This is a genomic window from Streptomyces sp. SCSIO 75703 (assembly GCF_036607905.1).
Taxonomy (GTDB): Bacteria; Actinomycetota; Actinomycetes; order Streptomycetales; family Streptomycetaceae; genus Streptomyces.
This window is the reverse complement of record NZ_CP144555.1, coordinates 1,546,570-1,604,240: the sequence shown is the minus strand read 5'-3', so window position 1 is coordinate 1,604,240 and position 57,671 is coordinate 1,546,570. Positions and strand designations below refer to the sequence as shown.

At 71.8% G+C, this 57,671-nt stretch carries 50 protein-coding genes, 1 tRNA gene and 1 pseudogene (2 of these 52 only partly in view); 20 read left to right on the top strand and 32 right to left on the bottom strand.

What is annotated here, in order from left to right:
• Positions 1-8: transfer RNA gene (locus tag VM636_RS06780), tRNA-Arg, on the bottom strand (it extends 77 nt beyond the left edge of the window).
• 266 nt (positions 9-274) lie between these two features.
• Between VM636_RS06780 and VM636_RS06775 the strand changes: the two genes are divergently transcribed.
• The 3 genes from VM636_RS06775 (at position 275) to VM636_RS06765 (ending at position 2,485) form a co-directional block, all read left to right on the top strand.
• Entirely contained in the window at positions 275-892 is a 618-nt protein-coding gene (locus tag VM636_RS06775) for a tyrosine-type recombinase/integrase (protein WP_338483862.1), read from the top strand.
• 231 nt (positions 893-1,123) lie between these two features.
• Positions 1,124-1,330, top strand: a complete 207-nt coding sequence (locus VM636_RS06770) for a helix-turn-helix domain-containing protein (protein WP_030998504.1) — start codon at positions 1,124-1,126, stop codon at positions 1,328-1,330.
• A gap of 195 nt (positions 1,331-1,525) precedes the next feature.
• The gene (locus tag VM636_RS06765; RefSeq protein ID WP_338483857.1) at positions 1,526-2,485 is read left to right on the top strand and encodes a tyrosine-type recombinase/integrase; all 960 of its coding nucleotides are present in this window, start codon (positions 1,526-1,528) and stop codon (positions 2,483-2,485) included.
• Here VM636_RS06765 and VM636_RS06760 read toward each other — a convergent pair.
• Positions 2,469-3,695: a hypothetical protein gene (locus tag VM636_RS06760; RefSeq protein ID WP_338483855.1), complete on the bottom strand. Its 1,227-nt coding sequence runs from the start codon at positions 3,693-3,695 to the stop codon at positions 2,469-2,471. The genes VM636_RS06765 and VM636_RS06760 overlap by 17 nt on opposite strands.
• A 408-nt stretch (positions 3,696-4,103) precedes the next feature.
• On the opposite strand from VM636_RS06760, the gene VM636_RS06755 reads away from it, so the two are divergent.
• On the top strand, positions 4,104-5,321 hold the full coding sequence (locus VM636_RS06755; protein ID WP_338483853.1) for an IS110 family transposase: 1,218 nt from the start codon (positions 4,104-4,106) through the stop codon (positions 5,319-5,321).
• A gap of 273 nt (positions 5,322-5,594) precedes the next feature.
• Here VM636_RS06755 and VM636_RS06750 read toward each other — a convergent pair whose 3' ends face one another.
• Positions 5,595-6,068 carry a hypothetical protein gene (locus VM636_RS06750; protein ID WP_338483852.1) on the bottom strand — a complete coding sequence of 158 codons (474 nt, stop codon included), beginning with the start codon at positions 6,066-6,068 and terminating at the stop codon, positions 5,595-5,597.
• 472 nt (positions 6,069-6,540) lie between these two features.
• Between VM636_RS06750 and VM636_RS06745 the strand changes: the two genes are divergently transcribed.
• Entirely contained in the window at positions 6,541-7,104 is a 564-nt protein-coding gene (locus VM636_RS06745) for a GNAT family N-acetyltransferase (RefSeq protein WP_338483849.1), read from the top strand.
• Here VM636_RS06745 and VM636_RS06740 read toward each other — a convergent pair.
• The 4 genes from VM636_RS06740 to VM636_RS06725 are packed head-to-tail and all read right to left on the bottom strand — an operon-like array spanning position 7,080 to position 11,071.
• A complete protein-coding gene (locus tag VM636_RS06740; protein ID WP_338483847.1) occupies positions 7,080-7,850 on the bottom strand; it encodes a nucleoside 2-deoxyribosyltransferase domain-containing protein in 771 nt (256 codons plus the stop codon). The genes VM636_RS06745 and VM636_RS06740 overlap by 25 nt on opposite strands.
• Complete coding sequence (locus tag VM636_RS06735) at positions 7,840-8,631, bottom strand: alpha/beta hydrolase (RefSeq protein ID WP_338483845.1); 792 nt, start codon at positions 8,629-8,631, stop codon at positions 7,840-7,842. The genes VM636_RS06740 and VM636_RS06735 overlap by 11 nt, the downstream gene beginning before the upstream one ends.
• The gene (locus tag VM636_RS06730) at positions 8,628-9,569 is read right to left on the bottom strand and encodes a macrolide 2'-phosphotransferase (protein ID WP_338483843.1); all 942 of its coding nucleotides are present in this window, start codon (positions 9,567-9,569) and stop codon (positions 8,628-8,630) included. Before VM636_RS06730 ends, VM636_RS06735 begins: the two co-directional genes overlap by 4 nt.
• A complete protein-coding gene (locus VM636_RS06725; protein ID WP_338483841.1) occupies positions 9,566-11,071 on the bottom strand; it encodes an AMP-binding protein in 1,506 nt (501 codons plus the stop codon). Before VM636_RS06725 ends, VM636_RS06730 begins: the two co-directional genes overlap by 4 nt.
• Positions 11,072-11,129: 58 nt before the next feature.
• Between VM636_RS06725 and VM636_RS06720 the strand changes: the two genes are divergently transcribed.
• The gene (locus VM636_RS06720; protein WP_338483839.1) at positions 11,130-12,740 is read left to right on the top strand and encodes a CocE/NonD family hydrolase; all 1,611 of its coding nucleotides are present in this window, start codon (positions 11,130-11,132) and stop codon (positions 12,738-12,740) included.
• Here VM636_RS06720 and VM636_RS06715 read toward each other — a convergent pair.
• The 9 genes from VM636_RS06715 to VM636_RS06675 all read right to left on the bottom strand — a co-directional run bounded on the left by VM636_RS06715 (position 12,705) and on the right by VM636_RS06675 (position 24,224).
• Positions 12,705-13,784, bottom strand: coding sequence for a glycosyltransferase (locus tag VM636_RS06715; protein ID WP_338483837.1), 1,080 nt, complete (start codon positions 13,782-13,784; stop codon positions 12,705-12,707). The two genes, VM636_RS06720 and VM636_RS06715, sit on opposite strands and share 36 nt — an antisense overlap.
• 30 nt (positions 13,785-13,814) lie before the next feature.
• Positions 13,815-15,047 (bottom strand): ATP-grasp domain-containing protein, encoded by a 1,233-nt coding sequence (locus tag VM636_RS06710; protein WP_338483835.1) that lies wholly within the window; start codon positions 15,045-15,047, stop codon positions 13,815-13,817.
• A complete protein-coding gene (locus VM636_RS06705) occupies positions 15,040-15,753 on the bottom strand; it encodes a PIG-L deacetylase family protein (protein WP_338483833.1) in 714 nt (237 codons plus the stop codon). Before VM636_RS06705 ends, VM636_RS06710 begins: the two co-directional genes overlap by 8 nt.
• The gene (locus VM636_RS06700) at positions 15,750-17,771 is read right to left on the bottom strand and encodes an NAD-dependent epimerase/dehydratase family protein (RefSeq protein ID WP_338483831.1); all 2,022 of its coding nucleotides are present in this window, start codon (positions 17,769-17,771) and stop codon (positions 15,750-15,752) included. The genes VM636_RS06705 and VM636_RS06700 overlap by 4 nt, the downstream gene beginning before the upstream one ends.
• A 77-nt stretch (positions 17,772-17,848) precedes the next feature.
• The gene (locus VM636_RS06695) at positions 17,849-18,592 is read right to left on the bottom strand and encodes a hypothetical protein (protein ID WP_338483829.1); all 744 of its coding nucleotides are present in this window, start codon (positions 18,590-18,592) and stop codon (positions 17,849-17,851) included.
• 8 nt (positions 18,593-18,600) lie between these two features.
• The gene (vioC, locus tag VM636_RS06690; protein WP_338486310.1) at positions 18,601-19,632 is read right to left on the bottom strand and encodes an arginine beta-hydroxylase, Fe(II)/alpha-ketoglutarate-dependent; all 1,032 of its coding nucleotides are present in this window, start codon (positions 19,630-19,632) and stop codon (positions 18,601-18,603) included.
• Between the two features lie 140 nt (positions 19,633-19,772).
• A complete protein-coding gene (locus tag VM636_RS06685; protein ID WP_338483827.1) occupies positions 19,773-21,656 on the bottom strand; it encodes a non-ribosomal peptide synthetase in 1,884 nt (627 codons plus the stop codon).
• Positions 21,653-22,813: a capreomycidine synthase gene (vioD, locus tag VM636_RS06680; RefSeq protein ID WP_338483825.1), complete on the bottom strand. Its 1,161-nt coding sequence runs from the start codon at positions 22,811-22,813 to the stop codon at positions 21,653-21,655. Before vioD ends, VM636_RS06685 begins: the two co-directional genes overlap by 4 nt.
• Before the next feature lie 19 nt (positions 22,814-22,832).
• Positions 22,833-24,224, bottom strand: coding sequence for a lysine 2,3-aminomutase (locus tag VM636_RS06675; RefSeq protein ID WP_338483823.1), 1,392 nt, complete (start codon positions 24,222-24,224; stop codon positions 22,833-22,835).
• Positions 24,225-25,441: 1,217 nt separating this feature from the next.
• Here VM636_RS06675 and VM636_RS06670 point away from each other — a divergent pair.
• From VM636_RS06670 to VM636_RS06645, 6 genes are all read left to right on the top strand, one after another.
• Complete coding sequence (locus VM636_RS06670) at positions 25,442-25,660, top strand: hypothetical protein (protein ID WP_338483821.1); 219 nt, start codon at positions 25,442-25,444, stop codon at positions 25,658-25,660.
• A gap of 69 nt (positions 25,661-25,729) precedes the next feature.
• Positions 25,730-27,463, top strand: coding sequence for a carbamoyltransferase C-terminal domain-containing protein (locus tag VM636_RS06665; RefSeq protein WP_338483818.1), 1,734 nt, complete (start codon positions 25,730-25,732; stop codon positions 27,461-27,463).
• On the top strand, positions 27,460-29,292 hold the full coding sequence (locus VM636_RS06660) for a condensation domain-containing protein (protein WP_338483816.1): 1,833 nt from the start codon (positions 27,460-27,462) through the stop codon (positions 29,290-29,292). The genes VM636_RS06665 and VM636_RS06660 overlap by 4 nt, the downstream gene beginning before the upstream one ends.
• Positions 29,293-29,327: 35 nt before the next feature.
• Positions 29,328-30,860 carry an AMP-binding protein gene (locus VM636_RS06655; protein ID WP_338483814.1) on the top strand — a complete coding sequence of 511 codons (1,533 nt, stop codon included), beginning with the start codon at positions 29,328-29,330 and terminating at the stop codon, positions 30,858-30,860.
• Complete coding sequence (locus tag VM636_RS06650) at positions 30,857-32,554, top strand: ABC transporter ATP-binding protein (protein ID WP_338483812.1); 1,698 nt, start codon at positions 30,857-30,859, stop codon at positions 32,552-32,554. The genes VM636_RS06655 and VM636_RS06650 overlap by 4 nt, the downstream gene beginning before the upstream one ends.
• Positions 32,551-34,404, top strand: a complete 1,854-nt coding sequence (locus tag VM636_RS06645; RefSeq protein WP_338483810.1) for an ABC transporter ATP-binding protein — start codon at positions 32,551-32,553, stop codon at positions 34,402-34,404. The genes VM636_RS06650 and VM636_RS06645 overlap by 4 nt, the downstream gene beginning before the upstream one ends.
• Positions 34,405-35,458: 1,054 nt before the next feature.
• On the opposite strand, the gene VM636_RS06640 is transcribed toward VM636_RS06645, so the two are convergent.
• Complete coding sequence (locus tag VM636_RS06640; protein ID WP_053914419.1) at positions 35,459-36,355, bottom strand: hypothetical protein; 897 nt, start codon at positions 36,353-36,355, stop codon at positions 35,459-35,461.
• A gap of 52 nt (positions 36,356-36,407) precedes the next feature.
• Between VM636_RS06640 and VM636_RS06635 the strand changes: the two genes are divergently transcribed.
• Together VM636_RS06635 and VM636_RS06630 are read left to right on the top strand one after the other, a co-directional pair.
• Positions 36,408-37,112 (top strand): UPF0158 family protein, encoded by a 705-nt coding sequence (locus VM636_RS06635; RefSeq protein WP_053914420.1) that lies wholly within the window; start codon positions 36,408-36,410, stop codon positions 37,110-37,112.
• Positions 37,113-37,806: 694 nt separating this feature from the next.
• Positions 37,807-38,897, top strand: a pseudogene (locus VM636_RS06630) (IS630 family transposase).
• Between the two features lie 249 nt (positions 38,898-39,146).
• On the opposite strand, the gene VM636_RS06625 reads toward VM636_RS06630, so the two are convergent.
• Positions 39,147-39,530, bottom strand: a complete 384-nt coding sequence (locus VM636_RS06625; protein ID WP_053914422.1) for a DoxX family protein — start codon at positions 39,528-39,530, stop codon at positions 39,147-39,149.
• 171 nt (positions 39,531-39,701) lie between these two features.
• Here VM636_RS06625 and VM636_RS06620 point away from each other — a divergent pair, with 171 nt between their 5' ends.
• The 3 genes from VM636_RS06620 to VM636_RS06610 all read left to right on the top strand — a co-directional run bounded on the left by VM636_RS06620 (position 39,702) and on the right by VM636_RS06610 (position 41,709).
• Entirely contained in the window at positions 39,702-40,175 is a 474-nt protein-coding gene (locus tag VM636_RS06620; RefSeq protein ID WP_053914441.1) for a carboxymuconolactone decarboxylase family protein, read from the top strand.
• 119 nt (positions 40,176-40,294) lie between these two features.
• A complete protein-coding gene (locus tag VM636_RS06615; protein WP_030422525.1) occupies positions 40,295-41,218 on the top strand; it encodes an RNA polymerase sigma-70 factor in 924 nt (307 codons plus the stop codon).
• 173 nt (positions 41,219-41,391) lie between these two features.
• Positions 41,392-41,709: a helix-turn-helix domain-containing protein gene (locus tag VM636_RS06610; protein ID WP_078962780.1), complete on the top strand. Its 318-nt coding sequence runs from the start codon at positions 41,392-41,394 to the stop codon at positions 41,707-41,709.
• On the opposite strand, the gene VM636_RS06605 is transcribed toward VM636_RS06610, so the two are convergent.
• The 6 genes from VM636_RS06605 to VM636_RS06580 all read right to left on the bottom strand — a co-directional run bounded on the left by VM636_RS06605 (position 41,627) and on the right by VM636_RS06580 (position 47,012).
• Entirely contained in the window at positions 41,627-42,199 is a 573-nt protein-coding gene (locus VM636_RS06605) for a hypothetical protein (protein ID WP_053914423.1), read from the bottom strand. The two genes, VM636_RS06610 and VM636_RS06605, sit on opposite strands and share 83 nt — an antisense overlap.
• A complete protein-coding gene (locus tag VM636_RS06600; protein WP_053914424.1) occupies positions 42,196-43,587 on the bottom strand; it encodes a hypothetical protein in 1,392 nt (463 codons plus the stop codon). Before VM636_RS06600 ends, VM636_RS06605 begins: the two co-directional genes overlap by 4 nt.
• The gene (locus VM636_RS06595) at positions 43,584-44,390 is read right to left on the bottom strand and encodes an ABC transporter ATP-binding protein (protein ID WP_053914425.1); all 807 of its coding nucleotides are present in this window, start codon (positions 44,388-44,390) and stop codon (positions 43,584-43,586) included. Before VM636_RS06595 ends, VM636_RS06600 begins: the two co-directional genes overlap by 4 nt.
• A gap of 35 nt (positions 44,391-44,425) precedes the next feature.
• Entirely contained in the window at positions 44,426-45,247 is an 822-nt protein-coding gene (locus VM636_RS06590) for a hypothetical protein (protein ID WP_030422521.1), read from the bottom strand.
• Entirely contained in the window at positions 45,244-45,747 is a 504-nt protein-coding gene (locus VM636_RS06585) for an RNA polymerase sigma factor (protein ID WP_051821529.1), read from the bottom strand. The genes VM636_RS06590 and VM636_RS06585 overlap by 4 nt, the downstream gene beginning before the upstream one ends.
• A gap of 404 nt (positions 45,748-46,151) precedes the next feature.
• Positions 46,152-47,012 (bottom strand): NAD(P)H-binding protein, encoded by an 861-nt coding sequence (locus VM636_RS06580; RefSeq protein WP_030422519.1) that lies wholly within the window; start codon positions 47,010-47,012, stop codon positions 46,152-46,154.
• 103 nt (positions 47,013-47,115) lie between these two features.
• Between VM636_RS06580 and VM636_RS06575 the strand changes: the two genes are divergently transcribed.
• Positions 47,116-48,069 (top strand): AraC family transcriptional regulator, encoded by a 954-nt coding sequence (locus tag VM636_RS06575; RefSeq protein WP_053914426.1) that lies wholly within the window; start codon positions 47,116-47,118, stop codon positions 48,067-48,069.
• 170 nt (positions 48,070-48,239) lie between these two features.
• Here VM636_RS06575 and VM636_RS06570 read toward each other — a convergent pair whose 3' ends face one another.
• Complete coding sequence (locus VM636_RS06570) at positions 48,240-49,112, bottom strand: NAD(P)H-binding protein (RefSeq protein WP_053914427.1); 873 nt, start codon at positions 49,110-49,112, stop codon at positions 48,240-48,242.
• Positions 49,113-49,309: 197 nt separating this feature from the next.
• Between VM636_RS06570 and VM636_RS06565 the strand changes: the two genes are divergently transcribed.
• The gene (locus VM636_RS06565; RefSeq protein WP_030422516.1) at positions 49,310-49,504 is read left to right on the top strand and encodes a hypothetical protein; all 195 of its coding nucleotides are present in this window, start codon (positions 49,310-49,312) and stop codon (positions 49,502-49,504) included.
• 168 nt (positions 49,505-49,672) lie between these two features.
• Here the strand turns inward: VM636_RS06565 and VM636_RS06560 are convergent, their stop codons facing one another.
• The 5 genes from VM636_RS06560 to VM636_RS06540 are packed head-to-tail and all read right to left on the bottom strand — an operon-like array spanning position 49,673 to position 54,794.
• Entirely contained in the window at positions 49,673-51,028 is a 1,356-nt protein-coding gene (locus VM636_RS06560; RefSeq protein ID WP_053914428.1) for an MFS transporter, read from the bottom strand.
• Positions 51,029-51,069: 41 nt separating this feature from the next.
• A complete protein-coding gene (locus VM636_RS06555; RefSeq protein WP_053914429.1) occupies positions 51,070-52,077 on the bottom strand; it encodes an FAD-binding oxidoreductase in 1,008 nt (335 codons plus the stop codon).
• 1 nt (position 52,078) lies between these two features.
• Complete coding sequence (locus tag VM636_RS06550; RefSeq protein WP_030422513.1) at positions 52,079-53,044, bottom strand: 4-hydroxythreonine-4-phosphate dehydrogenase PdxA; 966 nt, start codon at positions 53,042-53,044, stop codon at positions 52,079-52,081.
• On the bottom strand, positions 53,041-53,508 hold the full coding sequence (locus VM636_RS06545) for a nuclear transport factor 2 family protein (protein ID WP_030422512.1): 468 nt from the start codon (positions 53,506-53,508) through the stop codon (positions 53,041-53,043). Before VM636_RS06545 ends, VM636_RS06550 begins: the two co-directional genes overlap by 4 nt.
• Entirely contained in the window at positions 53,505-54,794 is a 1,290-nt protein-coding gene (locus VM636_RS06540) for an aromatic ring-hydroxylating dioxygenase subunit alpha (RefSeq protein WP_234312772.1), read from the bottom strand. The genes VM636_RS06545 and VM636_RS06540 overlap by 4 nt, the downstream gene beginning before the upstream one ends.
• 122 nt (positions 54,795-54,916) lie before the next feature.
• Between VM636_RS06540 and VM636_RS06535 the strand changes: the two genes are divergently transcribed.
• Positions 54,917-55,666 carry an IclR family transcriptional regulator C-terminal domain-containing protein gene (locus VM636_RS06535; RefSeq protein WP_199809442.1) on the top strand — a complete coding sequence of 250 codons (750 nt, stop codon included), beginning with the start codon at positions 54,917-54,919 and terminating at the stop codon, positions 55,664-55,666.
• Between the two features lie 544 nt (positions 55,667-56,210).
• Here VM636_RS06535 and wrbA read toward each other — a convergent pair.
• Complete coding sequence (gene wrbA, locus VM636_RS06530; RefSeq protein ID WP_338483801.1) at positions 56,211-56,831, bottom strand: NAD(P)H:quinone oxidoreductase; 621 nt, start codon at positions 56,829-56,831, stop codon at positions 56,211-56,213.
• A gap of 447 nt (positions 56,832-57,278) precedes the next feature.
• Positions 57,279-57,671 carry the final stretch of an alpha/beta fold hydrolase gene (locus tag VM636_RS06525; protein ID WP_030422508.1) on the bottom strand. 468 nt of this gene lie beyond the right edge of the window, so 393 of the gene's 861 nt are visible here — the last part of the coding sequence; the start codon falls outside the window, past its right edge; the stop codon is at positions 57,279-57,281.

Sequence of the window (57,671 nt, the reverse complement as noted above, 5' to 3'; positions counted from 1 at the left end):
CGAGGGGCGGGTATGGGTGGGTTCGGGAAGATTCGCCGACAGCAGACACATTGAGTCCCATACGGACTGGATTAACTCGGCGAAGGAAGCGAACCTAGAGCGGTCTTGAGGAAGCAGAACCTGCTCTCTGCGCATCAGTCGGGACCGCGAGAGGTGCGTCGCGGGCGCAACATAGCCGACGATCGCCGGTTGGCCAAACCGGCGCTTCTGCAGACCATTGAGTGACCAGGGGATGCCGACGCATCCCGATGTCTCGTGTGAGGAGTCATGTAGCTTGTCGAAGCTGGCAATAGGTGAATCGTCCTTGCTCTCTGCGGACCATGTTCGCGCCCTTCTGGAGTGGCTCCAGGAGGAATCTTCGGGAGCCGTTTTCCCTTTCCTCGCCGCTATGGCGGGCACCGCCCTTTCGCCGGGTGAAGCAGTCTCGGTACGGGTGCAGGACGTGACGCTCCCGGACGGGGAGTTCGGGGAGGTGTTGGTCCGTGCCGGCGAGAGCCGGAGGGTTCCTGTCTCCCCGGACGTCGTGGGTGTGCTGAGGCGCTGGATCGACGAGGCGGGTTTGGAAGCTGAAGACCTGCTGTTCCCGGCCGAGCGGGGTGGGGCGTTGGCGTCCTCCGAATACAAGAGGGCGTGGAGGCGCGCTCGCCAAGCGGTGTTGAGCCCGGACGAGGTGCAGGCGGGCTTGGGGGAGCAGGTCTCCAGCCTGCGTGACTCCTGTCTGGACCGCTGGCTCGAGGCGGGCGTTCCTGCGTGGGGTGTCGCCGAGTGGGCTGGCGTGAGTGCGAGCTGGATTGCGCTGCGGTACCCGCACCGCTTCCGGCTGGAAGACATCGAGATCGACTGGGAGCACCTGGAAGAGAGCCTGCGCCTTCCGGGCATTCCCGAGCGGTAGTTTCCCCTCTCGCGCTCCGACTCACGATCCGAGCGCGAAGACCACGCGCCGAGCACATTTCGAACGTCGGCGGTCCACGCCGCACGCGGCCGTGTCACATGGCTCGACCCCCAGCGATCTGGTTCCCACTGCCCCACAGGGCCGGTTGACCTGCGCCGTGGACTGCCGGCAGCCCGGCTGAATCAATTCACCTGCTTAGCCTTTCCCCCCTCTGTTTCCGAGGACTCGCGCATGCCTGCCCGTTTGCTGTCCATTCCCGCTGTCGCCGCCGCCCTGGACGTCGACCGGCGCACCGTCTACCGCTTCATCGCCGCCGGCGACCTCCCGGTCGTCGACCTGCGCACCGGGACGGAACGATCTCGCGTCCGTGTCCCTGCTGCCGGGCTTGAGGAGTTCATCGCCAGGAGATTGGTTGGCTCCCCGCGCCTCCGTCGGTGAATTCCCGCCCCCAGCCCAGACCTCACCGCTTCCGAACAAAGGAGCAGTACCGCGTACCTGCGCAAACTGAAGTCCGGCAAATGGCAGGCGACCGTACGCAACCGGGCCGGAGACCGGTTCAGCGAGTCCTTCCCCCTCAAGGCCCAGGCGCGGGCCTGGGGCATCGAGCTGGAGACCCAGTTCGCCCGCGGAGGCATGCGCGACCCGCGGGCCGGCGAGATCGCGTTCCGGGAGTGGCACGACCGGTGGTGGAACGCCCGCATCGTCGAACCCCACACGCTGCGGGGCGACGCGTCCAGCATCAAGAACCACGTCATGCCGTACTGGGCTGACTGGGAGATGCGGACAATCACCCGCATGGACGTCCAGAGCTGGATACGCTCCCTGGTCGAGAAGGGCGCAGGCCCTGCCGCGATCAAGCGGGCCTACAACCTGACGTCGTCCATCATGCGCGCTGCTGTCGACGACGATGTGATCGCGGTGAGCCCGTGCCGCAGCATCGATCTGCCGCCCATCGCGGTCAAACCGCCGCAGTGGTTCACGCCCGACCAGGCGCAGAGCATCCTCGACGGACTCGCCCCCGCCTGGCGGACGATGTGCCTGCTCGGCTTCTACACCGGACTGCGCTGGGGAGAGCTCTCCGGCCTGCACCGCCACCGCATCGACACACGCCGCTCCCGCCTGTTCGTCGTGGAGGTCAACACCAAGAGCGGCATCAAGGAGTACCCCAAGAGTTCCAAGAGCCGCCGGGAGGTCCCGCTCCCGCCCCACGTCCTCGCAGCTCTCGAACGCCACATCCACCGGCTCGACCGCGACGCAGTGGTCTTCACGACCATCACCAAGGGCCGCTCCGGGCGCCTCCTCGCCGACAGCAACTGGCGCCGGCAAACCTGGTGGCCTGCTGTCGAGACTGCCTACCATTTCGGCGACGACGGCGAGTTGCAGCTCGTCCCGCACTACCCGCCGCACTCCATGCGCCACACCTGCGCCTCGTGGCTCGTCCAGAGGGGAGTCTCGCTCTACGAAGTTCAGCACCTTCTCGGCCACGAGAGCTTCCAGACCACCCAGCGCTACGCCCACCTCCAGCCGGACGCCCACAAGGCTGTGCTGGGAGCCTGGGAACGCATGGAAACCCCGCTCACCATCGTCGCATGAACCTTCCTTTGCCCTGTCCTCCACGGACAAGGCAAAGGCGTTTCCCGGTTGAGCCGGCCGGGTCACGTTCGCGGGTCGGTTGACCAGTCGCCGGGAAGCGTCCAGCGGCCGTCTGCGGCCGTGTACCAGCGGCGCCGCTGTTCGGCCTCACGCAGCTCCTTCTCCCGCTCCCGGCGGTCGGCTTCCGCCGCAAGGCGTTCGAGATCCTGCAGTAGGTGTCCCAGCCGTGCCTCCAATGTCCACCGGGCGCTGTCGCTGTACGAGTACGAGTGCTGGTACCAGCTCCCGGAGGCGCGCCGAGAGCGAGGTGACCGTTGAACTCTTCGTCGTACTTGGGCAGGCGCGTCCAGGGATTGCGCTCCTGTTGACGGCGCTCCTGCGGGGTCGGCTCGTGCGGGACCTTGGTCGTCCGCTCCGTGAGAGCGAGGGGAAAGGCCCGGCACTGGATCACGATCGCGACCGTGTGTACAGCTTCACCGCGTTGCAGATCGTTCTGGGCCTCGACCGTGTAACCGCGTCCTTCTGCTTCAGTGAACAGTGCGTGCATGATCCGAAGGGCTCGGTCGGCGAGGGGACGCGACAGGTACAGCGGGATGACTGCTGGCTTGCCCCTGGTGTCGGTCACCCTCTGTGATCGGCCGAGAGCCTTGCGCGTCGCACGAACGAGACGATGAGGTCGATCGAGGGTCTCCGGCAGGTCGACGGCCGCCACGGGAAGAGGCTGAGCGGCCTTCTCAGCCTCCTCGTCAATCAGCGTGAAGACGCAGTCGCCGCGCTGTCGGCCGTTCCACCGCAGCTTGTGCCCTGTGGGTACGTGCCCATGGTGAAGTGCGTCGTAGTACGCCGCCCGCCATCGCCCCCGGGTCTGCGCGGCAGGATCGGGAACCGTGATCTTCCCGGAGGCCGACTGCAGGCGGGAGATCAGCTCGGTTCCAGTGGCCGGAGCCAGCGCTGCCTGGGCAGCATCGCCCTTCAGCCTCTCCTTCTCGGCCTGTACCTGTCGCGGATGCTTGCCGTGCTTGAGGTAGTAACGGCCGTCCGCAGTGACTACGGCGACGTATCCGCTCCCGCGCCAGGTCCGCTTGATCAGGTCCCGTTGTTCCAAGGCCCAGGATGTCTGGGTCCGGGCAGGTGGGATGGGCATCGCACTGGAGGCTGCTGCGATCTCACGGAGCAAGTCGACTTGGGGCTCCGTCAACGTGTACTTCACCGCGGCGGCTCCTCGACGGTCCGTGGACGGGAGGGCCAACCTAGGGCCGCTATAGACGTCTCGTGTGCAGAGGTGCTTCGTACGGGTGAATCGGGCTGTCAACAACCACGGCCGCTACAACGGCGATGTAGGAGGTCGGGGGATCCCCCGTTATGTTCTTCGCGGTCCTGCAAGAGGGCCGCTGGCCTCCGGGCCCGGCATGACTGTGTCCCCCTGTCGAAGGCATGACCTGGGGGGTGGTGTCACCGGGCCCGGGAGGTGTCCGTCGGAGACGCTGATCAGAGGTCCGGCCACCGTCCGGTCCGGCGCAACGCCGGGCAGTCGCGGGCGGCAAGTCTGCATAACGTGGATGCGCGAGCACGACACCCGAGCCGAGGCCGGCACCGTCAACACCCCTGGAAGGGCACGATGTTCGAGATCGAAGACGTGGGCGTGTTCCTGGGCCTGGACGTTGGCAAGTCCGCTCACCACGGCCACGGGCTCACCCCGGCCGGGAAGAAAGTTTTCGACAAACAGCTGCCCAACAGCGAGCCGAAGCTGCGGGCCGTCTTCGACAAACTGGCCGCGAAGTTCGGCACCGTCCTGGTGATCGTCGACCAGCCCGCCTCGATCGGCGCCCTGCCGCTGACCGTCGCCCGCGACGCGGGCTGCCAAGTGGCCTACCTGCCCGGACTGGCCATGCGCCGGATCGCCGACCTCTACCCCGGCGAGGCCAAGACCGACGCGAAGGACGCCGCGGTGATCGCGGACGCCGCCCGCACCATGCCGCACACCCTGCGCACCCTGGAACTGACCGACGAGATCACCGCCGAACTCACGGTCCTCGTCGGCTTCGACCAGGACCTCGCCGCCGAGGCCACCCGCGCCTCCAACCGGATACGCGGCCTGCTCACCCAGTTCCACCCCAGCCTCGAACGCGTCCTGGGCCCTCGCCTGGACCACCAGGCCGTGACCTGGCTGCTGGAGCGCTACGGCTCCCCGGCCGCCCTGCGCAAAGCCGGCCGCCGCAGACTCGTCGACCTCATCCGGCCCAAAGCACCGCGCATGGCCCAGCGACTCATCGACGACGTCTTCGACGCTCTCGACGAACAGAGTGTCGTCGTCCCCGGCACCGGCACCCTCGACCTCGTCATCCCTTCCCTGGCTGCCTCGCTCGCCGCCGTCCACACCCAGCGCCGGGCCATGGAAGCCCAGATCAACGCCCTGCTGGAGGCTCACCCTCTTTCCCCGGTCCTGACGTCGATGCCCGGCGTCGGCGTCAGGACCGCCGCCGTCCTGCTGGTCACCGTCGGCGACGGCACCGGCTTCCCCACCGCCGCCCACCTCGCCTCCTACGCCGGACTCGCCCCCACCACGAAGCAGTCGGGGACCTCCATCCACGGTGAACACGCGCCACGAGGCGGAAACCGGCAGCTCAAACGGGCGATGTTCCTGTCCGCCTTCGCCTGCATGAACGCCGATCCGGCCTCCCGCGCCTACTACGACCGCCAGCGAGCACGCGGCAAGACCCACACCCAGGCCCTTCTCCGCCTCGCCCGCCAACGCATCAGCGTCCTGTTCGCCATGCTCCGCGACGGCACCTTCTACGAATCCCGGACACCGACGGACATCGAGCTCGCCGCATAGCTCCCGCAACCCAGAACCATCCCAAACCAGACAGAGATGCCTTGACGAAAGACATAGAGGCACCCCCCCGCTTCGCCAGTACACGGTCGTGACGCTCATTTGACGCTCCAAGCCCCGTACGTCTCCTTGGGCGAGCCGAGAAACTCTGCCTGACCTGGTGTTTCGTGCGCAGCCGTCCAGGTCAACATCCTTCCGATGACGTCGCATGTAGAATGCGCGGCGATTCTGGAGCCGGTGGTAAAGGGGCTCTGACCATCGGTTTTCTCGGGTTCTTCAGGAGTTGGCGAGTGTGCTCGACCTGTTTGCCGTGGTACATGACGTGAAGCGCGTCGTATGCTCACGACCGCCGCTGAGCTGCCGTTCCATAGCGTCGTGCGGGATGACGGATGGATCTCCTCCGTTTCGGCCCGAACGGCGGCGGGTCGTCTCGACGCTGTGATGACGCTCCTTCTGACGGGCTGTCGCTTCACTGCCGGACCCATTGAGTGATCTTCTGCCGCCTTGGTCCATGGTGCATGGCGCGCCCGTATCGACGTCGCCGTGCCCGCGGGCCGCAAGGGCATGTACCCGCTCGGCCTCGGCGCCGACGCGCCCGTCGACGTCCAGGTCACCCGTGCCCTGGCGCAGCGACTCCACCACGGCCGTGGTGAAGACCGACGACTGCACCAAGGAGCGTCCCTGCTCACCGTCCTCGTAGCTGAACTGCGGGGAGGTGGAAGAGGTATGGAGCCGGAGTTGCGGCGCCACAGCCAGTCCCGCAGCAGCCCCACCAATGACCGCACCAGTGTCGGCGAGGTACGCATTCTGATCAGGATCGCGGCGGCCTCCCATGCCTCGGCCGAGCGGGCGCCCGCCGGCGCCGGGCGGGCAGGCAGCGGCGTGACGCGATGCGGTGCGAGCTCGGCCAACTCCGCCATCAGTGCCGTGGTCTCGGTTTCGGTCACGTGTATCCCGGCGGACTCGTCGTGCCACAACCGCACGGTCCCCTCGGCGAACTCGCCGTCACCGTCCATGTTCAGGCTCGCTCATATACACGCTCGAAGCGCAGGAAGGGTGAGAGGGTGGCATGAACGGGTCCATGCCGGGGCCGTTTCGTGGATACCCGCCAAGACCGTGCGCCGAGGCTGCTCACAGGGCCGAGTGCCCTGTGTGTCCGTAGTCCGCGGACCCCGCGGCCGAAAGGCGACGTCTCCGCTTCGGGGAGTCTTAGCGTGGTGCCGTGACCACTGTTGACGACGCCGTCTACCGGTACCGCACCGCTGCCCGCGAGGACGCCGGGGCCATCGAGGCCCTCGACGGGTCCTTCACCACCGACACTGTCTTCGAGGTGACCGTCACCGGCGACGGCTTCGCGCTGCGCGAGGTCGCGGTGGAACCGCCCCTGACTAAGGTGTTCCCCGAGGACAAGGACGAGGGGGACGGTGACGACGAGGGCGACGCGGACTCCCGCACCTTCGTCGCCCACGGGCCCGCCGGTGACCTCGCCGGGTTCGTCGCCGTCTCGTACTCCGGGTGGAACCGGCGGCTGACCATCGAGGACATCGAGGTGACCCCGGATCACCGGGGTCGGGGCGTCGGCCGCGCGCTGATGGGGCTCGCGACCGAGTTCGCCCGGGAGCGGGGCGCCGGGCACCTCTGGCTGGAGGTCACCAACGTCAACGCGCCCGCCATCCACGCGTACCGGCGGATGGGCTTCGCCTTCTGCGGGCTCGACACTGCCCTCTACGACGGCACGCCCTCGGAGGGCGAACAGGCGCTCTACATGAGCATGCCCTGCCCCTGAGCGGACAGCAGGCAGCACACGGACGGGGCGGCGCCGTCGCCGGGCGCGACCGTGACGGTCAGCAGCCAGGCCGGATCCGCGTCGGGGGAGGCGGCCCGCTCGTACCACTCCACGCGGGCGTCGAGCAGCCGGCAGCCCGCCGCGCGGCGGGGGGCGTACCAGCTCTGGAAGGACTCGGACCGCCACACCACCAGGGGCACGGCCCGCTCGCCGCCGGTGCGGCGCGCGCCGCCGCCCACCGCGCGCAGGGCCGCGCCCACCGCCTCCGGAAGGGTGCGTGCCACCGGCACCGCGAATGTCTCGGCGAAGTGCAGCAGGTACGCCATGCGCTCGGCCTCCGGCGGCGCGCCGAGCACCGCCCGGCCCGAGTCGTGCCACGCCCCCCACTTGATGTTGGAGACCAGTCCCGGGAGCCGGTCCATCGACCGGGGGATCCAGAACAGGACCACGTCACAGCGGCGCATCGCCGTCTCCTCCCAGGCGATCTGCTCCGCGTACGGCGGGTAGGACCCGCTTCCCTCGGGCTCGGGCAGGAAGACCGCCAGCCGTCCCGGGCCCGCCCAGGCGGCGCGCAGGGCGGCGACCGCGGACGACCGCCAGGACGGCTCCTCGGGATCGGTGGGCGTGGGCCCGCACAGGTACACGGCCGCGTCCCAGGACCCGGGCGGTTCCTGGCTGACGTGCACCACCTCGACCGGGGCGGGGGCTGCGGCGAGGGACTCGGCGGCGAGGGACTCAGAGGACACGGGACGCTCCGGGGTCGGTGACGGGAAGGGAGGCGAGGAAGTCCAGCAGGACGGTGTTGAAGGCGTCCGACCGCTCCAGGAAGCCGAGGTGGCCGGTGTCCGCCAGTTCCGTGTAGCGGGCGCCGGGGATCGCCGCGGCTACCTCACGGCTCAGGTGGACGGGGGCCAGCACGTCGTCGGCGAAGCCGACCACCAGCACGGACGCGGTGATCCGCGCGTACGCGGCCAGCCGGTCGGCAAGGGGCGGGCACGGACGGCCGGCGGCGGACGACCCGCTGAGCGCGGCGATCTCGAACAGGTCCAGCCATTCCGTGACCGCGTCCTCGTCCGCCAGGGTCCGCGGGGAGAGGTTCTGCGCCATCCCTACGACCGCCTCGTACTCCGGCGACGGCCGCCCGCCCGCCCCGGTCTGCGCGGCCTCGGCGCGGGCCAAGGCGTCACCGACCGGATCGGGCCGTCCCCGTGTCGCGGCCAGCACCGCTGCGCAGGCCAGGTGCGGGTCCGTGACCAGCAGCTCCTGCACCGCGAGCGCCCCCACGGAGTGGCCGACCAGGGAGCAGGGCGGCAGGCCCAGCGTGGTGAGGAGCTGCCGGGTCAGCGCGGCCACGTCGCCGGCGCAGGAGCCGGGCGCGCCGTGGTCGAAGGTGATCACCTGGTGGCCCGCCGCGGTGAGCGCGGGCACCTGGTGCCGCTCCCAGATCCGGCCGGCGCCGCCCGCCCCGGCGACCAGGACCACCGGCCGACCGGAACCGTGGACCGTGTACGCCGTCGCGCCGCTCACCGGGGCATCCTCCGCAGCGCGGTCCGCGTCCACGCGGGGCGGCCGGTGTCCAGGCCGCGCAGCGCCACATGGACCCAGAGGAAGGAGGCCCGAGCCAGGACGTGCGAGCGCAGACCGGCGGGCACCTCGCCGCCCGCGGCCCGGTAGGCGTCCAAGAGCCGGTCCAGGACGTCCGGGCCACCGGCGTAAAGCATGTCGACGAAGTCCGCTGCCTGATCGCCGATGCCCGCGTTCGCCCAGTCCAGCAGGGCCGACAGGACCGGCGGCCCGGACCGGCCGCCCTCCACCAGGGTGTGGCCGGGGTGTACGTCCCCATGGACGAGCACCAGGCGGTCGGGCCACAGACGGTCGTCGTCCAGCCACTCCCGCCAGCGCCGCACCCCGGCAGCGGGCAGCTCCAGCTCGGCCCGGGCGCGCGCCAGCTTCTCCGCCGCCGCGGAACGCACCTCGTCAGGGCCGGCCGGGTGCCGTCCCGGCAGCTCCCAGGTGCCGTCCAGGGGCGTGGAGTGCACGGCGACCAGGCAGCGGGCGAGCGGCTCCAGGTAGCGGTCCGGGTGGGCCAGCGGGTCCATCGACCAGCCGTAGACGAGGCTTACCGGGTCCTCGCTGCCCGCCGGCTCGCCGGGCAGGCGCGGGTAGGCCACCAGGTCCGGGGTGTGCAGCCGCCAGTCGGGCACCCGCACCGGGACCCGGTCGCGCACGGCGCCGAGCACGGCCCCCTCGACGGCCAGGCGTCCGGAGGCGTCCGGCCGCCGCGGCTGCCGCAGGATCCAGTGGGTGCCGTCGGTGGCACTGAGGTGGAGGACGCGGAAGTCCCAGCCGCTGTCGTCGCCCCGCGCGGAATCCGGTACGAGGGTCACGCCGAGCCCGCGCGAGGCGTACGCGGCGAGCACGGCGACGTCGCCGCCCGGGGGCGTGGCGGTGGCGGTGGTGCTCATCGGACGGCCCTGACGGTTCCCAGGTGGCGGTCGCGGGTCGCGTTCCGGTCGACCTTGCCCGTGTGGGTCCGCTCCAGCGCGTCCACCGGCATGATCAGGCTCGGCACCAGGTGCGGCGGCGCCGTCCGGGCCAGCCGGTCGCGGACCGCCGAGACGACCGCGCCCGGCTCGGCGCCCGGCGACGGCACGAAGAACGCGGCCAGCGAGGAGTGCCCGCCCCGCTCCACCCGGGCCGCTGCCACCGCCGCCACCCCCTCGCACCGCCCGATCAGCGCCTCGACGTCGAGCAGGTCCACCCGGAAGCCCCGGATCTTGACCTGGTGGTCGGAGCGGCCCCGGAACAGCAGGACACCGCCGGCCGTCCCGCCTATCAGGTCGCCCGTGCGGTACCAGCGCACGCCGTCGCGCTCGGTGAACCGGACGGCCGTCTCCGCCGGACTGTCGTGGTAGCCGAGGGCCAGGCCCGGCCCGGACACGAACAACTCGCCCGTCGCGTCGATCCGCTGGCCCACGTGCGGCAGCGGGAGGCCGATGGGCAGGTCCCCGCCGGCCTCCGGCAGCGCGGGGGCGCCCGGCCCGGCGAGCTGCACCGCGTGCGTGACCAGCGCGGTCTCCGTCGAGCCGTAGGTGTTGAGCAGCCGGACGAGCTCGGTGCCGGCCAGGCGGTGCCAGCGCGCCAGCATGTCGGCGCGCACCGCCTCCCCGCCGATCACCACCGTGCGCAGGGACGCGGGCAGCGCGGCGCCCCGGTGCAGCAGATCGACTGTCAGACCGTCCCAGAAACCGGTGGGCAGCACCGCGACCGAGAGTTGCTGCTCTTGCGCCACCCGCGCGAAGTCCTCCCGCGCCGCGTCGTCGACGACCAGGGTGGCGCCCCCCGTCAGGGCCGGCAGGATCTCCTCCAGGCTCGTGTCGCCGCCCGCGCCGTGGAAGTGCAGCACGAACTCCCCCTCGCCGACGCCGTACAGGCCGCGCAGCGGCGGCACCACGGCCGCGACGGCCCGGTGAGGGACCACCACGCCCTTCGGCTCACCGGTGGAGCCGGAGGTGAACAGCACGTACGCCGGATCCTCCGGCCGCGGAGCCGGGGGCGGCGCCGGGGACACGGTGGGCGCGGACGCCCAGCGGGGCCTGATCACCTTCTCGACGGCGGGCTGCCAGCCGGTCCCGGCGGTTGCCACCGCCTCCCGGCAGCCCACCCGCCGCACCATGTCCGCCAGCCGCTCCTCGGGGAGGTGCGCCTCCAGCGGTACGTACGCCCGGCCCGCCGCCAGGACGCCGAGCATCGCCGCCACGTCACGGGCCGAGTGGTGCACGACCACGCCGACGGGTGGCTGCGGCGCGTCCGTGCGCGGCTCCACGGCGGCGGCCACCGCCAGGACGAGGGCGGCGAAGGCGCCGTAGGTGAGGACGAGGCCGTTGTCGATGACGGCCGGCCGGTCCGGATCGTCGCGCGCCGTTTCGAAGAACGGGGCGAGCAGAGGAATTGCGGAGGACTCCATTGTGAATTCCCGTGAGGTGATGGAATATGGGCCGGTGCGTATTGTCGTGGAAACCGATGTGAAAATACCGATGCGGGACGGCGTCTTATTGAGTGCCGACCTCTACCGCCCTCGGACCGCCGAAGCGGTCCCGGTGCTCGTCCGGCGGACGCCTTACGGGAAGGCGGGCAGCTCCGGCGGGGCCTCCGTCGACGGCCTGCGGCTGGTCCGCTCCGGATACGCCCTGCTGGTGCAGGACGTCCGCGGCCGGTTCGCCTCCGGCGGCACCTTCGAGCCGTACTGGAACGAGGCCGCGGACGGCGCGGACACCGTCGCCTGGGCCGTCGGACAGCCGTGGTGCGACGGCTCCGCCGGCTTGTTCGGTCGCTCGTACGAGGGCATGGCCGCGCTGCTCGCTGCGGGTGAACGGCTGCCCGGCCTGGGCGCCATCGCCCCGCACGTGGCCGGGTCCGGGTTCGACGAGGGCTGGACCCGCCAAGGCGGCGCCCTCCAGCTCGGCTTCCTCCTGTACTGGGTGCTGTACGACCTGCTGCTCAGCGGCGCCCGCCTGACCGGGCCGGAGCTGGCCGAGGTGGCCGACGCGGTCGACCGGATCGACGCGCTGTACGCGGACCCCAGCGCCGCGGCGGACCTCCTGGACCGGCTCGCGCCCTATTACCGGGAATGGCTGGAACACCCTTCCGGACACCCGTACTGGAAACGCGCCGCACCGCGCGAGACCTATACGTCGATAAACGTCCCGGTGCTGAATCTGACCGGCTGGTACGACATTTTCCTCAACGGCGCCCTGGAGAATTATCGGGGAATTCGGCCACAGGGCGTGGAGACTTCTCTGGTGGTCGGCCCTTGGTCCCACTGCGTCACCGGCGGCATCTTCCCGCAGCGCCGGTACGGGCTCGCCGCCGACGAGCGGGAGCTCGACGTCACCGGCCTGCACCTGGCCCACTTCGACCGCCACCTGCGCGGACGGGGGGCCGGCGCGGCGGTCCCCGAGCCGGTCCGGCTGTTCCTCACCGGCGCCGACGAGTGGCGCTCCTTCCCCGACTGGCCCGTGCCCGGCACCGAGCAGTACGTGCTCCACCTGGACGGCCGGCGGCTCACGCCCGGAGCAGCGCCGCGGGCCGCCGGCCGTGACACGGTGCGCCACGACCCGGCCGATCCGGTGCCCACCACCGGCGGCGCCACCGCCCTGCCCGGCCAGTTCACCGGGGGCGACTGCGGCCCGCTCGACCAGCGCGAGGTGGAGCGGCGCGCCGACGTCCTGTGCTTCACCGACGCCCCGCTCACCGCTCCGCTGACTGTGGTCGGCGACATCGTCCTGACGGTGTACGTCAGCCCGGACCCGGCGGGCGCCGACGTGACCGGCAAGCTGGTCGACGTCGGGCCCGACGGGCGGGCAGAGCTGCTGTGCGACGGCGTCCAGCGGCTGGAACCCGCCGCGCCGGGGCCGGGCGGCGCCCCGCCCGGCCCCGGCCGGCCGGTCGAGGTCACCGTCCGGCTCGGTGCGATCGGCCACGTGTTCCGCGCCGGACACCGGGTCCGCCTGGAGGTCGCGGCCAGCAACGCGCCGCGCTTCGACGTCCATCCTCGGGTGATCGCGCACCACGTCGTCCACCACGGCGGTGACCATCCCTCACGCCTGCTGCTGCCGCGCCTGACCGGCGGCTGACCCGGCCGGCGGGCCGGCGGCGTCCTCGTGGAAGACCGACAGGTCGGTCACCTTCTCGATCCGCCGGCCCGCCTCCCAGTGCGCCCGGCGCAGCCGCCGCAACTGCGCCCCGGTCAGACGGGTGCTGTGCTGAGGGATCGACCGCACCATACGGGCCCGCTTCGCCGAGGCCGGGTAGCGGTCCCGGACCCGGTAGGGGTCGTTGAGCAGATGGTGCGCGGTGCCCGCGTGGAAGGCGATCTTCAGCAACGCGTAGTAGGCGGCGGCACCGGGGCCCTTGTCGCGGGCGCAGTGCACCAGGGTCCTGGTCGCCTCGTACAGCCGCCACAGCACCGGCACGGCCGGAGTGGTGAACACGCCCGTCTCCTGGGCGATGCCCTCGCCGACGCCGTAGCGGAAGTAGCTGCGCATGTTCGCGAAGCCGTGCTGGGCGTCGTGGAAGATCCGGGCCTCGGGCAGGTACACCACCGGGATGCCGGCCAGTTGCAGCCGGAAGTCGAACTCCCGGTCCTCGCACCAGTGGATGAGCTCGTCGAAGTGGTAGCCGCCGATGTGATCGACGATCGCCCGGTTGTAGACCAGCGGCGGGGACAGCGCGCTGACGTAGTCGCCCTCGTCGAACTCCCGTACGCGCGCGGTGAGTCTGCTGAGCAGCCCGTCCGACTCCCCGTACACCACCTGTCCCTTGACCACCGGGGAGGTCAGCACCGCGCGGACCATGGCCCGCACCACCCCCGGGGCGAAGGTGCAGTCGGAGTCCATGAGCAGCAGGTACTGCCGGTCGGTGGCGGCGGCGCCCGCGTTGTAGGCCGCGCCCAGGTTGCCGACGTCCTCGATCTCCGTGACCGTCAGCGGCCGCGGGTGCTCGGCGATCAGTTTCAGTACCGCGTCGCTGGGGCCGTTGAGCGCCAGCACGATCTCCACGTCCTCGTCGACCGACGCGATGCAGTCGGCGATCCGCAGGTCGTCGCGCAGGGCGATGACCACGGCGGTGCCGGCGATACCCTTCTCGACCGCGCTCTCGTCCACCGGGTCAGTGGCCATCCCGTCCTCCTCGTCTCGTCGGTGTCGTGTTCACTGCGCCGGGGCCTTCAACCGCAGGGGCAGGGCGCGCAGCGTGCGCTCGGCGACGGCCTCCGCCTCGGCGAGCTCACCGGCGTACGCGATCACCCCCGCCAGCACGTCGGCCCCGCCGCGGTAGGGCGGCAGCACGGTGCCGGGCGCCACTTCCATGCCCCAGAACACGTCGTGCACCCCGGCCCGCCGGGCGACGTCGCGCGGGTCGCCGGCCCACTCCACCACCCCGCCGTCCGCCGGCAGGAACCGCTGGACCACGGCCCGGTCGCGCGTCGGACGCAGCTCCGAGAGTTCCAGCGGCCGGCCCAGCGCCAGCCGCACCACGTTGGGCAGTGGGTCGACGCCGGTGGCCAGCCGCATCACCTCGGTGGCGATACGGGCTCCGGTGAGCCGGCAGGTGATCTCCAGCGGCACCACCCGGCCGTCGCGGGTGCGCAGGATGTCGGTGTTGATCACCGCCGGGTCGAGGCGCAGGGCCCGCGCCCCGTGCCGCACCGTGTCGGTGACCTCCTCGATCTGCTCCGGGGTGAGCCGGCTGGGGAGCGTGTCGCCGCCCTCGAAGAAGTACGGGGCGAACTCCTCCTTGCGCCCGTACTCCCGGTCGGCGAAACCGAACCGGTGCAGCTCCCCGTCGACCATGAAGGCGGCCAGGGTGTGTTCGGTCCCCTCCAGGAACTCCTCCACGACGATCCGGCCGACGGGGCTCAGCCGCAGCGCCTCGGCCGCCGCCCGCCGTACCTCCGCGTCCGAGCACACCTTCAGCACGCCGAGCGAACCGGTCTGGTCACTGGGCTTGATCACGGCCGGCAGGCCGACCTCGGCGACCGCCCGCAGCGCCTCCGCCACGCTCTCGGCGGTCGCGAACCGAGGCAGGTCCAGGCCCGCCTCGCGCAGGATCGCCAGCCGCCGGTCCTTCAGCGTGCAGTCGAGCGCCGTCTCCAGGGGCAGACCGGGACAGCCGAACCTGTGGGCCAGCACACTGATCACCGGCGGGTTGTCGGAGCCTAGCGATAACACGCCGTCCAGACGGTCGATCCCGGCCGCCGCCAGCTCCGCGAGGACCGCCGTGGCGTCGGTCGGGTCGCAGACCAGCAGCGTGTCCGCCGCCGCCCGCGCCTGGGCGGTGGGCCGGTCGGTGACGACGACCAGCTCCCGCCGGGGCGAGCGCAGTTCGGGCAGCGAGTGGTCCATCCCCGAACCGATCCCGCACACCAGGAGCCGCTCAATCACGACCGCCTCCCGGACCCTCGCCGGGCGCTCCCACGGCCCGCCGTCCCAGGCTCACCACCTGGAAGACCTCCGCGTGGCCCGACCCCGCGGTGACGGCGCCCCGGTAGCGGGCCAGCCCCCGGACGCCCTCGTCCCAGGCGGCGTGGCGAAGCTGCGACACGTACGCGCGCATCGCTTCGACCTTCGTCTCGATCTGGCCGTCGATGTCCTGCGTGTACTGGTAGCGGGCCATCGGGGACCACACCTCGTACCCGAGCACCAGGTGCGGCGCCGGCATCGGCCGCTCGCCGGCCTCCTGGAAGAACTGCGACTGCGCCATCCACAGCGCCTCGACGGTCAGTTGGTGCACCATGCGGTGCTCGACGTCGTCATCGTCGTCATGCGGCAGATAGACCACCTGTGGGCGCACCTCCCGCATCACCCGCACCAGGTCCAAGTGCACGCGGCGGGAGAGCGTGAAGTCCCGGGACGGCTCGTCGAAACGGATGCAGCGGTGCACGCCCAGGGTCTTCGCCGCGGTCTCCGTCTCGGCGGCGAACTCCGCGTCCGTCACCTCGTCGTCCAGGGCGCTGCGTTCCCGGCCGATGACGACGACGACCGTCACCCGGGCGCCGTCCTGTACGTGCCGGGCGATGGAGCCGCCGCAGCCGATCACGTCGTCGTCGGGGTGCGGCGCCACCACCAGCACATCGGTGACCCCGGTCACGGCCGCACCGCCGGCAGCCGCCGCGCCCAGGCCGCCCACTGCCCGGTCAGTTCCACGCCCTCGGCGAAGGCGGTGCGCGCGGTGAGGCCGAGCAGGTGCTCGGCCTTGTCGTACCGCGCCCGTGCGGTCGAGCGGTACAGCTCCAGCTCCCAGTCCGGCACCTGGCCGCCTGGCCGGGCCGGCCCGGCCGGGCCCCGCAGGGCGCGGATCGCGTCGAAGAACCGGCCCCAGCCGAGCGGTTCGCCGTTGCCGACGAGGAACCGCTGCCCGGCGGCCGCCTCCCGGACGGCGGCCAGGAGCACCGCGTCCACCAGGTCGTCGACGTACACGGCGTTGCACACGCCGCCGTCCTCGCCCGCTGGCAGCGCACCGAAGTCCTCGATGGAACGCTCCAGTTGGGCGGTGGTCCACTGGCCGCCCCACGGCCCGTACACCACGCCGGGCTGCAGCACGACGGTCTCCAGGCCGGTGCCGTGGGCTTCCAGGACCAGCCGCTCCGCGGCCAGTTTCTGCTGCTCGTACTCACGGTCGGCGGGGTCGGCCGGGCGGGCCGGCGACTGCTCGGTGAGCTCACCGGTGGTGGCGGGGTCATAGACGTCCACGGTGCTCAGGTGCACCACTCGCCGGACCCCGGCCGCGCGGGCGGCGGCCAGGACGTTGGCGGTGCCCTCGACGGAGGCCGCCCAGCGTTCCGCCTCGTCACCGGCGCTGCCGAAGGCGCAGTGCACCACCGTGTCGCAGCCCTCGAAGGTAGCCCGCAGCCCCTCGGTGTCCAGCAGGTCCGCCCGGTGGAACTCCAGCCGGTCCTGCGGCAGGACGGACAGCCGCGCGGCCCGGCCGAAGCCGCGCACCACCGGCCGCACGCGGGCCCGCGTGCCCAGCGCCAGCCGTTCGACGACACGGCCCCCGATGAAGCCGCTCGCCCCGGTGACGGCCACGGTCCGGCCGTCGAACGCCGTGCCGTCGGCGCCGGGCACGGCGCCCCGGGTGGTCCACGGCCGCGCGGCCTTCCCGTGGGAGCCGCCGTAGCACTCCTGGATCAGCTCGACGACGCGCACGCCGTCCTCGGGTCCGGAGTGCGCGGCCGCGGTCCCGCGCACGGCCGCGGCGAAGTTGGCGATCTGCTCGGTGAACAGCAGCTCCCACTCGTCCTGGGCAGGCGCCACCGCCGCCACGTCGCCCCGGTGCAGCTCCACGCCGTCGGAGGTGACCAGAGTGCACTCGCCGGCCGGGAAGTCCGTGCCGATGGTCACGGTCGCCCGGGTGCCGGTCACCGTGCAGGAGATGCCGAGGTCGCGCAGCCGACTGAACCGGCAGTGCACGTCGACCGTGCCGAACCGCAGGTGGACGTCGGCGTCGGCCTCGACGCCGCCCAGGGAGTCGTCCTCGTAGCCGACGACCCGCACGTCGGGGCCGAGCCACCACAGCAAGGTGTCGAAGACGTGCGAGGCGGTGTCGGTGAGCACCCCGCCGCCCGCGAGCCGCCGGTCGAACATCGACCAGGAGACCGGTTCCCAGGCGTACGGGTGGCCCTCCGCCCAGTCGACGCGCACCACCTCGCCCAGCTCACCGCCCTCGATGAGCCGCTTGACCCAGGCGTACGCGGGGAAGAGGCGCCGCGGATGGGCCATCGCCAGCAGCGGCGCGGAGGGGTCGGCGGCGAGGGCGGCAAGCTGCCGGGCGTCCTCGACCGAGGTGGTCATCGGCTTCTCCAGCAGCACGTGCTTGCCGGCGGCGAGCAGCGCCCGGGCGGTCCCGGCGTGCGCGGTGTGCGGGACGACCACCACGGCGGCGTCGAAGGCGTCGTGGACCTCGGCCGGGTCGGTGGCGATGACCACCTCGTCGGCCCCGGTGCCGCCGAGTTCGCGGTAGAGGTCGAGCGCGGCACGCGCCTGCCGCGGGTCCCGGTCGACGAGCGCGGTGAGCTGCACGTCGCCCTTCAGCGGCGGCAGCGCGGGCAGATGGCAGCCGCGGGCGGCGGCACCGCACCCGACGAGGGCGAGGCGTACGGGAGGCATGGCTTCTCCTGGGGGTCGGAAAACGGGGAAGGGCTCGGCAGGGAAGGGCAGGGGGCGGGGCGGGGTGTGCGACCGGATCAGGGCGGGCCGGCCGGGTGGTGCACCCACACGTTCGGCTCGGCGTACGTCCCGTGGCCGTCGTCGGTGACCCGCAGCGGCACCAGGCCACCGGACAGGGGGTAGTCGCCGGGGCCCGGCAGCGGATGGCCGCACAACTCCTCCCAGCGGGACAGCGGCTGACGGATCACCAGGGAGCGGGGGGCGATCCCCAGCCGTCGGGCGCCGAGCTCCAGGTGCGTGCGCAGCCACGGGTCGAAACAGCGGCCGTCGGGGCGCCGCCAGTCGGCGTACTCCTCGATGGGGATCAGCGGGTAGCGTGGTTTGCGCGTGGGCCGGACCGGGATGATCACCCCGCGCGGACCGTGCTCCACGGCCCGGGCGCGGACCTCGGTCAGCAGCCGCTCGGCGTGGCCGGCCGCCCGGTGCGCGCAATCGACGGAGACCGACAGCATGCAGACGGCGTCCGGGCGGTCCGGCGGGCCCTGGTCGACGGCCTCCACCAAGACGTCGTCACTGCCAGCCGGCAGCGACGAGGCGGTGCCGTCCCACCGCACCGGCACGCCGTTAGCCGCCGCCACCAGCGTGCCCTCGCCGTCGACCAGGCAGAGCTGGTGGGCGGGGTAGCGTTCGTACATGCCGTGCCAACGCCAGTTGCCGGGGGACTCCCAGCTCATGAAGGCGGGCATGTTGGCGCCGGTCAGGGCGTCCACGACGGGCAGCAGCCAGGGGTCGCGGGACAGGTCGGTGAGGGTTGGCTCCACCGGCGCGCTCAGCCCAGCAGCCGGGACTCGGCCGTGGCACGCATCGGACGGGAGCGCCGCAGGTCGGCGGTGACGCACACCCGCTTCAGCCAGCGGTCGGTGCCGTCGTAGCGGGGATGGAAGGGCAGGCGGCCGTGCACGGCCCGGTGGTTGTCGATGACGAGCACGTCGCCCTGGTCCGCGACGACCTCCCGCATCCCGGCGTCCACCACCTTGTACAGCGCGTCGTAGGCGCGGCGGGCGTCGGTGTCGTCCTCCGGTACGGAGGTGAAGTACGGGTCCAGCCGCATGTACGGGTCCTGCCGCGAGCCGTACAGCAGCGGGCCGAGCGGCCGTTCGTCGATCATCCGCTGGATCGTGGCGAACCGGGCGGCCTCCTCGGAGGTGATGGTGTTGTTCTTCGGCAGGTGCGACTCGTCCGGGGCGATGTGGAACCGCGGCTGGAAGAGGATGTCGATGTCGTCGTCGGACAGCGAGGACAGGTCCAGTTCGCCGACCGTGGTGGGCACGCGGTCGGGGTTGCGCAGCGCGCCCAGGAGCAGGTAGTCGCTGCGGTAGGGGTGGAAGGCGTCCTCGGTGTGCCAGGTCAGCAGCTCCTTGCTGCCCATGCCGAGCTGGTCGTTCTCGTGCCGGCGGATCGGGAAGATGTCGTGCACGAGGTGGCCGTCCTGCTGGGTGGCCCAGCCGAAGGGCTCGCCGAGCAGCGCCGCGTACAACATCAGCAGCAGCTCCTCGGGGAACTCCGGGCCGGGGCGCCGGCGGCCGCGCCAGTGCTCCGGCGTGGGTCCGATGCGCTGCTGGTCGACATCGTGCCCGCGGATCACCACGTGCCCGTGGCGGTCGCCCAGCTTGAAGTCGCGCAGGAAGCGCTGCACGCCCAGCGGCAGTCGGGCGGCGAGCCGGGGCAGGTCGCGCAGCAGCCCGGCGTCGCCGAAGGACGGGTAGGCGGCGGCCAGTTCGCGGGTGACGTCCGCGGTGGCGGCGGCCTCGTCAGGAGTGAGGGTGTAGCTGGGCGTGGACTGGTCGGTGAGGTTCGACATGGCCAACTTTCGCTGAATATATGGATGGTTGCTGCCCGCGGTCGGCCGAAGCCGGGTGTGCGGGCCCTCGGGTGGTACGGGGTGACGTGAAGGTCTGTGCGGCGCGGCGCGGCCCGGTGCGGTGGAGGCGGCGCGGCGGGTCAGGCCCGGCTGGGCTCGGCGGCCGGGAGCGCCCCGGCCAGGAGCCGGGGGGTCGGGCACCGGAACAGGACGCTCGCCCGCAGCCCGGCCGCCGCGGGGAACGACTCGCGCAGCCGCGCGAGCACCCGCATGGCGAGCAGGGACTGCCCGCCATGCTCGAAGAAGTCGTCGTCGGGGCCGAGCGCCGGCGAGTCCAGGACCTCGCGGAAGAGAGCCACGACGGTGGACAGCGGCTCGTCGGCGGAGTCCGGGCCGGGCGAGGGGTCTGCCGGCCGTTCCGGGGCACCGGCCGGCGCCGCCGTGGCCCAGTCGCTCAGCCGCCTCTTGTCGATCTTGCCGTGCGGGTTCTTCGGCAGGACGGACACCCGGTACAGCACTCTGGGCACGGCCCAGTCGGGCAATCCCGCCCCGAGCGGTGCCACCAGCGCGTCCCGCTCCGCCCCGGTCAGCCGGACGGCTTCGCCGGGCAGCGGGGCGAGGCGCGGGTCGGCCGGCACCGTGAACGCCCACAGAGCGGTACCGGTCCGCGGGTCGGGGAAGACCACGGCCTGGTCCACGGCCGGGTCGTCGCACAGGGCCCGCTCCACCCGGGCCGGCTCCAGCCGGTGGCCGCGGATCTTCACCTGGTCGTCCAGCCGGCCCAGGAACACCAGGTTCCCGTCGGCGTCGACACGGCCCAGGTCACCCGTCGGGTACACGCGCGCGCCGGGTACCGCGGACAGCGGGTCGGGTAGGAAGCGGCGGGCCGTTGCCGCCTCGTCGCCGAGGAAGCCGCGGGCCAGCAGCGGGCCGCCGATGTGGATCTCACCCGACTCGCCGGGCGGCACCGGCCGCCCGCCGCGCCGGACGCTGATCTCCACGTCCCGCAGCGGCGTGCCGAGCGGCACCTCCTCGGCGTCGGCCGGGAGCAGCCCGGTGTAGAAGGTGGAGCTGACGGTGCACTCGGTCAGCCCGTACACGTGGGCCAGCCGGGCCGGGTGGCGGGCCTGCCAGGCCCGGTAGGGCGCCGGGTCCATCCGCTCGCCGCCGACCACCACCAGACGCAGCTCCGCCGGAGTGGTCAGGCCGCGCGCGTCGAGCCAGCGGGCGTACTCCAGCCAGTACTGCGTGGACAGTTCCACCACGGTGGTCCCGGTGCGGGCCATCATGGTGTGCAGCTCCTCCGCGTCCAGGGCCCGGGTGTTGGCCCGGCACACTATGGCCGCGCCGGAGACGAGCGCCGGAAAGGCCTCCTCGATCAGCACGTCGAAGCCCAGCGAGCAGACCTGGAGCCAGCGGTCCCCGGCGGCCAGGGCCAGCCGCTCGGCGACCGCCGCCGCGAACCGGCCGAGCGCGTCCCGCTCGACGACCGTGCCCTTGGGCTGCCCGGTCGACCCGGAGGTGAACAGCACGTAGGCGACATCGCCGCCGCCCGCCGGCCGCGGCGGCCGGGGGAGTGCCGCGCCGTCCGCGTCCGCCGTACCGCCGGGGGAGGGCTCGGCCGGCGGGCGTACCGTACCGCCGTCGGACGGGGTGGGCGGTACGTACGCCGTCGCGGGAGCGTGGGCGCCGTCGCCGAGCCACACCGCGGCCTGTGTACGGCGTACCAGCGCGTCCCGCGCGGCCACGGGCAGCCGGTCGTCCAGGACGGTGAACCCGGCCCCCGCCTTCAGCGCCGCCACCATGCCGAGCACCGTCCGGCCGGGGTCGGCGAAGGCGAGGCCGACCAACCGCCCGGGGCCCGCGCCGCGCGCGGCCAGGGAAGCGGCCCAGGCGTCGGTCAACCGGTCCACCGAGCCGTACGTAAACACCTGACGTGGTGTCACCAGCGCTGGCGCCTGCAGCTGTTCGCGTACGCGGAGGTGCCACAGGTCCAGCACGTCGCGCCCGGACACGGCGCTCATCGGGCGGCCCCGCCGCCGCGCAGGAACGCCGACAGCTCCGCGAGCCCGGTTCGGAAGCTCTCCTCCGGGCCGCCGAACCCGAGCCGGGCGCCGTGCGGCACGCCGAAGGCCGTCCCCGGCACGAGGAGCGTGCGATGGCGGGAGAGCAGCTCCAGGCAGAAGCGTTCCACCGCCGCCGGCCCGCCTGCGGCCCGCTCCAGCCCGCGGAACACGGGCAGCGCGCACACCCCGCCCTCCGGCGGCGTCCAGCGCACCAGGTCCTCGTGCTCGGCCATCCACCCGGTGAGGTGGGCCAGGTTGCGCCGCGCCTCGGCCGCCCGGGTGCCGATCAGCACGTCGGCGTGGCGCATGGCCCGTTCGGCGATCAGCTCGACCAGCGGGGACAGGAAGAGCGTGGTCCGGTCGCGCAGCGGGAACACGGCGGTGATCAGCTCCGGTGGCGCGACGGCCCAGCCGACCCGCAGCCCCGGCAGACCGAAGGTCTTGGAGAAGGTGCCGTAGGAGATCGTGTCGTCGCAGGTGGCGGCGGGGTCCGGGAGAACGTCCCAGCGGTGTGCGACCTCCGCGGTGGCGGCGTCCCACACCAGGGTCGCGCCGACGGTGGCGGTCCGCTCGGTCAGCGACTTCAGGCCCTGCGGCGAGAGCGTGACGCCGGACGGGTTGTGCGGGAAGTTGACGACGACGGCCGTGGTCCCCGGAGTCACCAGGCCCTGGAGCACGTCCTCGTCGATCGCGCCGTCGCGCACGGCCGCGGCCGGCAGTTCGGCGACCTCGCAGCCCGCCGCGCGGGGGTAGTGGCCCAGCGAGTGGTAGATGCCTTGTTGGACGACCACCCGGTCACCGGCCCGCAGCAGCGTGCCCAGGGTGAGGGCGATGGCCTCGCTGGAGCCGTGGGTGACCAGCACCCGCTCGGCGTCACCGCCCGCGTACCGGTCGGCGATCGCCTGCCGGATGCCCGCGCCGCCCTGGGAGACGCTGTCGTCCATGACGACGGCGTCCAGGTCTTCGGCCGGGATGCGACACAGCTCCCGTATCTCGGCGAAGGTGTACGGGTACACGCCGCTGGAGCTGATGTCGTGGAGGTCGGGGCCCAGGTGCCGGCGGTACCACTCCTCCAGCACCGGGGGCTCCTCACGCGGCGGATGCAGACTGCTCATGGTTCGGCAACTGTCCCTTCTATCCCTGACGGGTGTCCCGCCACCACCGCTGACCGGCGAGCGGAAGCGTGTCGATGGGGTCGTAGTAGTGGTATGAGCCGCTGTGGGCTTCCGGGTCCGCCGCTTCCAGTGGGGTGAGGTAGCTCTTGCTCCAGTGCGACACGCCCAGTTGGCGGTCGTAGGAGTCGGCCTGGTCCACCCAGCGCTTGCCGGCCAGCGGCACGTCGCACACGATGCGGGGCGTGGCGTAGCCGGGCAGGTAGCCCATTATCTGACGCTGTATCAACTGAGCGCGGTGCAGCGGCACCCGCCAGTGCTCGGCGTTCGGGATCATGTCGCACATGTAGAAGTAGTACGGCGTGATCCCCGCGTGGTCGGCGAGCGCGAAGCACAGGTCGAGCAGGTCGTGCGTGCTGTCGTTGACCCCGCGCATCAGCACGCCCTGGTTGCGTACGTCGTGCAGGCCCGCACCCAGCAGTGCCCAGGCCGCCTCCGCCACCGCGGGGGTGATCTGCTGAGCGGCGTTGGCGTGGGTGTGCAGCGCGACGCGCACCCCCCGGGACCGGGCCGTCCCGGCGATTCGGGCGACGCCCTCCAGCACCGGGCCGGACCGCCAGTGCTGCGGCAGCCCGACCAGCCCCTTGCTCGCCAGCCGGATGTCCCGGACGGACTCGATCTCCAGCAGCCCGCCGAGGAAGCGCTCCAGGCGCGGCCAGGGCATGTTGGCCAGGTCGCCGCCGGAGACCACCACGTCCCGGATGCCGGGGGAGGCGCGCAGGTGCTCCAGGATGCGGTCGGCCCGGTCGGCCGACTTGAGCCGGAGGCGGTTCTTCTCTACCTGGGGCGTGGAGTTGCCCACCAGGTCCATCCGCGTGCAGTGCCCGCAGTACTGCGGGCAGGTCGACAGCAGCTCAGCGAGCACCTTGGTGGGGTAGCGGTGGGTCAGCCCCTCCACCACCCACATGTCCTGCTCGTGCAGGGAGTCCCGGCCGGCCATCGGGTGCGACGGCCACCGCGGGTGCCGGTCGGAGAAGACCGGCAGCATGTAGCGGCGTACCGGGTCGTCGTAGAACGCCTTGGTGAGCTCGCCCGGACGCGCGCCGGTCGCCTCCGGCGCCATGGTGTTGAGCATCTGGGGCGGCAGCAGGACCGACATCGTGGCGCGGTGCAGCCGGTCCTGTTCCCAGTCCGTGTAGAAGCGCTCGTCCAGCAGGTCGCCCATGACCGCGCGCAGGCCCTTCGCGTCCTTCACGCAGTGGGCGCGCTGCCACTGGGGGTCCGCCCACTGGGCCGCGGTGACGTCCCGCCACCCCGGCAGGCGCCGCCAGTCCGGCTCCACGAGTGGACGGCTGCGGTACTCGTAACCGCCTTCCAGGACTGCTGACTCCGTCTGCCTGCGTACTGTCTCCACCGGCCCGCCACCCCATCCCATCGGATTCGGCCGTGTTGCCTGGCATCGATCTTGCAGAGGTTGAGGAGTTGTACACGAGAGGAATTTGTACGGGGTGCAAGGGTGCGTAGCCCCTGTACAACGGGAGGCTGATGAATGGTGAGCGGAACCCGCCGGCGGGTGTCTTGGAGGGACCGGACAGTGCGGACGGGCCCCGCGATCGGCTCCGGGCTGGCCTGAATTGCAGGCTGAGAGGTTGATGGGTATGTCACTGACATGTACCAATAGCCGCAGATCAGTCGGGGAGGCACGCATGCTGGGAGTACGGCGGTCTCCGGCCGATCGTGCCGTCGACACCGGACACCGCTGACCACGGTTCTACGGCTCGACGGAGTCAGCGTTTCGTCGAGACAACCGATTCCCAGGGGGAACATGTGCCCAGGCCAGAGCGGTTACTGGACCCTACTGCAGGCCCGTTGGAGGCATTCGCCCACGACTTGCGCGCGTTGCGGACGCGGGCCGGAAAACCCTCGTACCGCGCCATGGCGCTCCAGGCCCACTACTCCGTCGCGACGCTCTCCGAGGCCGCGCGGGGGCTGCAGAAACCCTCGCTGAAGGTGACGCTCGCCTATGTCGCCGCGTGCGGCGGGGACCTGGAGGCGTGGTCGCGCCGCTGGCACAGCGTCAGCGAAGCACTGGAGGTACGCGGCGGGCAGGCGCGTGGCCGACCCGGCGGCGCGGACCGGAACCGGAACCGGAACCGGAACCTGGACCGGAACACGGGCCGCGGGGACGACCACGACCGGGGGGCGGCCCGTCGGGACCAGGAACGGAGCCGGCACCGACTGGGCGGCGACGGAGACGCGGAGCGCCGGTACGGCGTGGACGGGGACGTGGACCGGCGATACGTGGACCGGCGGGACCAGGCGCGTCGGGAGCAGACCCGTCGGGACCAGGACCGTCCGGAGCAGGGCCTTCGTGGCCAGGACCGGCACGCAGGCCGTTCGGTCCGGGACGGGCGCACGGGCCTTCCGGACCGGCGCCAGGACGCGGGCCGTCCGGGCCCCGGCCAAAACGCCGGCCGCCCGGCCCCGGATCGGAGTGCAGCCCGTCCGGACCCGGAGCGGAACGCAGGGCGCCCGAACCGCAACCGGGACGCGGACCGTCCGGACCACGACCGGGACGCGCACCGTGGACCCGAGGACGCCGAGCACGTCCGGGGACGCCGTGGCACGCTCGTGCCCACCGCGCCCGCCACCGCCACCGCGCCTGATCGCGGCGGCGACGAGCTGACCGGCGACGAACGGGCCGAACTGCGGCGGCTGCGCAGCGAGGTGGAGGAACTGCGGCACGCCAACGAGGTGCTCAAGGCGGCGTCCGCCATCTTCGCCGCGGATCTCCGCACAATCTCGAAGGTCGTGTACAACCCGGCGGCCCGACAAGATCGGTCGGCGTGACCGGTGCACCCGCGCCTCGTGGGCGCGGGGTGCACCCGGACGATCCCGACCGACCCTTGGGGACTGACCATGCGTGTGCTCGGAGTCAACGGCTGGCCCGGCGCCAGCCACGACGGGGCGGCCTGCCTCGTCGTGGACGGCGAAGTCATCGCCCTGGCCGAGGAGGAACGCTTCACCCGGAACAAGCACGCCTACGGGGAGGCACCCCTCAACGCCGCCGCCCACTGCCTTGCGGAGGGCGGCCTCACCCTGGACGACATCGACGTCGTCGCCCACGGCTGGGAGCTGCCCAAACTCTTTCGCGACCGGGGCCTGGACTGGTTCGCCGACGACGCCGGTGCCCTCGAACACCTGCTGCCCAAGGCGCTGTTCCCGCGCACCCGCGACCCGCGGCTGACGTTCGTCGACCACCACGTCGCCCACGCCGCCAGCGCCTACTACCTCTCCGGGCGGGACCGTGGCGCCGTCCTGGTCCTGGACGGCCAGGGCGAGGACGTGAGCACCACGCTCGCCGTCGGCAGCGACGGCGACCTCAAAACCCTGCGCTCCTACCCGCCCGGCTGGTCGCTGGGCTACTTCTACGCGGCGGTCTGCGAGTACGCCGGTCTCGGATCCGACGCGGCGGGCAAGATGATGGGCCTGGCGTCGTACGGCACCCCCCAGGACCTCACCTTCGGCGGCGCCCTCCGCTTCACGGACGAGGGCTTCACCGTCGGTGTCGTCCCGCCCGGGCTGCGCTCCCACGGCAGCACCGACGAGGAGACGGCCACCATCCGGTACTGGCTGGAACACCTCGAGAAGGTGCTGCCGGACGCCCCCAACCGCTCCGTCCGCCGCTTCGACCCTCGTGCGGGCCGCTACGCCCGGGTCACCGACCGGGACCCGTTCGAGTACCGCGACATCGCGGCCACCGCGCAGGCGGCGCTGGAGCGGGCGGTCACGGCCCTGGTGCGCTCGCTGCTCCGGGAGAGCGGCGAGACCACGCTGCTGATCGCGGGCGGCGTCGGTTTCAACGCCACCCTCAACGGCAAGCTCATGCGCATGCCCGAGGTCCGGGACCTCTTCGTCCAGCCCCTCGCTGGCGACCAGGGCGTCTCGCTCGGCGCGGCGGTCCGGGTCGCGGCCCAGGAGGGCGACCGGATCTGGCCCATGCGGGGTTCGGTGGCCTGGGGGCCGCAGTGGAGCCCGGACGAGATCCGCCGGGTCCTGGACGCCTCCGGCACCGCCTACACCGAGCCCGCCGACATCGCCGCCGCCACCGCGGACGTCCTGGCCGCCGGCGGAGTCGCCGGCTGGTTCCAGGGCAGGGCCGAGGGCGGCCCCCGCGCCCTCGGCCACCGCAGCATGGTAGCCGTGCCGAACCCCGAGGGGACCCGTGATCGGGTCAACGTCCGTATCAAGGACCGGGAGGCGTGGCGGCCGTTCGCCCCGAGCATGCAGGAAGAGGTGGCCGAGGCGCTGATCGGCACCACCACACCGCTGCCGTACATGATCGTCACCACCCCGGTCACCGAGGCCGGTGCCGCAGTCATGCCCGCCGTGGTCCACAGCGACCGCACCACCCGGCCGCAGACCGTCTCCGCCGACGTCGACCCGCTCTACCACCGCCTCATCGGCGAGGTCGGCGAGCGCAACGGCACCTCGGTCGTCCTGAACACCTCCTTCAACGGCCGCGACGAACCCGTCGTCTGCAGCCCTCGCGACGCCCTCGCCACCTTCCACCGGCTGCCGATGGACGCCCTCGCCCTCGGCCCGTTCCTGGTACGCCGCCCCGAGGGCACCCCGGCCGAGGACCACGCGTGAGCGCCCCGACCCGCTCCCCCCAGAACCCCACCCCGGACCCCGCCTCGGGCCCAGGCACGGAAGCGGTCACGGCCCCTGCCACGACCTCCGCCGCGGAAGCCCCCACGACCTCCGTCGCGAACGCCGGTACCCCGGCGGAGCCCACGGGCGGTCCGCCCGTCCCGACCGTCGGGGAGATCCGGGCCCGGCTCGATGCCTGGCTCGCCGATACCGTGCTGGCGCCGGAGGCCGATCTGTCGGCTCCGCTGTCGGACCTGGGCGTGGACTCCCTCGACCTGATCCGTACCGCCCGTCGTGTCGAGGCCGCCTTCGGTGTCCGGGTGCAGTTGCGGGAGCTGGCCGTACCGGAGATGACCACGGTCCGGCTGGCCGCGCTGGTCGCCGAACGCGCGCAGCGGCGCCGTCCCCCCGAAGCCGCGCCGCCCGGCGCCGGTCACGGCCCGGTCGTGCTCACCCCCATGCAGGAGCAGGCGTGGGAGGAGCAGACCGGCGACCGGGGCCACTGGAACCAGGCCATGCTCTTCACCACCCGGCCGGGCCTCGACGGCGAACTGTTCGCCGAGGCCGTCCGCCGCCTGGTGGCCGGACACGTCTCGCTGCGCCTGGCCGTCGAGGCCCGCCCGGCCCGGCGGCCCCGGCAGCAGGTGCGGGCCGTCGACATAGACGGCCCGCCCGGCGCGGCCCTCGGCCCAATGCTGGACACGGTCGACATCTCCGAACTCGCCGACCGCGACCTGCCCGCCGCGGTCACCCTGCGGTGCGCGGTTGAACAGTGTTCGCTGGACCCGCTGAACGGGCCCGTGGCCCGGTTCGTCCGGTTCGACGCTGGTCCGGCCCGCGCGGGGAGACTGCTGATCATCGTCCACCAGATCGCGTTCGACATGGTCTCCTGGTCGGTCCTCCTGGAGGACCTGGAGGAGCTGTACACGGCTCTCGAAGCCGACCGCCGCGACGTCCGCTGCGCGGAGGGCACCCCGTACCCCGAATGGGCCCGCGCGCTCGCCGCGCACGCCCGCACCGAGCGGGCCGAGGCTGAGGCCGAGTGGTGGACGGAGGTGGTCCACACCCCCGCGACGATCCCGCTGGACCACGCCACCGCCGATCCGCGGGCCGCGAACACCGCGCACACCGCCACGACGCACCACGAGGAGTTCCCGGCGGAGCTGACCGGCCGTCTCCGCGCGGCGGCCCGCGCCCACCGCGCCCACCCCGGCGACCTGGTCCTGCAGGCCCTGGGCGAGGTGCTGGCCGGGTGGCTCGACGAGCCGGCGGTGCGGGTGGACATCCTGCGGCACGGGCGCGAGGAGGCCGTCGCCGGTACCCATCTGGCCCGCACCACCGGCTGGTTCACCACGACCGTGCCCGTCCGCCTGGACCTGTCCCCCGGCACCGCCGCCGAACGGCTGGCCCGGACCGTCGGCCACCTCGCGGCCCTGCCCGGCGGGGGAGTGGGACACGGCGCGCTCAGCCGCCACGGCCGGCCGCGCATCGCGGCCGCCCTGCGCGCCGCCCCGCCCAGCGACATCTCGTACGACTTCGAGGGCGACGACGCGGACGCCCTGCCGCTGGGCAGCGTGCTGCCGGACGTGGCGCCCGAGCCAGTCGGCGACATCACCGCCCCGCACTGGACGCGGCCCCATCTCATCGAGGTGATCGCCACGACCGACGACCAGGTGCTGCGTGTCGAGTGGTGGTACTCCACCGCCCTCCATGACGAGGCGACCGTACGCGCCCTCGCCGCCCGGCACCGAGCCGCCCTCACAAGCCTCCTCACCACCCCGGCCCCTGGCACGACACCCCCCGGCGCGGACGGGACCCGCGGCAGTTGAACAGCTCACGGACGGACAACAGAAGGCACCCCGCCATGACCCTCCCCAGCGTGCTCGACCCCTTCTTCGCCCTCGCCCGCTCCGACCCCGGCCGGCCTGCCGTCATCGACAACGGCTTGACCGTCAGATACGGCCAACTCGCGTGCTGGGCAGGCGCGGTGGCCGACCTGGTCGCCACCCGTGCGCCCGGGCCGCACCCGCCCGTGGCTCTCCCCGTCCACCACAGCGTCCGCGACATCGCCGCGATCCTCGGCACGCTCGCGGCTGGCCGCGGCTATGTGGCGGTACCCGACGGCCCGGCCGGCCACACCGGCGAGATGCTGCGCGCCCTCGGCTGCCGGGAGGCGGTCGCCACCGCGGAGACCGACCGGCCGCCCGCCGTCGACCGTGTCCTGCGCCCCCACTGGGGGCCTTCCTACGCCCCCGTCCAGGGCGGCGGCAGACCTGTCCAGGCCGACGACCTCGCCTACGCGCTGTTCACCTCCGGCTCCACCGGCGCCCCCAAGGCCGTGGCCGTGCCGCACCGGGCGCTGCACGCCGTACTGCCGCCGCTGGGCGAGCTGTACGAGGTCGGCACGGACACAGTGTCCCTCAACTTCACCCGCGCCGACGGCGACACCAGCCTGGAGGAGATCCTGCCGCCGCTCCTGGCGGGCGGGCTCGTCGTGCTGGACGGCGACGCCGAGGCGGACCTCGACCGGGTCCTCACCGACCACGAGGTCACCCTCGTCAACCTGCCCGTCGACTACTGGCACATCTACACCGGCCACCTGCTGGAGACCGGCCGGAAACTCCCCGACACCGTCGAGACCGTCGTCATCGGCGGCGAGGCCGTCCGCCCCGACATGCTCGAACGCTGGCACCGGCTCGGCGCCGACCAGGTGCGGCTCCTCAACTCCTACGGGTCCACCGAGACCGCACTCGTCACCCACAGTGCCGTCCTCGCCGGCCCGGGCGCACCGGCCCGGATCGCCGGGACCGCCTTCCCTGACGGCGTGCCAATCGGCCACCCGCTGCCTTCCGTACGGCAGGCCGTGGTGCCACGCCCGGACGCGCCGGGCGGCCCCGGCGAGCTGCTCGTGGCCGGTCCCCAGCTCGCCACTGGCTACCTCGACGACCCCGGCCGCACGGCCGCCCGCTTCGTCGAGGCGGATCTCGGCGACGGCATCGCCCGCTGGTACCGCACCGGCGACCTCGTCCACGAACGGGCCGACGGCGCGCTCGTCTTCCACGGCCGCGCCGACCACCAGGTCAAGATCCGCGGTCACTGGGTGGACCTGCTGGACGTTGAGGAGGCCCTCGGCCGGCTCCCCGGCGTGACCGCCGTCGCCGCCGCCGCGCACGCCAAGAGCGAGCACACCGCGCTCGTCGCCTTCGTGGTCCTCACGCCCGGCGGCACCGCGCCGGGGGACTGCGGCGCCACCGCCGAACCCGCCGCGCTGCGCGCGCGGTTGCGCGCCACGCTCCCCGAACACCTCGTCCCCGACCGGATCGTGGCGGTACCCGAACTGGCGCACACCCGCACCGGCAAGATCGACCGCGCGGCCACCCGGGACCGGTACCTGTGACCAACCGCCTCTTCGTCGCCTCCGTGGCCCCCGCCGCCCTGCCCGAGGCGGACGCGCGGGGTCCCTGGGCCTACCTGTGGTGGCTGGTGCGGATCCGGCCCGGCCCGCTGCTGCTGAGCGCCGCGCTGGGCACCCTCTGGATGGTCCCCCTCGCCCTGGTGCCGCTCGTCATCGGGCGGGCCATCGACGCGGCCGGCCAGGGCGGCGACGCGGCCGGCCCCTACCTGTGGGCGCTGCTCGCCCTCGTCCTCGGCATCGTCCAGGCCCTCGCCGGCGCCGGTCTCATCCAGGCCGCCGTGGGCGCCGAGGCGCACGCCCTGTCCCACACCCACCGCGTCCTGATGCGGCACGTCGTCCGGCTGGGCGCCACCCTGCGCGGCAAGGCCCGCACCGGCGACGTGGCCGCCTCCGCCGCGGCCGACGTCGACAGCATCGGCAACGCCTTCGAGGTGGTCGGCCGGACCATCGGCGCGGTGGTCGCCGCCGTGCTCGTGGCCGTGGCGCTCACCGCCACCTCGCCCGTCCTCGGACTGGCCGTGCTCATTGGCGTCCCGGCCGCCGTCCTGGGCATCGGACCGCTGCTGCGGCCCCTCCAGGAACGCGACGAGGCGCAGCGCGAGCAGATGGGCATCGCCACCTCCCAGGCCGGTGACATCGTCGCCGGTCTGCGGATCCTGCGCGGCATCGGCGGCGAGGCCGGCTTCGCCGAACGCTTCCGCCGCACCAGCCAGGAGGTCCGGCGGGCCGGCGAGTCCGCCGGCCGCATGGAGGCGTGGCTGCAGGCGGCCGGGGTCTTCCTGCCCGGCCTCGTCACCGTCGGCATCGTGTGGTTCGGCGCCCGCCTCGCCCTGCGGGGCACCATCACCGCCGGTGAACTGGTCGCCTTCTACGGCGCGTCGGCCTTCCTCACCCTCCCGGTGAGCACCGCCACCGAGGCCGCCGAAACGCTCAGCCTGGCCAAGGTCGCCGCCAGCCGGGTCTGCGCCCTGCTGCGGCTCACCCCCGAGACCATTCCGCCCGCGCACCCCGAGCCGCTGCCGCCGGGGCCGCTCTCCCTGGCCGACGCCCACACCGGCATCACCGCCGACGCCGGCAGGCTCACCGTGGTCGTCGCCCCCGCCGAACGCGTCGGCGACCTCGCCGACCGGCTCACCCGCCCCGGCGCCCGCGGCGCCGACGGCACCCCGCCCGTGCTGCTCGGCGGCGTACCGCTCGACCGGGTGGGCCCCGCCGCGCTGCGCGCGCGAACACTGCGGTCCGGGCTCGCCGACACCCTGTTCAGCGGCACCGTACGGGAGGAGCTGACCGCCGAGTCCGACCGCTCGCCGCGGGACCTCGAGCGCGCGCTGTTCACCGCCGACGCCGTCGACGTGGTCGACGCCCTCCCCGCCGGACCGGACACCCGCCTCGACGAGGGCGGCCGGGCCCTGTCGGGCGGCCAGCGCCAGCGTCTGGTCCTCGCGCGGGCCCTGCTCGCGTCCCCCGACGTGCTGGTGCTGGAGGACCCGACGTCCTCCGTCGACGCCCACACCGAGGCCCGGGTGGTCGAGCGGGTGGCCGCCGCGCGGGCGGGGCGCACCACCGTCGTGTTCAGCGACAGCCCGCTGTGGCGCGGCGCCGCCGACCGCGAGGTCCGCCTCGGCCCCGCCCGTGTCCCCGGCAGCACCGACCGCTCCGCAGGAGGGCCCTCGTGACGACGACCCCCGCCCAGGCCCGCGCCACCGCCGAGGTCCCCGCCTCACCGCCCGCCCCCGGGTCCGACCGCACGCCCGGCCACCCGGGGCGGCTGCCGCTGGCCGACCGGGCCGACGTACGGGCTTGGGTCGGGGCGTTCCTGCGCGGCGAGGCACCCGGACTGGTCGTCACCTTCGGGCTGTTCGCCGCCGCCCTCGTGGCGAGCCTGGTCGGACCCCGGCTGCTGGGCCATCTGGTCGAGTCCGTCAAGGACGGCACCACTGCGGGCCGGGTCGACCTGCTTGCCCTGGCCTTCGTCGCCGTGCTCGTGACGCACGCGCTGCTCGCCCGCGCCGCCCGCACCCGGGCCGCCCTGCTGGGCGAGCGGGTCCTGGCGCGCACCCGAGAGAACTTCGTCAGCCGGGTCCTCGGACTGCCGCTGTCGGAGGTGGAGAGCGTCGGCACCGGCGACCTCCTCAGCCGCGCCACCGTCGACGCCGACCGGCTCAACGAGAGCATCCGGCAGGCCGTCCCGCGGATCGCGCTGGCCGCCGTCACCCTCGTGTTCACCCTCGCGGCGATCCTGCTGACCTCACCGCTGCTCGCCCTCGCACTGGTGGCCGGGGTGCCGTTCGCCGCCCTGTCGACCTGGTGGTACCGGCCGCGCGCGACCCGCGCGTACGAGCGCCTGCTCGCCCAGGAGGCCGACGTCCTCGCCGTCACGCACGAGACCGCGCGCGGCGCCGCCACCGTCGAGGCCCTCGGGCTCGGGGAACGCCAGATCCGGCGCCACGGCCGGGCGGTGGACGAGGTGGTACGGACACGGCAGCGCACCACCTGGCTCCAGACGATCTGGTTCCCCAGCCTGGACCTGGCCACCATGGTGCCGATGACGCTGACCCTGCTCATCGGCGGACTCGCCTACCGCGACGGTGCCGTAGGCCTGGGCGAGCTGACCGCCGTCGTACTGTACGTCCAGGCCCTCGGCGAACCCCTGAACGACCTGCTGACCTGGACCGACGAACTGCAGATCGGGAATGCCGCGCTGCGTCGCATCCTGGGCGCCGACCGCCTGCCGAGAGAGGAGCCACGCCCCGCCGTGGCCACCGACGGGCACACCATCCGGATGGCGGGCGTCGGCTTCGGCTACGCGCCCGGCCGGGAGGTCCTGTCGGACATCGACCTGGAGATCGCCCACGGCGAGCGCCTCGCCGTGGTCGGCGCCTCGGGGGCGGGCAAGTCCACCCTCGGCAAGCTCCTGGCCGGCGTGCACCACCCGACGCGCGGCACGGTGAGCGTCGGCGGCGCCGAGATCAGCACACTGCCGGTGGACCAACTGCGTCGCGAGATCGTCCTGGTGACCCAGGAGCAGCACGTGTTCACCGGCACGGTACGGGAGAACCTCACCCTGGCCCGCGAGGAGGCGCCGCCGGACGAGCGGCTGTGGGAGGCGCTGGAGACGGTCCTGCTGACGGACTGGGCACGCGCCCTGCCCGACGGCCTCGACACCGAGATCGGCCCGGGCGCCGCCCGGCTCTCCCCCTCGGCCGCCCAGCAACTAGCCCTGGCCCGCCTCCTGTTGTCAGACCCGTACGCGCTGGTCCTGGACGAGGCCACGGCCCTGCTAGATTCCACCGCGTCCCGCCGGATCGAGCGCTCGCTCGCGGCGCTCATCGAGGGCCGTACGGTGATCTCCATCGTGCACCGCCTGGACTCCGTCCGTGAGGCCGACCGCATCGTCGTCATGGATCACGGCCGGATCGTCGAACTCGGCACCCACCACCAGCTCCTCACCGCGAACGGAACCTATGCGTCCCTCTGGCACGCCTGGCGGACGGCCCACCACCCCGGCGGGGACGCGAGGCCGTAGCACGGGCGGGGCCCGGCCGCTGGTGCAGGTGGCGGGCCGACGCGGCGGTCGGACGAACGAGGATCCAGTACCGGCCGCACCTGATCGCCGGCTGTCTGCCGACCACCGGTCTGGACCTTGACGGGCTGATCGACGAACCGAACATCGCCGATTCAACCTGAGTAGCATCCGGACGAGAACGACGACCACGCCTTGGGTTCTGGCTCCCGCTGGACTCATTGATGCATACGGCCTTGGGCAGGCTCGGGGCTGAGGTCGGAGGTCGAAGGGTTCGGGGCGCGCCACGTGCACCCGGGCGAGAGCGGCGGCTCGCTGTCGGTCGGCGGACGAGGCCGGCGGTGCCGAGGTGGACGCCGGCCGGGACGTACAGAGGCCGGAGGAAGTGGTGCGGGGTGCGATGCGGGAACCGTGTCCGGAGGGAACGAGGGCGGGTTTGTGCAAGGGCGTGGTCTTGGCAGCATGCCCTGGCCTGAACCGAGGGGTGGGCTGTTGGTCATGACGCTCGTTTGACGCTTCGTGCCCCGTACGCAGGCCAGTCGGCCGAGAAATAGCCTCTGACCTGGTCCTTTCCGAGATCGGCTCAGTCCGACATCCTTCCGATGACGCACCATGTCGAGTGCGTGGCGATCCTGGAGCCGGTCGCGAAGGGCTCCTGACCTGCGGCTTTGCCCGTGCGCATTATGTGCGATGTGGGCGTTACGGGCGATATCTTGACGCTGAAATGACGCTCGTGACGCTCATTTGACACTCGTTCTGATGGGGTGTCAGGTGGTTTCGGGTTGCAGAGCGCGGGGCTGGGGTGAGGGGAGAAGCGCCTGAACGATCTGCTGCGAACCACGCGGCAACTGTCTCGGAAAGAGACAGCGAGGAGCCACGACGCGGTGACCGTGCTCCACGGAGCCGTGCGTGTTCCGGCGCTCACGCTGTCTCCCTGAGGTGGGGAGGGCGCGGTTCGGCCCGATCGGTGCCAGGCAGGAGGGGCCCTATCGGAGGCCGTGGCGGTCGAGGCGGTGGATGAGGCCGGGGCGGCGGTGATTGTCCTCGCGAAGGCGGATCAGCCGCTGGCGGAAGTCCGTGTCCTGCCCGGTGTGGGAGCAGGCGTCGCGCAGTTCCGCGAGAGGGTGACGGCCTGGTCGTAGGCGCTGGTCTTCTTGGTGGCGATGTGCGCCTCGATCCTCTGCCAGGCTGATCGGGCCTCGCTCGCGAGGGCGGTCAGGCGCCGGGCGCGGGCGGCGATCCGTTCGTGTCCGGCGCGCTGCCGGCGTTCGGCGCGCCCTGTGTGGGCGGCGTCCAGGAGTTGAGCGGTGGAGCGTTGCCCGGGAACCGTGGTGGGTGCGTCGGCACCGTGCAGGCGGTGCAGGAGTTCGGTGTGCAGCCTGGCTTCCGGGCCGAGGGCGAGCCGCAGCAGCAGAGCGTCCTTCTCCTTCTGGGGCAGTGCGGCGATCAGCGGGGCGAGCACCTTCTTCATGGGCCTGGCCGGTTTCTCCGGCGCTGCGGGACTGGCCTGGGCCGCGACCGTCAGCAGGTCGTCGTCCACGCGCAGGAAGTCCGCGAGCGCGCGCTGCGGGGCGGTCAGTTCGCCGAGCCCGGCCGGAACGGGCGGCTCCGGGCAGATCCGGTACTCCTCCTCGTCGTCCTCGAGTCCCCAGGCGGCGAGCGCGGAGAGCCAGGCGAGGTAGAGGGGGCGCAGGTCGCCGGTGGCGAGTTCGTCGCGGACGCCGATGAGGGCGGCCAGGGAGTCGTCGGCACCCTCGACCCAGTCGCAGCCTTCGTCGTCGCTGGTGAGGGCGAGCAGGAGGTGGGTGCGGGTGGTCCAGGCGTCGACGTGGTGGTCGAGGCAGTACGGCTTCACCGTGGGCAGAGCCAGGGTCTGCCTGGGCAGGCGGAGCATCAGAGGGTGGGTGCCCCAGTTGGTGACGTACAGGTGCGCGTCGAAGTAGCGCTCGACCATGCGGCGATGTGTCGATGGCGTTCGCAGCGCGCCTCGGCATAGCCTCGCGGACATGACCGAGGCATGGACCGACCACGCGTTGAAGGCGCTCCGCGCCGCCTGCCACACCGCGGACGGCCCCTCCCTGCTCGCCCTGCTGCATACGCATGACCCCGCCGACGTGCTGCAGCAGTGCGGAGACGCACTCACCGCAGCCGTCCTCCGGGGCGTGCCCGGGGGCCGGGAGACGGCGAGCGCGTGCACGTCCACCCTGCGTGAACGGGGCTGGCCCGGCGACGAGGTCCTCGCCGAACAACTCGACACGGTGGGCGGCGGTGCCGTCATGGTGCTGAGGCCGCTGTCGGTCGGTCTGGAGGAACTCTCCGGTTTGCTCGAAGGCGACCCGGCCTGGGGCGGTGGCCGCATCGACCTGGACACCGGCGAGTGCCGGCCCGCCCTCGCGGACACCGAGGAGTCATGGGACGAGGACGAACCGGAAGGCACCGAGCGGTGGCTCCATGTGCCGTGCGCCGGGTCACGCGATGCCTACCGTGACATGGAGGACTTCATCTCCACCCTCGACGACCGGGACCTCGCCCGGTTCCTCGGCATCGCGATCCAGGGCCCAGGATCCTTCCGCCGTTTCAAGGACATGCTGGCCACCTCGCCGGCACAGCTGCGGCGGTACTGGTTGTTCGCCGCGGAACGGCAGTACGGCCGGGCTCGAGCCTGGCTCGCCGATCAGGGCTACCGGCCCGCGCCACCAGGCGGTCATTGATCCGGGCGCGCTTACGCTCTCCAGTACCGGTACGCCTCGATCCTTCCCCAAGCTCTCGGCTCCGCTCGAGCAGGGGAGACCCCATTGCCCCCTCGGGCGCCGGGTCCGGCAACGGAAGGTCGAGAACGCCGATCGCCTGCCGGTGTTTGCCTCGTGTACAGACCGCCACGATCTGGCTGCCGGGCAGCAGGTCCACCTTCTTCACGGTGACCTCGACCCCGAGAACGACCGTCTTGAACGGGACAGCCAGATGCTCGGAGAGCATCGTGTAGAGGCCCGTGAGCTGCTCCTCGTCGTCGTAGGCGTCCACGGTGGTCTGCTCGACCAGCTCATCGAGTTCCGCGTCACTCAGTTCCCCGGTCACAGGGAACACGGTACCGGCCTGGCCCCGCAGTTCCCCTCGCTTGGTCCATCGCTGGCCGCTCCGTCCTGGGCCGCGATGGCCGTTCCTCCCGCCCCGGCGTGCTGCCTGGTAGTGCGTACCGACTTCCCGGCACCCGTCACGGGTTGGCGCGGAGAGGGCCGCCGACTGCACGGGGCGATCAGGCGCAGACTCCCCGTTCGCGATGCCTACCGATGGCCCCCGGGACTCATGGCTTGACAGGGGACCAGCCATGTTCTGGGTGCCTCGTGGGACTCGAAGCTGGGGCCAAGCGCTCAGTGGCCTGAGTCAGAGGTTTGGTGTTAGTTGGTTATGAGTCGTCCGGGGCCGAAGATTCCGCCGTTGTCACTGACCGATAGGCAACGGGTTGTGCTGGAGGGCTGGGTGCGTCGGCGGAGGACCGCGCAGGCGCTGGCTCAGCGGTCACGGATCGTGCCGGAGTGCGCGGACGGTCACTCGATCATGGGGGTGTCCCATCGACTGCGGGTTGCGCCGGACACCGTCCGCACCTGGCGGCGGCGCTTCCTGGCAAACGGCCTGGACGGTTTGTGTGACGAGCCCAGGCCGGGTGTCCCGCGGAAGATTACCGACGCGGATGTGGAACGAGTGATCGTCAGAATGCTCGAGGAGACACCGAAGAACGCGACGCACTGGTCGACGCGCTCGATGGCCGCCGCGACGGGCATGTCGCAGTCGACGGTATCCAGGATCTGGCGGGCGTTCGCTCTGGCCCCGCACCGCTCGCAGACCTTCAAGCTCTCTACCGATCCGTTCTTCATCGGCAAGGTCCGCGATGTCGTCGGCCTCTATCTCGACCCGCCGGAGAAGGCTCTGGTTCTCTGCGTGGACGAGAAGTCGCAGATCCAGGCCCTGGACCGGTCCCAGCCGGTCCTGCCGATGATGCCCGGGGTTCCCGAGCGCCGAAGCCACGACTACATCCGCGCCGGCACCATCACTCTCTTCGCCGCCCTGGAAGTCGCGACGGGCAAGGTGATCGGATCGCTCCACCGCCGCCACCGGGCCGTCGAGTTCAAGAATTCCTGGCCAAGCTCGACAGGGAAGTCCCCGCCGGCCTTCAGGTCCACCTGATCCTCGACAACTACGCGACGCACAAGACGCCCGAGAGCAAGAAGCGGCTGCTGGCCCACCCGCGCTTCCACCTGCACTTCACACCTACCAGCGCGTCCTGGCTGAACCTGGTCGAGCGATGGTTCGCCGAACTCACACAGAAGAAGCCCAAGCGCGGAGTACACCGCTCCGTCCAGGCTCTCGAACGCGACATCCGGGCCTGGCTGGCCGACTGGAACGACCAACCCAGGCCCTTCATCTGGACCAAAACGGCCGACGAAATCCTCGACGAAGTCGCCGCCTACTGCCACCGAACCTCTGACTCAGGTCACTAGTCCGCCTCGTCCGTCGCAACCGCTCCGTCGCAGACTCGGGCGTGGCGGACTGTCAGGCAGAAGGCATGGATCTCGGCGGCGCTGCATTTGCGATCGCAGTCATGAGGGACGACCTGGCTCGCCGCAGGCATGTCCATCCCCTTCCGGTTGGGCGTGAACGCCGTGCCCGGGTACGGCTCGTCCAGTGCGGCGAGGAGGACGGTGGCAAGGAGGCGCGAGCCGGGCCTGGACGGTGCCCGGCCCTGGTGGTCAGCCGGTGAAGTGTGTGGGACCGAAGCGGCCCCATGCGACGAAGGCAGCCAGGGCAAGGTAGATCAGGTCGCCCGTGATGGTGGCCTTCTCGCCACGGCGCAGGCGCATGGTGACCGCGCAGACGAAGAGCAGAACGAGCCCGGTGGCGGCCAGCGGCACCAGCACCGGCGCTATGCCGAGCACGGGGGGCAGGATCAGGCCGAGCGCAGCCAGCAGTTCGACGGCGCCAATGGCCTTGAGAGCGCTGGGGCTGAACTCCAGTGCCCACTGCGCGGAGGAGCCCACCGCGGCCAGCTTCTTCTGCGGCACGAACATCTTGGAACTGCCCACCAGACAGACAGCAGCGAGCACTCCAGCGGTGATCCACAGCGCAACGTTCATCGTCAACTCCCTGATCGAGGACTTCCGCACCCGAGACGAGGTAGCGACTCGGCCTGTGACATGCCCGAACCCGGAAAGCGGAGAGACGTGAGTCTCACCGTGCCGTGTCACAGGAGTGAGGGCCATCTCGTCTCGGGGGTGAAGGCATCGACGAACGCAGAGGATCACACGATGGACACGCGCCTGAACTACTTCGCCAACCCGGCCGCCGGCAAGGCACTCAAGCACTTCATGGCAGCTGGCCGGGAGCTGAAGGAACTGCCGCTGTCCGCGACGACGCAGGAGTTGGTGGCGCTGCGCGTGAGCCAGATCAACGGCTGCGCGGTCTGCATCGACATGCACACCAAGGAAGCCGCCGCGGCCGGCGAGAGCCCGGTGCGGCTGAACCTGATCGCGGCTTGGCGGGAGGCAACGGTCTTCACCGAGGCCGAACGCGCCGCGCTCGCCTTGGCCGAGCAGGGAACCAGGGTCGCAGACGCGGCCACCGGGGTCAGCGACGAGGTGTGGGCGCGTGCCGAGCAGCACTATGACGAGGAGCAGCTCGCGGCCCTCGTCCTGCTGGTCTCGTTCATGAACGCGGTTAACCGGCTGAACATCATCACCCAGCAGCCGGCGGGCGATTACCAGGTCGGCCAGTTCCACTGACCCGCTACTGCAATCCTGGCCCCGGCAAGGATGCCGGGCCAGGACGCCATGCCAAGACCATCAATTCGCCTCGTCGGCGAGTGGCCGACCAGGCATTCAGAACGCAAGGGGGAGCCGACGTGGGCAAGGTCGAGGAGTTCGAGGAGCTGCGGCCGTTGCTGTTCTCGATCGCCTACCGGATCCTGGGCAGTGTGGGCGAGGCTGAGGACGCGGTGCAGGAGACCTGGCTCCGTTACGACGCCTCGACCACCCGGCCGGTGTCGGTCAAGGCGTTCCTGTCGGCCACGGTGACGCGGATCGCCATCGACGTGCTGCGCTCCGCTCGGGTGCGGCGGGAGGAGTACGTCGGTCCGTGGTTGCCCGAGCCGCTCCTGGACGATCCGTACGAGGAGCCGGCACGCGCAGCGGAGCTGTCCGACTCGGTGTCGATGGCGGCGCTGCTGCTCCTGGAGCGGCTCAGCCCGCTGGAGCGGTCGGTGTTCGTGCTGCGGGAGGTCTTCGCCTTCGGCTTCGACGAGATCGCCGCGGCCCTGGGACGCTCGGAGGCGGCGTGCAGACAACTGCTCGTACGGGCCCGCCGCCACATGAACGAGGGACGACCGCGATTCGAAGCGGACCGCCAGGAGCGGCAGGAACTGGCGAGGCGGTTCTTCGAGGCACTGGCGCAGGGAGACGTGGACGGACTGCAGAGTCTGCTGTCGGCCGATGTCCAGCTCGTCGGGGACGGCGGTGGCAAGGCCCCGCAGCTGGCCAGGGCCGTCGCCGGCGCCGAGAACGTGGCCCGGCTGCTCGCCACCGTGTACCCGCTGATGACACGGGTCGACATCACGTGCGAACCGCGTGAGGTCAACGGCCAGCCGGGCGCGCTCTTCCGCGATCGCGACTGCAAGATCCTCCACGTCCTCACCCTCGACATGTTCGACGGTCAGATCCAGACCATCCGCTCGGTCATCAACCCCGACAAGCTCGGCCACCTCGGTCCGGTCGCCGACGCCTGGGCCGTTGACCGCGAAGTGAAGCAGGCCCGTAGTCAGACCAGGTGACCTCCCAAGCGGCAGGACCCGAATCAGAGCGGTCGCAGGTCAAAGCCACCGGAAGCTTGTCTCACCGCCTGGCTGGGACCAAGGCGCATAAGACCGACGGCGCGAGGGACTGCTGCACGGTGTGGTGACATTTGATCCGGCTTGCCTGTGGGGCGGCCTGGAAGGATGTTGCTGTGCCTGTTCTCTATCCCGGAGAGTTCCGTGACGACGTCGTGCGCGTGGCCCGCAACCGCGAGAAGGGCGTCACCCTTGCGCAGATCGCGAAGGACTTCGGCGTCCATGAGATGACGCTGTCGAAGTGGCTGCGCCAGGCCGCTGCCCGTCGCAGCGGACCTGCGCACGGCGGCCCGAGCACTCGGAATCGGGCCTGCCGTCTACGCCGAACCAGCAGGCCAGCAAGCGTTTGCGTCACCGTCTCGGTCCTGCTGCGGCGTACAGCACGGTGCCGGTCGCCAGCAGGACCCACGCGGTCGCGGCGGACGCCGTCGTAGCGGGGGAAATGATCATCCATTTGCTCACCTCTCCCGCGATGCCGGGGGGAACCGGGACGAGGAGAGTGAACGCGAGCCAGCCGATCGGCAGGGTCCAGGCCAACTGTGCCCCGCAGAGCACAGCCCCGAGCGCGGCCAGGCCGGCCAAGCCCGCGCTGTCGCGGACGACGAGCGCGGCCGGGGCGAGCTTGGCTCCCGCCGCCTGGGCTGCCAGCAGCGCCGCCCCGGCGACCGCGCCGGCCAGCAGCACGTGCGCCGCCCGCCGGGGCATCCACCGGATCGCGGCCGTCCGGTCCAGCGCGGCGTCCTGCCCGCCGAGCCCGACGGAAGCGGCCGCCACGTTTGCGGTCAGGATCAGGACCGCGATCCCCGGGCTCACCGGGCCCGCGCCGTCCCGGTTGAAGATCCACGCCGCCAGCGCGACGAGCGCGACCGCTGCGGCCGAGGTGGGCACCTGTCGTGAACGGGCGTACAGGATCAGCCATCTCATTGCGTCGCCTTCCCCGCCAACGCCTCGGTGTACTCCGTGCAGGAGAGGGCGGCGGCGTGCACCTCGGCCATCCGCGAGCGTTGCTCAGCCGGTGGCAGAGCCATCAGCCGCTGCCAGACGATCTCGTCGTCCGTCTGTTCACGTTGCGAGTACGCGTAGGAGTCCGGGCTCTGCAGCGGTGTGAACCGGTGATCGCCCAGGGCCCAGCTCGCGGCGATGCTCTGTGCGGGGATGTCGACCTGCCCCCCGCCCTCCCAAGGGGTGCGCGGTGCGCAGTTCGGTACCAGGCCCTCGGCGATCAGGAGACGGGTCAGTTCCGCCCCGGTCGCACGGGCGATCAGCGGGTCGTCGAAGTCGACCAGCACCGTGTCGCCGGAGGGCCGGCGTTCTTCGCCGAGCGCGCGCAGCCGGGTGTCCTCCCGCACCGAGTTCGGTGCCTTGTCGCCCAAGGCGTCGTGCAGCACGCGCAGCGCGTCCTTGCCGCGCGACGCGAGTTCGGGCAGGTGCGAGCGGTTTGCCTGCGTCACGCACACCGGCCCGTCGCAGACCAGGGTGGCGGCGACCTTGTCGATGACGTAGGTGTCGCGCGGAGTGGCCGGGAGGATCAGCAGGGCCGGGGCCGCGACGGCCAGGACGGGGGCCACCGCGAGCAGTCGGGCTCGGAGGGTCGCGGCCGACAGCAGTGCGAAACCGGTGGCGAGCAGGCCGAGCAGCCAGAGCGTCTGGCCGAGGTGCACGGAACCGGACAGGGTCAGCAGCATCTCCCGCGGCTCCGCAGTCGCCGGGAGCAGCAGAGCGAGCCGGTTCGGCGCGACGCTCGACGGCAGTGCCTCATCATGGCTCGGCCGCAGGGAGACGGTCGTCAGCAGGAGGAGCACGGTCAGGGCCGGCGGGGTGAGTGCAGAAGGCACGGCCCGCGCGAGGCCCATGCCGAACACGGCCCCCGCGACGAGGGACAGCGCCGCCACCAGCGAGATCGGCAGCCAGCCGAGACTCGTGTAGGAGGTGGCGCCGAGGGCCACCTGGACTCCGCCTACGAGGACCAGGAGGCCGAAGCCGGACGCCAGCACGAGTGCCGTTGCGCCGGCGGGCAGCGCCGCACGGCGCCAGGCCGGCAGCGGCGTGGTCGTCAGCAGTTCGGTCATCCGTGAGCGGGAGTCGCGCAGCCCGTACACCGCCCCCAAACCCACCACGAGCGGCCACCAGAAGCTCAGCAGGTACCGGGTCCACAGGGCCATGGAGGTCCACTGGGCCGTCCATCCCGCGTCACCCTGCCACCAGATCCCGTCGATCAGCAGGAGGACCGCCAGGCTGCCTGCCAGGACGACGAGGCCGGGCCACGGGGCGGCGGAGCGCTTCAGCTCGATGCGCAGGACACGTGCGTTCACCAGATGCCTCCAGGCTGCTCGGAGCCCTGGAGCAGCGCCGAGTAGCCGCGCTCCAGGGGGCTGCCGCCCGGGTGTTCGGGGCCGCCCGCCGCGGCCAGGTCGTCCGGCGTGCCCTGGAAGACGAGGCGGCCGTCGGCGAAGAGCACCACGTCGGAGCAGGCGGCCGCGACGTCCTCGACCAGATGGGTGGAGACCATCACACACGTGTCGCGGCCCAGTTCCTGCAACAGCTCGCGGAAGCGCAACCGCTGCGCCGGGTCCAGGCCGACTGTCGGCTCGTCCAACAGCAGCACCGCGGGATCGTTGACGATGGCCTGAGCGATGCCGGCCCGCCGCACCATGCCACCGGACAGGGTCTTCATCCGGTGGTCGGCACGGTCCGCCAGGCCCACCCGTTCCACGGCCCGCTGGACGGCCGCGGGGACGGCTGCCTTCGGAACCTCCTTCAACCAGGCCATGTACTCGACGAACTCACGCACGGTGAAGCGCTTGTAGTAGCCGAATTCCTGCGGCAGGTAGCCGATGCGGCGGCGCAGGGCCCGGTAGTCGGCCATCGCGCCCACCCGGGTGCCGAGCATCTCCAGTTCGCCCTCGGTGGGGCGCAGCACGGTGGCCAGTGTTCGGATCAGGGTGGTCTTTCCCGCTCCGTTGGGCCCCAAGAGGCCGTGGGCGCCGACGCCCAGGCAGAGGTCGAGTCCGTCGACGGCCATCTTCTTGCGTCCCACGCGTACCGCCAGACCTCTCGCCCGGATCTCCCAGGCGTAGGTTTTCGGTGCGATGTCGGCCGCGTTCGTGGTGGGCATGGTGCGGTGGTCCCTTTCGAGGGTCGGCGATGGTTTCACAGCGTCGAGTACGCGTTTCTGCGGGCGATCACGGCGCCGATGCCGAGCGCGAGGAGCAGCCCCCACGCAGGCAGTTGGCCGGGCTGGAAAGCAACTCGCAGGGCAAAGGGGGGGCCGGTGACCCACGCGGGCGCCACGACGACGCCCCACGCCGCCGCCAGCCCGGTGGCGGCGCGGGTCACGCCGACCAGGCTGCCCAGCGCCAGGGCGGTGGAAGTGAAGGCCAGGGAGGGCAGCAGCCACTGCGCGGCCGTCATTGTTCCGGTCAGCCAGCCCTCTACCAGGAGCCCGGGAAGGACCACCACGAGAACCGCCGTGGTGCGCCTGAGGAGCAGGGGCAGGCCGGCTCGGGCGGTCGAGGCCGTCAGTTCGTACGCCGGGTCCAGGCCGCGCGACCACGATGCGGCGACACCACACAGCGGCAGCACGGGGGCGATCGCCAGCACGGGAGAGATGTCGCCGAAGAACGCAGGCGGCGCGAGCGCGTCCAGCAGCAGCGCCATCAGGGTGACCACGACGGTCATGGCCAGCCACGGGGCCATGACCGGCGTCAGCCAGGCCGACGGCCACCTCGGGCGGTGTCGCCGCGGGGGTGTCCTGACGGCCGCGTCCAGTTGCGGTTCCAGACCGGCCCGGACGGTGTCGAGGAGCGTGGCGATGCCGGGCACCTCGGTGGCCACGGAGGCCGCCAGACGACTCCGGCACATCGCGCACGTCTCCAGATGGGCCTCCAATGCCCACACCGCGTCCACGGCCATCTCCGTAGCACCACGTGCGTAGTCGTCGAGCAGCCGCACCGACGCGTGTTCCCCGCTCATGCCAGCGCCTCCCGCATCGCGATTCGGGCCCGGCGGGCGCGGGTCTTGACCGTGCCTTCGGGCAGTCTGAGCAGGACGGCGGTCTCCCGCACGGAGAACCCGTCCAGCACCATGGCCTGCAGGACCTCTCGAAGTTCCGGCGCCAGTCGCCGAAGAGCGTCACCGACGTCCCCGTCGACGGTCCCGGCCAGTGCCTCGTCCTCCGCCGCGGGCGCCACCGCCCGCTCGGCGGCGGTGACCGGCGGCTCGGCATGGTGGGCACGGCGCCGGAACGCGTCGACGAGGCGGCGCGCCGCGATCGTCCACAACCATCCGACGGCCGTCCCGCCGACCGCGCTCCCGGCGAATGCGCCGGCCGCGCGCCACACCGCCAGATAGGTCTCCTGCATGACCTCGGCGACGATCTGCTCGTCCGCGCAGCGGCGGCGCAACCGCACAGCCAGCCACGGCGACGTGCGCCGGTACAACTCGTCGAACGCCCCGCGGTCACCTCTGGCCACCAGCCGGACGAGGCGCTCCTCGTCCAACTCGTCCAGTGCTCTCCAACGTAAGCTCACACCAGCCAGACGCCCGATGGCGCGCACAGGTTCTGCTCCTGACGTGGTGTGCGTCACATTGCCGCGCGTAGGCGATGAGCGGAGGCCGCCGGCGTTTCCGTGGGCGTCGTCCGCAAGCTGGAACGCGGCGGGACGGCTTCCCTGCCGTCGCTGCTGTCGATCGCCGAGCCTGCCGAGCGGTGGACCGGGAGTGCGAACGGGCCGGAGCCCCCGGTCCGGTGCTGATGGCGAACATGCGGTGGCTGTCGCGCTACCGCGGGCCTCGGTGCCCGCACCGGGATGTCGCGGCCGCGCTGATGGAGGTGTTCGCCGAGCCGGGACCGCTGCCGGATGACGGGCGGCGTCTCCTACGGCGTCCACGTCCCCCGGGCCGCCATGCGGCGTGCCCACGGCTCGAGGTCGGCGGGCTCGCGGCCCAGTACCCGGCGGACATCGTCGCTCACCTTGGCGGAGTGGCCCGCCCGGTGCAGGGCGAACATGGCGCCGAGCCCGTCGGCGGCGGCTTCGGGACGGCCCTCGGCGAGGAGTTCGGACCGGTAGGCGGCCGGGGTGAGTTCCTCGTAGCGGATGGTCCGGCCGGCCGCCTCGGCGATCGTCCCGGTGGCCTCGGCGAAGGTGAGCGCGCGCGGGCCGGTCAGGACGTACGTGCGGCCCGTGTGTCCCTCCTGGGTGAGTACGGTCGCGGCGACCGCCGCCACATCGTCGGCGTCGACGAACGGTTCCGGCGTCTCCCCGATCGGCAGGCCCAGGCGTCCTGCCCGCAGAGGCTCCAGCCACAGGTCCTCGGCGAAGTTCTGGAAGAAGTTGTTGGGCCGCAGGACGGTCCACTCGGCACCGGATTCCCGGACCGCCTCCTCACCTGCGGTCATGCCCTGGCCGAAGGCGAAGCCGGGGCCCGCTTTCTCGATGCCGTGACCGGAGAGAGCCACGAAGCGGCGTACACCGGCCGCTGTGGCCTGCCGCACGAACTCCCGTACGTGGGAGGGGTCATCGGGCGTGACGAGGTAGACCGCCCCGGCTCCGGCGAGGGCGGGCTGCCAGGTGTCGGGCAGGGTCCAGTCGAAGACGGTCTCGCCGGAGCGGGAGGCGGCCCGGACCGAGGTGATGCCCGTGTCGCGCAGTCGGGTGACGAGCCGGCGGCCGGTCTTGCCGGTGGCGCCCAGGACGAGGATGCCGGAGGGGGCGGGGCGTGCGCTCTGCGTTGTCATGCGGCAAGTCCATCGTGGTGCGGGCACCGCGGCCATGGCCGTCCGTCCGTCGTCCATAGGCAATCGTCCGGGACGGCCCTTGGTCGTGCCTAGGGTTGGTTCCATGGACGTGTTCGACGAGTTGTTGCGGGGCGTGCGGGGCAGGGGCGCGGTGTTCGGCCGTTCGGTGCTGTGGCCGCCGTGGTCGCTGCGGTTCACCGACGGCGCTCACCTGACTCTGTGCGTGCCGCTGCGCGGCGCCGGATGGATTGTGCCGGAGACCGGAGAAGCGCGGCACGTGACGCTCGGCGACACGGTGATCGTCCGGGGGCCCGCACCGTTCTGCTTCACCGACACCGCGCCCAGCGGTACCGGGACGGAACGGGCGGCGGGCGTACGGGAGGTGCGCTGGGGCGGGGAGGGGCCGGACCATGTGGTCCGGGAGGTCGAACTCGACTGTTCCACCGTGCTGCTGGCTGCCGCGTACGACGTACGGGAACAGGTTCCGCAGCGGATCCTGCGTGCGCTGCCGCCGGTCCTGGTGGTCTCCGACGAGCAAGACTGCTCGCCGATGTGGGACTACCTGGAGACGCAGATCGGTGTCGGCCGGCCGGGGCACCAGACCGTGCTCGACCGGCTTCTGGACTGGCTGCTGGTGTGTACGCTGCGGGACTGGTTCGACCGTGCGGAGGCCGAACCTCCGGGGTGGTACGGCGCACTCGGCGACGACGTGGCCGGACCCGCCCTGCGCGCGATGCACGAGGATCCGGCGCATCCGTGGACGACGGCGGAGCTGGCGGGCCGGGCCGGGGTGTCGAGGACGACGCTGGCGAAGCGGTTCACGGAACTGGTCGGGACCGGGCCGGTGGCGTATCTGACCGAGTGGCGGATGACGCTCGCCGCCGATCTGCTGACCCGCCCGGAACTGACGGTGGCCGCGGTGGCCCGGCGGGTCGGCTACGCGGATGCGTTCGGCTTCAGCGCGGCGTTCAAACGGCTTCGGGGCGAGAGCCCGAGCGCGTACCGGCAGGGGGCCGCCGCCGGCGGTACGCGGAACCGCGCCATACCGGCGGGCTGATCCTGGTGCTGGTGCTGGTGCTGGTGCTGGTGCCGGTGCCGGTGCCGGGCCGTGCCGGTCGGCGAACCGGACGGCTTCCGCCCTCCGGGGGAGGGGCCGGTGCGCATCGGTGGCCCCGGGAGGCCCCGGAGCCATCCGGTGCCTCCCCGCCCCGGAACTCAGCCGCCCCTTCAGGACCAGGCGCCCGCCGCCGACGCGTCACGGACGAAGTCGGCGATGTCGCGCGGCGGGCGGCCGAGTGCTCTTTGTACGCCGTCCGTGACCGGTGCCTCCCGGCTCGTGCGGATCGGCTTCATCGCGTCGGTCCAGAGTGCGGCCTCCTCCTCGGGCAGTCCCTCTGCCACCAGCCCGGCCCGGAAGACGGACTCCTCCACCGGGACGTAGGCGGCACGCGTGCCGGTTGCCTTCGCGATCTCGTCGAGGACGTCGGCGATCCCGAGCGCCCGGGGGCCGGAGAGTTCGTACACCTCGCCGTCGTGGCCGTCCTCGGTCAGGGCCGCGGCGGCGACCGCTGCGATGTCGTCGGCGTCGACGAACGCGGCGGACCCGCTGCCGGTGGGCAGGGCCAGTTCGCCGGCGCGGACGCCGTCGAGGAAGACGCCCTCACTGAAGTTCTGGGCGAACCAGCCGGGCCGCAGGATCGTCCAGGCGGCGCCCGACGACCGGACGGCCGCCTCGCCCTGCGCGTGCGGGCCGCCGCCCTCGTAGGAGGAGCCGAAGTATCCGGGCACGTCCACGCCCCGGGCCGAGAGCAGCACCAGCCGTCGCACCCCGCCGGCGACGGCCTGTTCGACGAAGGCGGGCGTCGGGGAGGGCGAGGTGTCCAGCGGGACGATGTAGACGGCGTCGACCTGGTCGAGGGCCGCCTGCCAGGTCGTCGGGTCGGCCCAGTCGAAGGGAGTGGCCCCCGACCGTGAGGCCGCTCGGGTCCGTACGCCCAGTTTGCGGAGCAGGGCCACCGTCCGGCGGCCGGTCTTGCCGGTGCCGCCGGTCACCAGCACGGTGCCCCCGGTATTCCTCGTGTCCGCGGGTGTCGTGCGCATAGGTGTCGCGTGCGTTGGTCTCATGCCGCAAGCCTGGCCGCGCCGGTGTCCGGCGCCCATGGCTCATCGTCCGGGAGGGATGTCCGCGCGTCCGGGTTCCTGCCGACCTGCCGGACGGTGTCGGGGACGACGGCGCTCGGGCGCGACGGGCCCCGACCTGGCCGCATCAATTGATACCGGCCTGCTATCACCTCTGTATGGCGATGACACTTCGGCTTCCCGACGGCCTTGACGCGAAGCTCACCGAGCGGGCTCGTCGGCAGGGCCGCAGCAAGCAGGAACCTGCCATCGAGGCCATCCGTGACGCCCAGGACCGGGCCGAGCTGAAGGTCGATGACGTCCTGGCCGAGCTCATGGAGAGCGATGCGGAGATCCTGGACCACCTGAAGTGACCGATTGGCCCACTCCGGTCGCGCAGGGTCGAGGGGCGGCCTCGTGAAGACCGCCCCGGACGGGCCACCGGCCCACCACACTCACCACGTGCGGCCTCTGAGCTGGTAAAACGTCGAAGTCCTGCGGGAGTGCCAACGACCGGCGTACGGTCTTCGGCACTCCGCGCGTCACCGGGAGCGGAAACCGGCTGCGGCCTTGGCTCGGCGACCGAGGTAGAGCACGATCAGGCCGCACAGCGCGGACGGGATCGCGAGGGTGAGGAACAACTGCTGATGGCTCCACCCGGCGGCGAGCAGGGCACCGACCAGGAGGGGGCCGACGATACCGCCGACACGACCGATGCCGAGCGCCCAGCCGACACCGGTAGAGCGGACTTCCTCGGGGTAGTAGACCGCGGCGAGGGCGATGACGCTCTTCTGACCGCCGCTGACCGAGCAACCTATCAAGAAGATCGCGACCAGTACCACCCAGACCGGAGCGCCGAGGACGATGCTCATCAGGGTCAGGAAGCCGCAGCCGACGAGATAGAGCGTGCTGAGGGCACCGAAGGAGCCGATCCGGTCCATGGCTGGGCCGATGACGAAGGCGATCACGATGCCGCCGACGGTGGTCATCGAGGCGGCCGTGGCAAGGGTCGCGGCGGAGTAGCCGCGCTCGCTGAGGATGGTCGGCATCCAGCTCTGCAGGCCGTAGAACATCGCCAGGTTGATCGAGAAGACCAGCCACAGCAGCACGGTGCCGAGCAGCTGACCGCCCGAGACGAGTTGCCGCAGCTTGACCCGTTTGCCGGGGTCGGCGCTCTCGGCCTCGACCTGCGGTGCGTTCACCTGCGGCAGGGCGGGGTCGATCCGCCGGCACAGTGCGTACGCCGCGGAGGTCTCGCCACGGCGGAGCAGGTGGGAGATCGACTCGGGGAGCCGCCACAGCAGCACGGGGACCAAAGCGAGCGGGGCCACCGCCCCGGCCACGAAGACCGCCCGCCAGCCGTAGGCGGGGATCAGCCAGTCGGCGGCGTAGTTGGCGGCGACGAAGCCGAGCGAGAAGCCGCAGTAGATGGCCAGCACCAGGCTGGCGCGGACACGCTTGGGGCTGTACTCCGCGGTCAGCGCGATCGTGCTGGGCGTCGCCGCGCCCAGTCCGATGCCGGTGATGAACCGCATCGCCAGCAGTTGCTCGGGACTCTGTACCCACACCGAGGTGAGGGTGGCCAGCGAGAAGGTCAGCACGCCGAGGATGACGAGGCGCTTGTGGCCGAACTTGTCGGAGAGCGGGGCGACGAGCAGGTAGCCGATCATCAGGCCGACCAGGGCTGCGGAGAAGATGGGGCCCATCGTGCTCTTCGTCAGGCCCCAGTCCTCGGTGATGGCCGGGGCCATGTAGTTGATCGACTGGGTGTCGAAGCCGTCGAGGAACATCACCAGGCCGCACAGCAGTACCGTGCCGAGCTGGAATCTGTTGGGTCGTCGGCTGTCGATGAATGCGGGCAGACGCAGCGGAGCGGCCGCCGCGGTGGTGTCGGTCATGGAGTAACTCCACTGGGAGAGGGAGCCGTCCGAGGCGTTCCTCAGACGGCGGCCGGAGCACCGGCGGCCGAGACGAACGCATCGGCGTGGAAGCGTTCCGGGGCCACGCCGCGTTCGCGTGCCAACGCGTCGGCTGCGGAGTTGATCATGGCTTCGCCGCCACAGGCGTAGATCTGGTGGGTGCTCAGATCGGTGTGGTCGGCGAGGAGCACGTCCTGGACGTGCCCGGTCGCACCTTCCCAGCCCGGGTGGGGGCGGGAGAGGACCGCGGTGAACCGCAGCCAGGGGTAGCGCTTGGTCCAGAACTCGACGACGTCGAGCAGGTAGAGGTCGTCGAGGGTGCGGGCGCCCCAGTACAGGTGGATGGGGCGGGTGAGCCGGCGGGCGGCGTGGTCGAGGATGATCGACCGCATCGGAGCGAACCCGGTTCCGGTGGCCAGCAGGATGACCGGCTCCTCGGCATCGTCCGCCACGAAGAACTCGCCGAACGGCCCCTCGATCTCCACGGTGTCGTGGAACTCCAGCTGTTGCAGGATCCTGGCGGAGAACACGCCGCCCGGCTCGTGTCGGACATGCAGCTGAGCCAGGTCGTTGTGCTGCGGCGAGTTCGCCAGTGAGTACGACCGGGTGTCGCCGTCGTCAAGGACGATGTTGAGGAACTGCCCTGCCCTGAACGGCGTGCGCCGCCCGATGGGGTAGCGCAGGTCGAGGATCGTCACGCCTGGCGCGACCTGGCGCCTCCGGTGGACGGTCGTGGTCAGTCGCTTGCGGACCGGCGGGGTACGCTGCTCGACCCACTTCGGCACGATCTGCACATCGCTCTTCGGGCGGGCATGGCACAGCCGCACCTCGGCCGGGCCGCGTACCTCGCCGCGGCCGGGCACATCGAAGGTGCCCGCGACCAGGCTGCCCACGCAGGTATCGCAGACGCCCTTGCGGCACGAGTAGGGGATCGCCCAGCCGGCCGTCTCGGCAGCGTCGAGGACGTTCTGGTCCGGACCGCAGTCGAAGGCGATCTCGGACTCCTTGACGCTGACGGTGAATGTCATCTCACAACTCCCGGGCGGTCGGAGCGAGCAGGCGCAGCGCGGTCAGCACCGCGCTGGGATCGGCGACCCCGTGGCCGGCGATGTCGAAGGCGGGGCCGTGGCCCACGCTGGAGAAGGGCGCGCCGGCGCCGATGGTGACCGCGGCAGCGGTCCGGCCGGCCAGCGTCTTGACCGGGATGTGCCCTTGGTCGTGGTACATCGCCAGGTAGGCGTCGTAGTCGCGTTCGCCGCCGAGCAGGATGTCGGCGCCGGCCGGGCCCTCCGCCCGCAGTCCGCGCTCCCGCAGGGCCGCGACCGCCGGCTCGGTGATCTCCTGGTCGTCGGTGCCGAACAGGCCGCCCTCCCCGGCGTGCGGGTTGATTCCGAAGACACCGATCCGTGGGGTCGGGATCCCCATGGCGACCAGGGCGGAGTGCAGCGCGAGCCCCGCTTCGGTGACGATTTCGGTGGTGAGCCGCGCCAGCGAGTCGGCGAGCGGCTCGTGCAGCGTCACGTGCGCGATGCGTACGCCGCCGCCGACGAGCATGAGGAAGACCCGGTCGACCGGGGTGCCGGTGAGTTCGGCGATCAGAGGCGGGTATCCGGCGAAGCCGATGCCGGCCTGGTGCACCGCGGACTCGGAGTGCGGGCAGGCGACCACGCCGGCGTAGGTGCCGTCCATGGCCAACTGCACGGCCCGTCTGGCGTACGCGATGGTGGCGGCACCGGCCGCGGCGGTTACCTCCCCGATCTGCAGGTCGGCGGGATCCAGGGCGCCCGCGTCGACGATGTCGCACACCCCGGCCTCGGCCGTCACACCGGGAACGGCGTCGCGCAGCGTGAGACCGACCTGCCTCGCCGGTCCTTCGAGCGCGCACCGGTCGCCGACGAGGACCGGCGCCGCGGCACCCGACTCGGCGACCGCCTTGGTGGCGATCTCCGGGCCGATGCCGTTCGGGTCTCCGATGGTGAGAAGCAGGCGGCTCACAGCGGCAGCACCAGCAGGGTGTCGATGCGGGAGCTGTCGCAGACCACGATCCGCTTGTTGAGGAGGGTCCTTCCGCCGGTGAAGACGTACTCGTCGAGGTAACGGCCGCTGGCGAAGATGTCGGTGGGGCCGTTGCCGGTGATCCGTACGACCAGGAAGGAGGTCTCGCTGGTCGCGCCGGTTTCGCTCTCCTCGGCGATCGCCGGCTGACCGAGCAGGTGCCGGTAGGCGTGCGGCTCGTAGATGTTGGCTTCCTTGAGCGCGGAGACGCGGTCCTTGAGCATCGCCTTGTTGTCAGCCCAGATGACACCGGCGGGCAGCCCACGGCGGTGGTTGTCCGCGGTGGTCACCTTGTAGAAGGCGTTGTCGGTGAAGTGCTCGGGCCAGTCCTCGATCGGGCCGTCGTCGATGGCGCGCACGTAGCTGCCCTGTGCCCGGCTGATCCGGGTGAACGCGTCCGTCACGTGTCTGCTCCTTCGGTCTCGCCGACGGTGAAGCCCATCGCCTCGCGGTAGACCTTCCAGAAGCCGCGGATCGATGCCTCGGTCACCCGGCTCTCGCTGGAGACTGCCTGGTCGCCCCCCATCTGCAGGGTGGCGAACTCGCTGCCGGCACCGGCGATGCCGCGCTGGACGAAGCCGCCGATGGCGCCGTCCTCCATCGAGACGTAGCCCGCCGGCCCGACCAGGTTGGACTGCTTCATCCGGGTCAGCTGCTGCTCTTCGGTGTCGTCTTCGAACCCGAGATAGGTCCAGTTGAGGCTGGTGGTGTCGACCCCCGTCGGCAGCACCTGGCGCACCGCGATGGAGTTCTGGATCTGCTGCAGGACGAATCCGGGGGAGACGGAGAGGATCTGCAGGGTGATGTCGTCGCCGACCTCGCTGAAGCTGTCGACCAGGGAGGGGTCTTCGAGCTGGTACTCCGAGTCGGAGCGGATGTTCTGGTCCTTGTACGTCGACGCCGCTTTGGCCTCGGCTTCGCGGTTGATTGCCGACCAGCTGACGTGGTGGCCGCCGTTCTCCGAGACGATGATGCCGCCCTTCTGGTTCAGCTTGTTGAGCCCGAAGGTGGTGAAGAACAGGTGCAGGATGCTCGCGTGGTAGGAGTCCTTGACGTTCTCCATGTAGAGCTTCCAGTTGTTGGGCAGCTCCTGAGTGAAGCGCCCCAGTACGACCGGCTTGCGGCCACCGAGCACCCGCTCGATCCGGTCGAGGATCTCCTGGCCGAGGTACTCCTCGATCTCGGGCACGTCGTTGTCGAGGCTGCCGAAGACCAGACCGTGCACGCTGGCCAGCCGCAGCCGGCGTGGGCTGTGCGCGGCCTTGCAGAAGTCCTTGCCCATGCCGCCCTTGCCGTTGATGCCTTCCTCGAAGGCGACCCCGGTGAGGTCGCCCTGGAGGTTGTAGGTCCAGGCGTGGTAGACGCAGGTGAAGTCCCTGGCGTGTCCGTAGTGCTCCATGGCGATCAGGGCGCCGCGGTGGGCGCAGCGGTTCTCGAAGGCGTAGATCTCACCGTCGTGGTCGCGGGTCACCAGCACCGGCTGCTCACCGATGAAGGTGGCGCAGAAATCGCCGGGCTCGGCCAGCTCTGCCTCCAGGCAGAGGTAGTTCCAGAACGGCCCGTGGAAGATGTTCTGCTGCTCGGCCCGATAGACGTCCTCCTCCTGGAACACCCAGTACGGCACCTCGGCCAGCGACCGGGGCCAGCTGCGCGCCGCCATCGCGGTCGCCGCCCTGCTTCCCTCTGACACGCGTCCTCCTCCACCACACGGCGCTTGACGCCCCACTGTTGCGTTCGGATAGCGCACACATGTATGCTTTGCGAACATCGCTCAGTAGAGTGGCTCGCGTTACGTCTGTCAAGGGGGTACCTATGAGCAGTGACGGCATGGCCGGTCTGGCCAAAGGCCTGTCCGTCCTCGAGGCATTCGGGGCGAAGGCGCCGCGCCTGACCATCAGTGATGCCGCAGGGGCGACCGGGCTCAGCCGGGCGACCGCGCGCCGCTGCCTGATGACCCTCACTGAACTGGGCTACGTCACCTTCGACGGCAAGTTCTTCTCTCCGACCCCCCGCGTGCTCCGCCTGGGGGCCACCTACGAGGAGACCGCGCAGCTGCCACAGCTCGCGCAGCCGCACCTGGCCGCGATCAGGGACACCGTCGACGAATCCGCCTCGCTGGCCGTCCTGCAGGACGGCGCGTCCCTGTTCATCGCCCGCAGCGAGACGACGCGGATGCTCAACACCGGCGTACGCGTCGGGGCCCGGCTCCCCCTCTACGTCTCGGCCACCGGGCACGTCCTGCTGGCCGGACTCACCGACGAGGACGTGGCCGCGCGACTTGCGGAGGCGGAGCTGGTGGCGCGCACACCGACCACGCCGACCCGCCCGGAGGCGATCGCGCAGCGTGTGCGCGAGGCACGCGGCAACGGCTATGCGCTCACCGACGAGGAACTCGAGCTCGGCCTGCGCTCGATCGCGGTCCCGGTCCTCGACTCCTCCGGCGCCACGGTCGCCGCCCTCTCGGTCAGCGTCGCCGCGGCCCGGGTCTCCGTCGCCGAACTGCGGACGCGTTTCCTTCCGGTCGTCCAGGAGCACGCGCGCCTGCTCGGTCGGCAGCTTTGAGCGGCCATCCGGGGCGGTACGGGGTGGTGACTGGCGATCGGCACGCGGTCGAAGACGTTCATGGTGTGGGCGACCCGGGCCCGGGTGGGTACGCGGACGGCCAGGGGGAGTTCGTCGCGCCCTTCGCCGGGGCAACCGAGGAGTCCCGGGGTGCAGGGGCTGGTTGCGGACGGTGACGGTGCCCTGGAGAGCGACGAGCGCGTACTCCCCGTCGGGGCGCAGGGGGACCGTGGCCGGGGCCGGCGGGTTTCATCCGACGCCGACGAGCGGGGTGTCGTAGCGTGCCGGGCTGACCGGGTCGCCGAAGTCGCCGTCTTCCGGTGACCGGAGGACCGCCAGAGGGCGCGGCTTGCCTCCCACGCACCCGCGGGCGCTTGTGCCCACCTGACGTGCGGTCCACGTGGAGGTGCCTGCTTGAACGTGCGGCAAGAGAAGGCGACCCCCGCCGGCCGGCGGGGGTCGCTCGGATCCGCGACGGTCCGTCGGCCGCACCCCGTTGTACGGCCGACGGACCGCCGCTGGTCCCCTCCTGGAACGGGCCGGGTCAGGCGGCGGCGAGGCCGGCCTTGAGGCCGGACGCGATCTTGACGACGCGCTCGGCCTGGACCCGGGCGGCGGTGCGGGTGGTGTCGTCGACCGGGTTGTTGCCCTGGGCGTCGACGTGCGAGGTGCCGTAGGGGTTGCCGTCGGCGAACTTGGCGGGGTCGGTGTAGCCGGGGGCGACCACGATGCCGCCGAAGTGGTGGACGGAGTTGTACAGCGCGAGCAGGGTGCTCTCCTGGCCGCCGTGGGCGGTGGAGGAGGCGGTGAAGCCGCTGTAGACCTTGTCGGCGAGCTTGCCCTGGGCCCACAGGCCGCCGAGGGTGTCGATGAACTGCTTGAGCTGCGAGGCGATGTTGCCGAAGCGGGTGGGCGAACCGAAGATCACGGCGTCGGCCCACTCGATGTCGGCCGGGGTGGCGACGGGGACGTCGGCGGTGGCGGCGGCGTTGGCGGCCCAGGCGGGGTTGGAGTCGATGGCGGATTGCGGGGCCAGCTCGGCGGCCTTGAGCAGACGGACCTCGGCGCCGGCCTTCTCCGCCGCCTCGGCGATCTCCTTGCCGATTGCGGCGACGACGCCGGTGGAGGAGTAGTAGACGACGGCGAGCTTGGTCGGGGTGCTCACGGCGGCGGTCTCCGTTCGGTTGGGGGTGTTCGATCGGTTGCGACTGAAGATGCCCATGACAGGTTTCGTTTCTTGACGAGCACCCAGTGCCGGGTGCTGGTTGAACCGTAAACCATCTTGCGGGTGGCCGTGCCTCCGGCCTGTGAGGTGATCGCGAGCGTGGATGTGGTATAGCGTTCAACTAAATTGTTGGTGATCCGCCTCCACCGACAACAAGGGCATCTCCGGGGCGACCGCGCTCGGTGTCAATCCCCACCCCATGGGCCCCGGCGCGCCGGGGCCCATGGGGACGTCGTCGAGGACAGGTTTCACTCCGAGGACGGCTGCTCGGTTCCAGGCATGCGGAGGGCACGGGGCGTCAGGAACCGTGAACAGTCGTTCGACGGCGACTGGTGCGCGACGATCGGCCGGCAGGCCCGCAGTGCGTGATGTCGTTTGCCCCCGCGTTCAGTGGGCTGTGTGTCGGCGGAGGTACTGGCTGACCAGCTCGTTGAACTCCTCGGCGCGTTCGACCTGGGACCAGTGCCCGCACCGGCTGAAGAGGTGCGCGTCGGCGCGCGGCATGGCGTTCAGGAGTTCCCACGTCCGCGAGACCGGGATGACCACGTCCTGCATGCCGTGGACCAACAGCACGGGTATGTCCAGACCGGAGAGCGCGTCGAGGTCGAGCGGCAGTACGTCCCGGTCCCGGTCGCGGGCGGCCACGACCTCCCGCAGCCGGCTCGACGCGCTGTCGTTCAGGGCCGCCTGATAGCGCAGGCCGACCAGTTCGTCGGTGACCAGGTCCGTGTCCACGACGAACTGTTCCAGGGTGCGGCGGATGCCGGCCGGAGACAGCTC

Coding starts and splice junctions, on each gene's coding strand:
- VM636_RS06715 (WP_338483837.1), bottom strand. CDS start 13,784: ATGGCCACTGACCCGGTGGACGAGAGCGCGGTCGAGAAGGGTATCGCC.
- VM636_RS06685 (WP_338483827.1), bottom strand. CDS start 21,656: ATGAGCGCCGTGTCCGGGCGCGACGTGCTGGACCTGTGGCACCTCCGC.
- VM636_RS06755 (WP_338483853.1), top strand. CDS start 4,104: ATGTTCGAGATCGAAGACGTGGGCGTGTTCCTGGGCCTGGACGTTGGC.
- VM636_RS06535 (WP_199809442.1), top strand. CDS start 54,917: ATGAGCAGTGACGGCATGGCCGGTCTGGCCAAAGGCCTGTCCGTCCTC.
- VM636_RS06590 (WP_030422521.1), bottom strand. CDS start 45,247: ATGAGCGGGGAACACGCGTCGGTGCGGCTGCTCGACGACTACGCACGT.
- VM636_RS06765 (WP_338483857.1), top strand. CDS start 1,526: ATGCGCGACCCGCGGGCCGGCGAGATCGCGTTCCGGGAGTGGCACGAC.
- VM636_RS06605 (WP_053914423.1), bottom strand. CDS start 42,199: ATGAGATGGCTGATCCTGTACGCCCGTTCACGACAGGTGCCCACCTCG.
- VM636_RS06700 (WP_338483831.1), bottom strand. CDS start 17,771: ATGCCTCCCGTACGCCTCGCCCTCGTCGGGTGCGGTGCCGCCGCCCGC.
- vioD (WP_338483825.1), bottom strand. CDS start 22,813: ATGAGCAGTCTGCATCCGCCGCGTGAGGAGCCCCCGGTGCTGGAGGAG.
- VM636_RS06640 (WP_053914419.1), bottom strand. CDS start 36,355: ATGGTCGAGCGCTACTTCGACGCGCACCTGTACGTCACCAACTGGGGC.
- VM636_RS06560 (WP_053914428.1), bottom strand. CDS start 51,028: ATGACCGACACCACCGCGGCGGCCGCTCCGCTGCGTCTGCCCGCATTC.
- VM636_RS06665 (WP_338483818.1), top strand. CDS start 25,730: ATGCGTGTGCTCGGAGTCAACGGCTGGCCCGGCGCCAGCCACGACGGG.
- VM636_RS06770 (WP_030998504.1), top strand. CDS start 1,124: ATGCCTGCCCGTTTGCTGTCCATTCCCGCTGTCGCCGCCGCCCTGGAC.
- VM636_RS06620 (WP_053914441.1), top strand. CDS start 39,702: ATGGACACGCGCCTGAACTACTTCGCCAACCCGGCCGCCGGCAAGGCA.
- VM636_RS06625 (WP_053914422.1), bottom strand. CDS start 39,530: ATGAACGTTGCGCTGTGGATCACCGCTGGAGTGCTCGCTGCTGTCTGT.
- VM636_RS06730 (WP_338483843.1), bottom strand. CDS start 9,569: ATGAGCACCACCGCCACCGCCACGCCCCCGGGCGGCGACGTCGCCGTG.
- VM636_RS06725 (WP_338483841.1), bottom strand. CDS start 11,071: ATGGAGTCCTCCGCAATTCCTCTGCTCGCCCCGTTCTTCGAAACGGCG.
- VM636_RS06595 (WP_053914425.1), bottom strand. CDS start 44,390: ATGCCCACCACGAACGCGGCCGACATCGCACCGAAAACCTACGCCTGG.
- VM636_RS06635 (WP_053914420.1), top strand. CDS start 36,408: ATGACCGAGGCATGGACCGACCACGCGTTGAAGGCGCTCCGCGCCGCC.
- VM636_RS06570 (WP_053914427.1), bottom strand. CDS start 49,112: ATGCGCACGACACCCGCGGACACGAGGAATACCGGGGGCACCGTGCTG.
- VM636_RS06555 (WP_053914429.1), bottom strand. CDS start 52,077: ATGACATTCACCGTCAGCGTCAAGGAGTCCGAGATCGCCTTCGACTGC.
- vioC (WP_338486310.1), bottom strand. CDS start 19,632: ATGTCGAACCTCACCGACCAGTCCACGCCCAGCTACACCCTCACTCCT.
- VM636_RS06565 (WP_030422516.1), top strand. CDS start 49,310: ATGGCGATGACACTTCGGCTTCCCGACGGCCTTGACGCGAAGCTCACC.
- VM636_RS06575 (WP_053914426.1), top strand. CDS start 47,116: ATGGACGTGTTCGACGAGTTGTTGCGGGGCGTGCGGGGCAGGGGCGCG.
- VM636_RS06580 (WP_030422519.1), bottom strand. CDS start 47,012: ATGACAACGCAGAGCGCACGCCCCGCCCCCTCCGGCATCCTCGTCCTG.
- VM636_RS06655 (WP_338483814.1), top strand. CDS start 29,328: ATGACCCTCCCCAGCGTGCTCGACCCCTTCTTCGCCCTCGCCCGCTCC.